44 protein-coding genes (1 of these 44 cut by a window edge) are annotated in these 57,671 nt (G+C 38.8%); 11 read left to right on the forward strand and 33 right to left on the reverse strand.

The window, feature by feature from the left end:
• Both BR73_RS0116665 and BR73_RS0116670 read left to right on the forward strand, forming a co-directional pair.
• Positions 1 to 229 carry the 3' portion of an autorepressor SdpR family transcription factor gene (locus tag BR73_RS0116665; protein WP_033166463.1) on the forward strand. 44 nt of this gene lie to the left of the window's left edge, so the window shows 229 of its 273 coding nt (coding positions 45-273); its start codon lies beyond the left edge, outside the window; the stop codon is at positions 227 to 229.
• A complete protein-coding gene (locus BR73_RS0116670; RefSeq protein ID WP_033166464.1) occupies positions 222 to 887 on the forward strand; it encodes an SdpI family protein in 666 nt (221 codons plus the stop codon). Before BR73_RS0116665 ends, BR73_RS0116670 begins: the two co-directional genes overlap by 8 nt.
• Before the next feature lie 324 nt (positions 888 to 1,211).
• Here the strand turns inward: BR73_RS0116670 and BR73_RS0116675 are convergent, their stop codons facing one another.
• Positions 1,212 to 2,882, reverse strand: coding sequence for a formate--tetrahydrofolate ligase (locus tag BR73_RS0116675; protein WP_033166465.1), 1,671 nt, complete (start codon positions 2,880 to 2,882; stop codon positions 1,212 to 1,214).
• A gap of 315 nt (positions 2,883 to 3,197) precedes the next feature.
• On the opposite strand from BR73_RS0116675, the gene BR73_RS0116680 reads away from it, so the two are divergent.
• The gene (locus BR73_RS0116680; RefSeq protein WP_033166466.1) at positions 3,198 to 3,848 is read left to right on the forward strand and encodes an HAD family hydrolase; all 651 of its coding nucleotides are present in this window, start codon (positions 3,198 to 3,200) and stop codon (positions 3,846 to 3,848) included.
• 109 nt (positions 3,849 to 3,957) lie between these two features.
• On the opposite strand, the gene aspS is transcribed toward BR73_RS0116680, so the two are convergent.
• The 15 genes from aspS to BR73_RS0116755 all read right to left on the reverse strand — a co-directional run bounded on the left by aspS (position 3,958) and on the right by BR73_RS0116755 (position 25,608).
• Positions 3,958 to 5,274: an aspartate--tRNA(Asn) ligase gene (gene aspS / locus BR73_RS0116685; RefSeq protein WP_033166467.1), complete on the reverse strand. Its 1,317-nt coding sequence runs from the start codon at positions 5,272 to 5,274 to the stop codon at positions 3,958 to 3,960.
• A gap of 1,677 nt (positions 5,275 to 6,951) precedes the next feature.
• The gene (locus BR73_RS0116690; RefSeq protein ID WP_081848695.1) at positions 6,952 to 7,851 is read right to left on the reverse strand and encodes an ATP-grasp domain-containing protein; all 900 of its coding nucleotides are present in this window, start codon (positions 7,849 to 7,851) and stop codon (positions 6,952 to 6,954) included.
• Positions 7,852 to 8,085: 234 nt separating this feature from the next.
• A complete protein-coding gene (locus tag BR73_RS0116695; protein WP_033166469.1) occupies positions 8,086 to 9,009 on the reverse strand; it encodes a RimK family alpha-L-glutamate ligase in 924 nt (307 codons plus the stop codon).
• Positions 8,990 to 11,650: a DNA translocase FtsK gene (locus BR73_RS0116700; protein ID WP_081848785.1), complete on the reverse strand. Its 2,661-nt coding sequence runs from the start codon at positions 11,648 to 11,650 to the stop codon at positions 8,990 to 8,992. The genes BR73_RS0116695 and BR73_RS0116700 overlap by 20 nt, the downstream gene beginning before the upstream one ends.
• A 297-nt stretch (positions 11,651 to 11,947) precedes the next feature.
• The gene (locus BR73_RS0116705) at positions 11,948 to 12,211 is read right to left on the reverse strand and encodes a hypothetical protein (RefSeq protein ID WP_033166471.1); all 264 of its coding nucleotides are present in this window, start codon (positions 12,209 to 12,211) and stop codon (positions 11,948 to 11,950) included.
• On the reverse strand, positions 12,208 to 12,924 hold the full coding sequence (locus BR73_RS0116710; protein WP_033166472.1) for an ATP-dependent Clp protease proteolytic subunit: 717 nt from the start codon (positions 12,922 to 12,924) through the stop codon (positions 12,208 to 12,210). Before BR73_RS0116710 ends, BR73_RS0116705 begins: the two co-directional genes overlap by 4 nt.
• Before the next feature lie 362 nt (positions 12,925 to 13,286).
• Positions 13,287 to 14,591: a sn-glycerol-1-phosphate dehydrogenase gene (locus BR73_RS0116715; RefSeq protein WP_033167546.1), complete on the reverse strand. Its 1,305-nt coding sequence runs from the start codon at positions 14,589 to 14,591 to the stop codon at positions 13,287 to 13,289.
• Positions 14,592 to 14,846: 255 nt separating this feature from the next.
• The gene (locus tag BR73_RS0116720; RefSeq protein WP_033166473.1) at positions 14,847 to 16,103 is read right to left on the reverse strand and encodes a pitrilysin family protein; all 1,257 of its coding nucleotides are present in this window, start codon (positions 16,101 to 16,103) and stop codon (positions 14,847 to 14,849) included.
• A 126-nt stretch (positions 16,104 to 16,229) separates the two neighbouring features.
• Complete coding sequence (locus BR73_RS0116725) at positions 16,230 to 17,423, reverse strand: winged helix DNA-binding domain-containing protein (protein WP_033166474.1); 1,194 nt, start codon at positions 17,421 to 17,423, stop codon at positions 16,230 to 16,232.
• 89 nt (positions 17,424 to 17,512) lie between these two features.
• Positions 17,513 to 18,598, reverse strand: a complete 1,086-nt coding sequence (locus BR73_RS0116730) for a radical SAM protein (RefSeq protein WP_033166475.1) — start codon at positions 18,596 to 18,598, stop codon at positions 17,513 to 17,515.
• A gap of 199 nt (positions 18,599 to 18,797) precedes the next feature.
• Entirely contained in the window at positions 18,798 to 19,835 is a 1,038-nt protein-coding gene (locus BR73_RS0116735; RefSeq protein ID WP_033166476.1) for an ATP-binding cassette domain-containing protein, read from the reverse strand.
• Positions 19,836 to 19,839: 4 nt separating this feature from the next.
• Positions 19,840 to 20,529 (reverse strand): molybdate ABC transporter permease subunit, encoded by a 690-nt coding sequence (gene modB, locus BR73_RS0116740; RefSeq protein WP_051685262.1) that lies wholly within the window; start codon positions 20,527 to 20,529, stop codon positions 19,840 to 19,842.
• Between the two features lie 242 nt (positions 20,530 to 20,771).
• Positions 20,772 to 21,653 (reverse strand): molybdate ABC transporter substrate-binding protein, encoded by an 882-nt coding sequence (gene modA / locus BR73_RS0116745; protein ID WP_033166477.1) that lies wholly within the window; start codon positions 21,651 to 21,653, stop codon positions 20,772 to 20,774.
• A 601-nt stretch (positions 21,654 to 22,254) separates the two neighbouring features.
• Positions 22,255 to 23,265, reverse strand: coding sequence for a helix-turn-helix transcriptional regulator (locus tag BR73_RS0116750; protein ID WP_033166478.1), 1,011 nt, complete (start codon positions 23,263 to 23,265; stop codon positions 22,255 to 22,257).
• A gap of 255 nt (positions 23,266 to 23,520) precedes the next feature.
• Complete coding sequence (locus BR73_RS0116755; RefSeq protein ID WP_033166479.1) at positions 23,521 to 25,608, reverse strand: polyribonucleotide nucleotidyltransferase; 2,088 nt, start codon at positions 25,606 to 25,608, stop codon at positions 23,521 to 23,523.
• A 342-nt stretch (positions 25,609 to 25,950) separates the two neighbouring features.
• Here BR73_RS0116755 and BR73_RS0116760 point away from each other — a divergent pair, with 342 nt between their 5' ends.
• From BR73_RS0116760 to BR73_RS0116770, 3 genes are all read left to right on the forward strand, one after another.
• Positions 25,951 to 27,348 (forward strand): NAD(P)/FAD-dependent oxidoreductase, encoded by a 1,398-nt coding sequence (locus BR73_RS0116760; protein ID WP_033166480.1) that lies wholly within the window; start codon positions 25,951 to 25,953, stop codon positions 27,346 to 27,348.
• Between the two features lie 378 nt (positions 27,349 to 27,726).
• The gene (locus BR73_RS0116765) at positions 27,727 to 28,521 is read left to right on the forward strand and encodes an AraC family transcriptional regulator (protein ID WP_033166481.1); all 795 of its coding nucleotides are present in this window, start codon (positions 27,727 to 27,729) and stop codon (positions 28,519 to 28,521) included.
• 4 nt (positions 28,522 to 28,525) lie between these two features.
• On the forward strand, positions 28,526 to 29,302 hold the full coding sequence (locus tag BR73_RS0116770) for a polysaccharide biosynthesis C-terminal domain-containing protein (RefSeq protein ID WP_051685263.1): 777 nt from the start codon (positions 28,526 to 28,528) through the stop codon (positions 29,300 to 29,302).
• Between the two features lie 189 nt (positions 29,303 to 29,491).
• Here BR73_RS0116770 and BR73_RS0116775 read toward each other — a convergent pair whose 3' ends face one another.
• The 7 genes from BR73_RS0116775 to BR73_RS0116805 all read right to left on the reverse strand — a co-directional run bounded on the left by BR73_RS0116775 (position 29,492) and on the right by BR73_RS0116805 (position 35,926).
• Positions 29,492 to 30,223 (reverse strand): tyrosine-protein phosphatase, encoded by a 732-nt coding sequence (locus BR73_RS0116775; RefSeq protein ID WP_051685264.1) that lies wholly within the window; start codon positions 30,221 to 30,223, stop codon positions 29,492 to 29,494.
• Between the two features lie 43 nt (positions 30,224 to 30,266).
• Positions 30,267 to 31,073 (reverse strand): phosphonate ABC transporter, permease protein PhnE, encoded by an 807-nt coding sequence (gene phnE, locus BR73_RS0116780; protein ID WP_033166482.1) that lies wholly within the window; start codon positions 31,071 to 31,073, stop codon positions 30,267 to 30,269.
• Positions 31,074 to 31,097: 24 nt separating this feature from the next.
• Positions 31,098 to 31,892, reverse strand: a complete 795-nt coding sequence (gene phnE, locus BR73_RS0116785; protein WP_033166483.1) for a phosphonate ABC transporter, permease protein PhnE — start codon at positions 31,890 to 31,892, stop codon at positions 31,098 to 31,100.
• Positions 31,889 to 32,641 carry a phosphonate ABC transporter ATP-binding protein gene (gene phnC / locus BR73_RS0116790; protein WP_033166484.1) on the reverse strand — a complete coding sequence of 251 codons (753 nt, stop codon included), beginning with the start codon at positions 32,639 to 32,641 and terminating at the stop codon, positions 31,889 to 31,891. Before phnC ends, phnE (BR73_RS0116785) begins: the two co-directional genes overlap by 4 nt.
• A 305-nt stretch (positions 32,642 to 32,946) precedes the next feature.
• Positions 32,947 to 34,011: a PhnD/SsuA/transferrin family substrate-binding protein gene (locus tag BR73_RS0116795; protein ID WP_242860694.1), complete on the reverse strand. Its 1,065-nt coding sequence runs from the start codon at positions 34,009 to 34,011 to the stop codon at positions 32,947 to 32,949.
• A 16-nt stretch (positions 34,012 to 34,027) separates the two neighbouring features.
• Entirely contained in the window at positions 34,028 to 34,840 is an 813-nt protein-coding gene (locus tag BR73_RS0116800; protein WP_033166485.1) for a metallophosphoesterase, read from the reverse strand.
• Between the two features lie 111 nt (positions 34,841 to 34,951).
• Positions 34,952 to 35,926 (reverse strand): LacI family DNA-binding transcriptional regulator, encoded by a 975-nt coding sequence (locus tag BR73_RS0116805; protein WP_033166486.1) that lies wholly within the window; start codon positions 35,924 to 35,926, stop codon positions 34,952 to 34,954.
• Between the two features lie 296 nt (positions 35,927 to 36,222).
• On the opposite strand from BR73_RS0116805, the gene BR73_RS28390 reads away from it, so the two are divergent.
• Positions 36,223 to 37,355, forward strand: a protein-coding gene (locus tag BR73_RS28390; RefSeq protein ID WP_242860626.1) for an IS3 family transposase whose coding sequence is annotated in 2 segments (ribosomal slippage) — positions 36,223 to 36,469 and positions 36,469 to 37,355 — 1,134 coding nt in all. Because the reading frame shifts where the segments join, the coding sequence is not laid out codon by codon here.
• 185 nt (positions 37,356 to 37,540) lie between these two features.
• On the opposite strand, the gene BR73_RS0116820 is transcribed toward BR73_RS28390, so the two are convergent.
• The 4 genes from BR73_RS0116820 to BR73_RS0116835 all read right to left on the reverse strand — a co-directional run bounded on the left by BR73_RS0116820 (position 37,541) and on the right by BR73_RS0116835 (position 42,484).
• Positions 37,541 to 38,383, reverse strand: coding sequence for a pirin family protein (locus tag BR73_RS0116820; RefSeq protein ID WP_033166487.1), 843 nt, complete (start codon positions 38,381 to 38,383; stop codon positions 37,541 to 37,543).
• A gap of 54 nt (positions 38,384 to 38,437) precedes the next feature.
• A complete protein-coding gene (locus tag BR73_RS0116825; RefSeq protein ID WP_033166488.1) occupies positions 38,438 to 39,064 on the reverse strand; it encodes a DsbA family oxidoreductase in 627 nt (208 codons plus the stop codon).
• 552 nt (positions 39,065 to 39,616) lie between these two features.
• Positions 39,617 to 41,062 (reverse strand): aldehyde dehydrogenase, encoded by a 1,446-nt coding sequence (locus BR73_RS0116830; protein ID WP_347463451.1) that lies wholly within the window; start codon positions 41,060 to 41,062, stop codon positions 39,617 to 39,619.
• Positions 41,063 to 41,479: 417 nt separating this feature from the next.
• Positions 41,480 to 42,484, reverse strand: coding sequence for an NAD(P)-dependent oxidoreductase (locus BR73_RS0116835; protein ID WP_033166489.1), 1,005 nt, complete (start codon positions 42,482 to 42,484; stop codon positions 41,480 to 41,482).
• A 205-nt stretch (positions 42,485 to 42,689) separates the two neighbouring features.
• Here BR73_RS0116835 and BR73_RS0116840 point away from each other — a divergent pair, with 205 nt between their 5' ends.
• Positions 42,690 to 43,577 (forward strand): LysR family transcriptional regulator, encoded by an 888-nt coding sequence (locus tag BR73_RS0116840; RefSeq protein ID WP_033166490.1) that lies wholly within the window; start codon positions 42,690 to 42,692, stop codon positions 43,575 to 43,577.
• An 83-nt stretch (positions 43,578 to 43,660) separates the two neighbouring features.
• On the opposite strand, the gene BR73_RS0116845 is transcribed toward BR73_RS0116840, so the two are convergent.
• Positions 43,661 to 45,997 (reverse strand): glycoside hydrolase family 95 protein, encoded by a 2,337-nt coding sequence (locus tag BR73_RS0116845; RefSeq protein ID WP_051685265.1) that lies wholly within the window; start codon positions 45,995 to 45,997, stop codon positions 43,661 to 43,663.
• A 562-nt stretch (positions 45,998 to 46,559) separates the two neighbouring features.
• Here BR73_RS0116845 and BR73_RS0116850 point away from each other — a divergent pair.
• Both BR73_RS0116850 and BR73_RS0116855 read left to right on the forward strand, forming a co-directional pair.
• Positions 46,560 to 47,159: a helix-turn-helix transcriptional regulator gene (locus BR73_RS0116850; RefSeq protein ID WP_051685266.1), complete on the forward strand. Its 600-nt coding sequence runs from the start codon at positions 46,560 to 46,562 to the stop codon at positions 47,157 to 47,159.
• Complete coding sequence (locus tag BR73_RS0116855) at positions 47,156 to 48,082, forward strand: multidrug resistance efflux transporter family protein (protein WP_033166491.1); 927 nt, start codon at positions 47,156 to 47,158, stop codon at positions 48,080 to 48,082. Before BR73_RS0116850 ends, BR73_RS0116855 begins: the two co-directional genes overlap by 4 nt.
• Positions 48,083 to 48,095: 13 nt before the next feature.
• Here BR73_RS0116855 and rpsO read toward each other — a convergent pair whose 3' ends face one another.
• From rpsO to BR73_RS0116870, 3 genes are all read right to left on the reverse strand, one after another.
• Positions 48,096 to 48,362, reverse strand: coding sequence for a 30S ribosomal protein S15 (rpsO, locus tag BR73_RS0116860; protein WP_033166492.1), 267 nt, complete (start codon positions 48,360 to 48,362; stop codon positions 48,096 to 48,098).
• Between the two features lie 580 nt (positions 48,363 to 48,942).
• A complete protein-coding gene (locus BR73_RS0116865) occupies positions 48,943 to 50,556 on the reverse strand; it encodes a SulP family inorganic anion transporter (RefSeq protein WP_033166493.1) in 1,614 nt (537 codons plus the stop codon).
• A 130-nt stretch (positions 50,557 to 50,686) separates the two neighbouring features.
• On the reverse strand, positions 50,687 to 51,364 hold the full coding sequence (locus BR73_RS0116870; protein WP_033166494.1) for a Crp/Fnr family transcriptional regulator: 678 nt from the start codon (positions 51,362 to 51,364) through the stop codon (positions 50,687 to 50,689).
• A 231-nt stretch (positions 51,365 to 51,595) separates the two neighbouring features.
• Between BR73_RS0116870 and BR73_RS0116875 the strand changes: the two genes are divergently transcribed.
• Positions 51,596 to 52,135 carry a glutathione peroxidase gene (locus BR73_RS0116875; protein WP_033166495.1) on the forward strand — a complete coding sequence of 180 codons (540 nt, stop codon included), beginning with the start codon at positions 51,596 to 51,598 and terminating at the stop codon, positions 52,133 to 52,135.
• A gap of 675 nt (positions 52,136 to 52,810) precedes the next feature.
• Here BR73_RS0116875 and BR73_RS27540 read toward each other — a convergent pair.
• On the reverse strand, positions 52,811 to 54,676 hold the full coding sequence (locus BR73_RS27540) for a helix-turn-helix domain-containing protein (protein WP_051685267.1): 1,866 nt from the start codon (positions 54,674 to 54,676) through the stop codon (positions 52,811 to 52,813).
• Between the two features lie 175 nt (positions 54,677 to 54,851).
• Positions 54,852 to 57,554, reverse strand: a complete 2,703-nt coding sequence (locus BR73_RS0116885; protein ID WP_051685268.1) for an EAL domain-containing protein — start codon at positions 57,552 to 57,554, stop codon at positions 54,852 to 54,854.
• Positions 57,555 to 57,671 lie beyond the last annotated feature (117 nt).

Raw genomic sequence — 57,671 nt, forward strand, 5'->3', positions numbered from 1 at the left:
AAGAGATATACTGAAGCTGCTTAAGAAAGAAAAATTATCGGCTGGTGAAATTGCTGAGAATTTGAATCTGACACCTGCTGCACTCTCCTATCATTTGAAAAAATTGAAGACAGCTGACTTAATTTATGAGACAAAATACAAGAATTTTATTTATTATGAACTGGATGCCACCATATTAGATGAGATCATTATGTGGTTTACTGACTTAAAGGAGGAACAACATGAATAAACTGAGAAAATTATATTATATATTAATGTTTCTGCCCCTTGTCTATACAATAATCTGCCTGTTCTTTCTTCCTGACATCATACCGGTACATTATAACGGTGCCAATAAAGTCGACCGTATGGGGAGTAAATTTGAAATTTTGATAATTCCATTCATTATTATAACTTTTGGTTATTTTATGCTGATTCTCGGAAGATCTTCCAGCAAAAAAGAGGAAAAAGTCAATAATAATAACGAAAGAGTAACTATAATCACCGGTATTTGCTCACTTGTAATCTTTCATATTATTAACATATTTATGCTTTACAGTGCCTTCAATTCAGTTGAGAATTTAAAGGAACTGCCTGTTGATCTTTTTAAGTTATTGTTTGCAGTTTTCGGATTGATTTTCGTGGTTATTGGTAATTATATGCCAAAATGCAAAATGAACAGTATAGTGGGCTTAAGGACCGTTTGGAGTATGAAGAACGAAAAGACCTGGAAAGAGTCTCAGAGATTTGGGGGTATTTCATTTATTATTATGGGTATTGTTATGACTGTTGGAAATCTGTTATTTTTTTCAGACGTTTCAAGTCTCATCTTTTCTATGATCCTAATAGGTATCGATCTGATTTTTAGCATTATTATATCATACAATGCTGCGAAAAAATACGCATAAGCAAATCTTAATGATAGCTAAGCCGAGACTTTGGGAAATTACACTTAATATTACTTAATAACCCAGTTTAGATTAACATAACGCCACCTATATCTTCCTGCATTGCCTACAGATGATAAGAATATTGGAGTATAGATAACATAATACCAGCTATATAAATTGATACTTCACCAAGTATCTAAAAACAGTCAGCAAGACATGTAAGCAAATACCTGGTGAAGTTAATACAAAAAACTCAACTATACTACTACTATAACTCTTAATCCACTGGTTGCAATAACAGTCAATTTTCAGTAAATTATAGTGATCCCGACATTTTTGTTATTAAAACAACCCCGTAATAACCCCAGCCTCATTTACATCGATTCCTTCTGCAGCAGGTACAAAAGGTAATCCAGGCATTGTCATAACGGTTCCGGTTATAGCAACTACAAATCCTGCACCAGCTGATAAATATACTTCACGGATATTTATGTTAAAGCCCTCCGGTCTTCCAAGTTTTGTAGCATCGTCGGATAAGGAATACTGATTCTTAGCCATACAGACAGGTACCTCTCCATAACCCATTTCTTCTATTTTCTTAAGCATCTTCTCTGCCTGAGGATCATAAGTTACTGTGCCTGCACCATAGATGTTTTTGGCAATTGCTTCAATTTTACCCTTTAACGGCTGATTAAGAGTATATAAAGGTTTAAACTCACTCTCCCTGGTATTCAGTATTTCTATAACCTTATCTGCAAGTGCAAGTCCACCTTCTCCTCCCTTTTCCCATACTTCTGAAAGTGCGAAATCACAGCCTCTTTCTAAACAGAAATCCTTAACATACTGAAGTTCTTCATCAGAATCAGAAGAGAAACGGTTTAGGGTTACTACAACAGGAACTCCGAATTTCTTGAGATTTTCCATATGTTTTTCAAGATTTACAATACCGTTTTTAAGAGCGCTTAAATCAGGATTACTGAGGTATTTCTTATCTACACCGCCGTTATATTTTAAGGCGCGAACGGTTGCAACCAGAACTGCTGCATCCGGCTTAAGTCCTGCACTGACACATTTGATGTCAAAGAATTTTTCTGCTCCGAGATCTGCACCAAAACCAGCCTCTGTTACTACAATATCAGCCAGTTTTAAAGCAGTTTTTGTAGCCCTTACGCTGTTACAGCCATGTGCGATATTGGCAAAAGGTCCTCCATGAACAATTGCAGGGGTATTCTCAAGTGTCTGAATCAAATTAGGTTTAATGGCATCCTTTAGAAGAGCTGCCATAGCTCCAACTGCTTTTAATTCTCCTGCTGTAACAGGCTGTCCTTCATAGGTATAACCCACAATAATTCTGGAAAGCCTTGCCTTTAAATCGTCCATATCATCTGCCAGACATAAAATCGCCATGATTTCTGAGGCTACGGTTATAACAAAGTGATCCTCTCTAACCACACCATCTGTCTTCTTGCCAAGTCCAACAACAATATTACGAAGAACACGGTCATTGATATCAAGACACCGCTTCCATACTATCTGGTTTGGATCAAGATTTAAAGCATTTCCCTGATGAATATGATTATCCATCATAGCTGCCAGCAGATTATTGGCTGAGGTTATGGCATGAAAATCTCCCGTAAAATGAAGGTTTAAGTCCTCCATGGGTACTACCTGCGCATAACCGCCGCCGGCAGCTCCACCCTTTACACCAAAGCAGGGTCCAAGAGAAGGCTCCCTTAAGGCAATTACAGCTTTTTTATTTCGTTTAACCAGAGCTTGTCCTAAACCTACGGAAGTTGTAGTCTTTCCTTCACCTGCAGGTGTAGGATTAATCGCAGTAACAAGTACAAGTTTACCGTCTTTGTTATTTTTGATCTTATTCCAAAGTTCATCGGAAAATTTTGCTTTGTATTTACCATAGTAATCCAGTTCGTCATCTGCTATATCCAATAAGCCAGCCACTTCTCTTATGTGCTTTAACTCTGCCTGTTGTGCAATCTCAATATCTGTTAACATAAATCCTCCATTTCTTATACGCCCTAACCGCCCTTCGCACTTTATCGCGCTTAAACCATAAGTGGCAATTGCATTTTATTTCCACACCGGCTTCCATTGCAAGCTGTATCTGCCCGCAGATGTAACACTGCCACAAAGCAAGGTGTAGATTATGTTTTATTAACTACTCTCAATGCTTCTATTATAACAAATTCATAATGAAATAAAAGAGGTTAATTCATTATAATTCCAAAGTCCTTTTATTAATATATTTGTTTTGACCATACTCTAAAAAAGGGTTATAATATTTAATTATTTACCAAGGAGGCAAAGGTAATGACAGATACTATATTATTTGATCTGGACGGAACCCTGTTAAATACCTTAGAGGATATTGCTGACGGCGTTAATTATGCTTTAAGAAAATTAAATTTTCCGGAAAGAACATTGGATGAAATAAAATATTTTATAGGTAATGGAGTTGTAAAGCTCATTGACAGAGCAGTTCCTTCCGATACTACAGAAGAAGATAAAGCAGCCTGCCTGGCTCTGAATAAGGAGTACTATTCCGCTCATGTTAATTCCAAGACACAACCATATGAAGGTATCATGCCTTTATTAAAGGATTTAAAAGAAAAAGGCTATAAAGTAGCTGTTATTTCTAACAAATATGACAGTGCTGTAAAAGACTTATGCAAACTTTATTTCTCTGATTATGTCACCGTTGCTGTCGGTAACCGTGCAGGTGTACCTACAAAACCTGCTCCTGACTCTGTCTTTACAGCACTTAAGGAATTAGGTTCAACACAGTCACAGGCAGTTTTTGTAGGCGACTCTGATGTCGATGTTCATACCGGTCATAATGCAGGTCTTAAATGCATCGGTGTATCCTGGGGTTTCAGAGGACGGGAATTTCTTGAAAAGGAAGGGGCTGATACAATTATTGATCACCCGAAAGAATTCCTTACTGCCCTTGAAAATTTGTAATATATTCCTTAAATTCTATGACCCCGGAAATGTAAAACTACTTATGCTGGTTAAGTTAGCTGGTTAAATAACAAGTCAGATTCAACACCCAAAGTAGTTTTACATAGATTCAGGGATTCAGACGATTTATATCTCTGGGAAACAGAGCCGCTTCTCTGACATTTGTCTTATTTAAAAGGCTCATAGTAAATCGTTCCACTCCCATACCCAAACCACCATGAGGAGGAATCCCGTATTTGTGCAGCATCAGATAACCTTCAAAAGCTTCCGGATTCATCTCTCTTTTCTTAAGCTTCTCAATCTGTGTCTTGTAATCGTGAATACGCTGTCCGCCGGTCGTTACCTCTATGCCGCGAAATAGTAAGTCAAAACTTTTGGTTACTTCTGGTGCACCCTCCTCTTCCATTGCATAAAAAGGTCTTTTTGCAGTAGGATAATGAGTAACGAATACAAATTCACTGCCATTATTTTCTTTAACAAGCTGGCATAAGAGCTTTTCTTCTTCAGGCTCGAAATCATAATAATCCTTAATTTCTCTTCCATACTCTTTCTTTATCCAATCCTTCGCTTCATGGAAGGTTATAGAGGGTATGCTCTTTATAACAGGGAGTTCCACCTTAAGAATTTCCAGCTCCTCTTTGTAGTGGATCGCAAGATAATTCATAACGCTTTGCAGCATGGCAGTTTCTGTTTCCATGATTTCCTCAAAGTTATTGATATATCCCATTTCCAGGTCAAGTCCCATATATTCGTTCAAATGCCTTGCAGTATCATGCTTCTCAGCTCTGTAAACTGCACCGATCTCAAACACTCTGTCATAAACGCCCACCATCATCTGCTTATAAGCCTGAGGGCTCTGTGCCAGATAAGCATCTCTGCCGAAGTAGTCCAGTTTAAACATATTGGCACCGCCTTCAACGCCGGAATAGACAATCTTTGGACTGTGTATCTCTGTAAACTTCTGTGCCATTAAGAACTCTCTTGCACCTGCCAGAAAACCTTCCTGTAGCTTAAACACCGCCCTTTCTTTCTGATTTCTCAGAGTAAAGGGCCGATAATCCAGCCTGGTTTCCAGTGAAGCTTTTAGTTCTTTGTTATTTATTACAACAGGAGGCTCAGCCGCAGGCAGTGACAATATTTCAAGTTCCGTAATGTCAATCTCAAAGCCTGAATGAGCTCTTTCTTCCTTTCGTACAAGTCCCGTAACCTTTACACAGGCATTCTCACATAAATCCGTATAAATTCCTTCCTTTGTCTCCATAATACCCTGAATCAGATTTCTTGCTGTACGGATTATAATAAATGAAAAACCGCTCATTTTACGAATTTTATAGACAGAGCCAGTAAAACTTACAGTCTCTCCTAGTTTTTTCTGTAATTCTTTTTCCTCTATTAATTGATTGATTTTGCCGTTTATATTCTTCATATGAAACCCTTTCGTGAAAATTATTTTAATTTATGATTATATATACCACAATCCATAGCATAAAATAGTTATTTATTCCTCATTAATATCATACCTTCTTATTGTACCTTTTTGTGCATTCTTTTAACGTTTCTATTTGCACACTTTCTATTTTCACTTTTTAATAGCACTTCCTTTTTTATTTTTAATAGCACTTCCTTTTTCGCTTTTTATTTGCACTTCCTTTTTCACTTTTTATTTGCACTTCCTTTTTCGCTTTTTATTTGCACTTCCTTTTTCACTTTTTATTTGCACTTCCTTTTTCGCTTTTTATTTGCACTTCCTTTTTCGCTTTTTATTTGCACTTCCTTTTTCGCTTTTTGTATTTGTACCCATGACCGTGGACACTTTATTTAGTGAAGACCTGTCTTTCAGACACCCTTGTATAATGTACTTTCTTTTTCACTTTTTATTTGTACTTTCTTATTGCACATTCTTTTTACTGGAAGGAATGGTCAACTATCCAAATACGAATTTTGCTATATATACGTGAATATATGTTTTATACTTATCATATCACTTTTTTCTAGTACACATTTCTAACTATTATTCTCTGAAATTGTTCTTTTAGGAATATTAAAACACAGGTCTCTTCTTTCTTAATTCCTGTATAATCTCCTACAGCATAATCTATATGCTGCATGCTATCACCCCCTTAAAAAAAATGCCACCCAGGTATTTTAGTATAAAAATACCCGGGTGGCATATATTAAGATATCATAAATGAATCCTGCTACCGTGGGTACAAGCGAAACAAGCGCTTATACCCACGGTCACTTGACCATAGCTATAAGCGCTGCATATCATCGTCCCTATTCAGTAAGGTAAGCATTAAAGGATTCATCTTCATTCACAGTTGTATCGGATAATACCCGTACAATTTTCCCCTGTCATAAGTGTTATAAATTGTTGAAATATTAACACAGGATATTTACAATGTCAAGTAATTCTTTTAAAGAATTACCGCCTTTACGTTCTGTATAAACTTCTGCTATCTAAAGAGACATCAGAGGTTTCAATAAGCACAATTAGTACTACATTGTACATTTATATTATTTGTACCCCCGCTATTTAAAATGTAATAAATGAGGATACACAAGGCAGTATCAGTAGTTTATAAATTTTATATTATATCTTTATTTTTAAGATTTTAAGGTTTAGGTCTAAGGTTATAGGGTTTAGGTTTACGTTTTAAGGTTTACATTTTAAGTTTTAGGTTTTAAGTTTTAGGTTATTGGTTTTAGATTTTAGATTTTAAGTTATAGATTTTAATAATAGGTTTTAAGGCTTTGATTTATTTTTTCCAGATTTTAGAAGATTAAAATGTCATACATCCCGTTCCCATATGAATGCAGGCAAGTTGTACCAACCAGAAAGAACGAATGCGCCTATGGAAAGGTATTAGAAGTCCTTTTTCTCTGGATAATTTATGCTATGATATACAACAGATTGTTTGAGCGAAGCGAGTTATCTGTTGTATATCATGTCAAGCATAAATTATCCAGAGAATTAGGACTTCTTATACCTTGAAATCGAAGCATGCGTTTTTCTGGTTGGTACAACTTGCCGTCCCCTTGCGAAAACCTGGTTGGTACAACTTGCCGTCCCCTTGTGAAAACCTGCTTTTTACAACCTTTTTTACAACCTACCCATAACAAACAAAAGATATCTTCTTACCAGGTTTATATCCGTACAATGATATAGCATTCTGGCTCCCACTACATCCTCTATTTCATTAAAGATCAGTTCCCCTTCATCACCAATAAGAAAATCAATACCTACCATACCGAATTCGAAATGATCAATGATCTTACGAATCGTAATTATTTCATCCCTTGATAGTTCATATTCTCTGACATTGCCGCCAAGAGAAAAATTTGCCCGAAACCCATCATTCGACGTGCGTAGAATAGCAGCAATTATCTCTTTTCCTATGACATAAACCCGCAGATCCTGTTGTCTGCCGGAAACAAATGGCTGCATCACACAATCCTCATATCCTATGCCGGCAAGAATCTCCTCACGTGCAGTTTCTGAGGGTCTTATCTCTTTATAGGGATCCGGCATTACAGGCGAACACTTTGGCAGGGAGAGGTATACCTGGCTTCCTCCATGTCCGCTTACAGTTTTAATAACCGTTGGCTCTATGATATTCTCTAATCTCTTGCCAATCGCAGCGTTTTCTACAAAAGTAGTATCAATAATTGGAATCGAAAGCCCGGCAACACTTTGATATGTTTTAGCTTTATCATTGCAGATACGAGCAATTTCTGATGAATTAAAAACAGGAATTAAAAGGTTTTCAAGTTGCCTGCTCAATAGTGGGTAAATAGTTCTTACAATAGCAAAGTCAGGTTTACTACAATCTTTGCCGTCATATCGGATAAACCAGGAATTATTTCTAATGCCTACTTCTATGTTCTCACGAAACATAAGTTCAATATTAATCCCCAGGTTCTTCCCTTCTGCTCTATAAAATTCTATGTATCCCTTATTCTTTTCTGCATCCTTTTGTCCATAGATTAGCCACCCAGTCATAATAACCTCTTTCTATCCTGTTCCTATGCTTACACAGTACCAGAGAGTCCGAAGATTCATTGTACCATTATTTCTTCGCACCTTACTTTGCAGGTACTCTGGGATGATACTATGCGAAGCATGTAGTACCATAAGCTGAAAAATCAAACCTTATTATATCTCATAAAAGTTCAACGATTGTAACGTCCTGTGGCACATACAGGTTACAGCCATACCCCAGTTAAAAACAGTCTTTCAATTTCTAAAATCAACTTCCGAACCTTTTAATAGTATATGTTCCAGAATAGCATCGGCAGCATTTACTCCGGTGCATTCATATATATTCTTAAAATGTGCATTGGAATTTACCTCACAAACAAGTGTCTCACCGTTATTACCAAATAAGAGGTCCACACCTGCAAAGTCAAGTCCCAGTGTCCTACAGCATAAAAGCGCCAGGTCCTCCTGTGCTTTTGTAGGGGTATAGGGTTTCATTTTTCCGCCTGCCGTTATATTTGCACGAAAATCTCCCTGATCAGAATACCGGTACATAGAAGCGATGACTTTATCTCCTACTACCTGGAGTCTTAAATCTCTTCCTCTGCTGTTCTCTATGAATTCCTGAAATAACATAGGTTTACCACCAATTTTCTTGGTGATTTCAAGCAATTCCTCTCTGTTACCGGCCAGATAAACCTGTTGGCCAAAGGAGCCGAAACATTCTTTTACCACACAGGGATACCCTATAACAGCTTCTGCCTGTTTGAGAAAATCCAGATTAGTATAACCAATATTTTCATAAGTCATAGGCGCTATCAGCGTTTTAGGCATAGGAACACCCACTCGTTCCAATGCCATATGTGTCAGGCTCTTATCATCACTTAAAGCTATGGCATCTGCTGAATTAAAAAGCTTAAAGCCCTTCCCTTCAAGAAATTTACCAAGTCTGATATCTTTGTCCCAGAATAGTACAAAATCCAATCCCTTCAAATCTTCAGGTTCGGAATCACCGCCAAGAAGTATGGGAATTTCCGCATTTGTCTTGAGCTTAAGCTCGATTAAATATTTCCTGGCACTTTCCGTAAACCATTCATGAATCACAGAAAATTTGGAATTATTAAGATACTCATTGGTTATGAGACAGCCCTTTATAGAACTTTTAGTAGTATTCGTCCACATATTGTTCAAATTCCTCCAGGGACATTAGAATCTTTCTGGGTTTGGTACCTTCTTCAGGTCCCACCACACCGGCTTCTGCCAGCTGATCCATGATTCTTGCCGCCCTGTTAAAGCCAATCTTATATACTCTCTGAAGCATACCGATTGAGGCTTTATCTTTATCTATTATAAATTTACCGGCTTCAATGAAATAATCATCCCTTTCACTGCCGCCGCCAGCTCCACCGGCTGATTCCGTTACCTGTGCATTAGCAATCTTATCTGCCACATCTTCGTTATATGTAGCTCCGCTGTTTTCCTCTGTGAGGAAACGAACAACTTCACTTACCTCTTTATCGGAGATGAAGGCTCCCTGTACCCGGACCGGCTTCGGATAACCGGAAGGGAAGAATAGCATATCACCTTTACCAAGAAGCTTTTCAGCACCGGCACCATCTATAATAGTTCTGGAGTCAATAGCTGAGGATACAGAAAATGCTATTCTTGATGGGATATTAGCCTTAATAAGACCGGTAATGACATTTACGGAAGGTCTCTGGGTCGCAATAATCAGATGGAGTCCCGCAGCACGTGCCATCTGTGCCAAACGGCAGATGGCATCTTCTACTTCACCGGGTGCTACCATCATAAGGTCTGCAAGCTCGTCTACAATTATGACAATCTGGGGAAGCTTCTGATATTTTTCATCCTGATATTCTTCCACCTGAGCGACCTTTTCATTATATCCCTTAACATCTCTTACACCCAGATCGGCAAATTTCTTATAACGCTCCGTCATCTCCATTACCGCCCAGTTAAGTGCAGCCGAAGCTTTCTTCGGGTCGGTAACAACCGGTATAAGCAGATGTGGTATACCATTGTAGACACTTAATTCTACTACCTTGGGATCAACCATGATCATCTTCACGTCTGAGGGTTTTGCTTTATATAAAATACTCATAATCAAGGTATTTATACATACCGATTTACCGGAGCCGGTGGCACCTGCTATTAATAGGTGAGGCATTTTGCCTATATCTGTTACTATTGTCTGTCCGCCTATATCCTTACCAACTGCAAAAGCAATATCAGAAGGATGTTCCTTAAAGTCTTTTGTATCTAATAATTCCCTGAACAAAACTGTAGAATTATCTTTATTGGGTACTTCAATACCAACCGCTGCCTTACCGGGAATAGGTGCTTCAATACGAATATCTGCTGCCGCAAGATTGAGCTTGATATCATCTGCCAGTCCGGTTATTCGGCTTACCTTAACCCCCTGCTCGGGAAGAAGTTCATATCTTGTAACTGATGGACCGCAGCTTACATTCGTAACCTTAACACCAACTCCAAAACTCTCCAGGGTACTTTGCAGTTTTGCAGCTGTTTCCTTTAAATCTTTTTCTGACATGCCTTTGGCATTGCCTTTTGGCCTGGCTAGCAGGTCCAAAGGCGGAAATACATATGCTTTCTCCGGTACCTGTTGATTTCGGCTCATTTCATCAGACAGACCTGATAAATCTTCTTCTCCCTGTAATGCCTGCTTTTCTGCAACAGGTTTTGGAGGCTCGACTTCTGTTATATTATCAGTAAATACTTCCTGTGTATCTGCTGCATAGGTTTCCGTATTGAAATCCCCGTCAGCAGCCTGTCCGATTATAACTGGTTCATTCACTGTTTCTGTTTCTTTTTCTTCTTTTATCTCTGTGGTACTATCATCCATATAAGCACTTATATCAAAGGTATCCAGGTAATCCGGTTCTTGTGCACGCCCAGTCTCTTCCGGTTCTTTATTGATTTCCGGAGAAGTCATGCCGCTTATGGTAAAATCATTTTTCTCTTCTTTCAGGATAAAGCCCATGTCAGCCTGCTGAATGGGAAAATCATTGATACTAACCGGTGTAATCTCCTGCATTTCAACCACTTCTTTATTCTGATCGGCATTCTTTTTCTTCCGGCCCTGCTTTTGTTTGGAAACAGAAGCTCCCTCATCCTCTTTCATCCCTTGGACTGCCTCTTCATTAACCTCATTCTGAGCTTTATCTTTCGCAAAGGATATGATTCTTGCTTTTCTTTTCGGTTCAGGTGCTTCTTCCTCTTCTTCGTAGTCTGCTTCAGAAGCTGCCTCCTGCCTTAAACGTTTCATTTCCTTCATCTGCATAAGTGCAGCTTCGCTTTTTGCACCTAAAGGTTTAAATATGGACTTACCTGTAAATATTACAATCAGAACCACCATAATCCCAAAAAGAACCACATAGGAGCCAACAGCCCCAAACAGCGGATAGAATAAACTTAACAGTAATCCGCCAATCAGACCTCCTCCATTTTTCTCATGATAGGATATCCGGTAGATTTCGGTTAAAGTCATATTCTCCCCATTACCGGTAGTTAGCTTTAGCAGTTGAAGAATCGCTGCCAACACTACTGTTATGGATATGCTTGTTATGAGTTTTACACTGGCAGTCCGGTTTCCTCTGTTGGCTATTCCGAATGCAACGGAGAAAAATAAAAAGAACGGCAGTAAATATGCCAGAAAGCCAAACATTCCGAAGGTAAAACTATTAATCCATTTACCCACAATACCACTCAGATCAAAATTGCTTAAAATCAGAAGCAGTGATAATACAAGGCTTGATACCAGTGCTATTTCATCTTTATACATATCCTTTACAGGATCTTTTCTTTTACTTTTATGTACATTTCTGCTGTTTGCAGCCTTCTTCCTGGTTGCGGTACTTTTCGACCTGTTCCCGGATCTTTGACCGGAAGAATTTTTTCTAGTATTTTTTTCGGCAGCCAAAACTACCCCTCCCTAAACTCAAAAAATAGACCCGGAAGAATTGAGTATTAAACTGCTCTTCCTGAGCCCTTGACAGCCTGCCTGAAGGACATGCTCAGACAATCCACGGATTATCCAATAAATGCCCTTTCAGGAAAATTCATAAAATTATTATACCCTTTAACAACCTTTGTTGCAAGGAAAATTATTACCCGGAGTATACTCCGTCTTTAGATAATCCTCCATATCGGTAGACTGAATTCCTTCTATGATATAGCTGTCCCCTTCTCGCCTGGTATAAACTTTACCATGTTCTACAGCAAAATCAGACCTTTCTACAGCAGTCGACTCATTCTCGCTATTACCATCATTTTTACCGGTATTTAATACAGACTGTGTTCTACTTGTGTAGATTCTTTCCAGCGGTGTTACCGAATAAATCAAATTTCTTCACCTCTTCCTGACATTTCATATAATTTCTTTAATGCCTCCTTAATGCCTCCTACTTCATCAATAATTCCCTTATCCACGGTCTCCGGCCCAATTAATATTGATCCTACATCTTTTGCTAACTGGCTGGTATTATGCATCAGCTGTTTTAAGTCTTCTTTTTCGATTTTAGAATGAGTTGATACAAAATTCAGTATTCTGTCCTGAATCTTTTCAAAATAGTCATAGGTCTGAGACACCCCGATTACTGTCCCATTCATACGAACGGGATGGATGATCATGGTTGCTGTAGGTACTATAAAACTATATTGGGCTGAAACAGCAAGAGGTACGCCTATGGAATGACTTCCTCCAAGCACCAGGGATACCGTTGGCTTACTTAAGGAAGCTATCATTTCTGCAATAGCAAGTCCTGCTTCTACATCCCCGCCTACTGTATTTATCAGAATCAATAATCCATCTATATCCGCACTGTCTTCTATAGCGGCCAGCTGGGGTAATACATGTTCATATTTTGTAGTTTTATTATGCTGAGGCAGGCATTCATGTCCTTCTATCTCTCCAATTACAGACAGCAGATGAATTTTTGATTTTCTCTTTTCATTGACGAGGGTTGTCTGACCAAACTCTCTGATCTTACCGTCATCTAATTCCTCTTTCTCTTTTTGTTCCTTCTCTTTCTCTATTTTAGATTCGTTCTTTTCCATTGGTATCTCCTTGCTTTGTTTTTATTAATTCTAGGTAAAATAATTAAGTGATAAAATCACGATATATCTAATATTCCCAATTCTATAAAGAAATATAATGCTCTGGCACAACAAAAAAGATTAACCGCTATTCATAACGATTAATCTTTTTGTTCTTCGAATTTTAAAAATAAGTTATAATTTATATCCCAGATTGTTCACCGAGTCATTCATAATGGTGTTTACTACACGTTGATTTTACTCATATGTATAATCCAAATTATTATATGATTTCTATACTAATCTATATAATTTCTATATTAATCTCTATGATTTCTTTACTAATCTCTATAATTTCTTTACTAATCTCTATAATTTCAGTACTAATCTGAGGTTTCATTTTTTATTTTAAATAGCTTTGATAATCTTAAGAAGGTCAGCCGGTTTCTGACATAGGGTGCTAAACGAATAGTAATCGGCAGCAATTTCTCTTCAAGTGAAATTTCCTTCATTTCTTTTTTGCAGCCTGCAGCAGATAAAAGTTTTAACAGTTCTGACTCCGAAGGCAGCTGATCTAACACGCCTGCAATCGAAGGCAGCTGGCTGTTTAATTTATCACTGTCAACCAGAGCAAGCGGATCAGGTGTATTTTCTTCCAGTATTCCTTCATAAAGCTCCTTTTTCCCAAAGGTTTCCTGAAGCACCTCAAGCTCCATTCCTTTATAAGGAATCACTTTGCAAATGCCATTTTTGATTGCATTCTTTATTTTATGATAGGTATGTACTACGATCATCAGACCTATGGAAACTTTTTCTCCATGATAGGCATCTAAAGGTCCATTTATTACTTCCATCTCCCAAAGGTGAGATATATGGTGTTCCGCACCGGAAGCCGGTCTTGAATTACCGATCATCTGCATGGCTATACCGGATAATAACAGAGCATACATAAGCTGTTCATATGCTCTTAAAGTCTTATCTTCCTCGAGGCTTCCTCTTAAATCTTCAATACAGCTGCAGACCTCTTTGAGAGCAGTCATTTCAAGTTCACATACACGGTGGCAGATATACTCTCCGGTTACCATATGGGATATCTCCCAGTCAGTAAGTGCGGTGTATTTTCCCAATAAGTCAGAAATTCCGGACGCAGTCAGGCGGTAAGGTGCTTTTGAAAAAATTCTGGTATCTGCAATCACTAACTCCGGTGATACACCGGGCATAGTTTTCTTCAAGCCATTCCAGGTCATGGCAGATACGGTGGATACAAAACCGTCTACGCTGGCTGCAGTAGGAACAGATACAAAGTTTAAGCCGTAATCCTTTGACAGATATCTGCTAATATCATGTATGGTGCCAGAACCTACTGCTATAATCAACTTTGTATTTGGGGAAATCTTAAGTCCTTTCTCTGCCAGTGCCACTCCGTGATTGTCAGCGTGCAGCTCCTTAGCCGGCAATATAATCATATTACAGCCAGGCAGCAACTTCTCGACAGCTTCTCCAGCTGCCTGATATGTATTAGTATCACAGATTACGGATATGTCTGCATAAGCTCCTGTATAAATCTTTCTTAATTTCTCGGGAAGTTTCTTTAACGCATTTTCTTCTACCAGAATCTCTTTCACGAATATTTCATGACTTCTGCCACAGCTGCAGGCCCCATGAAAGTTACTGACATCTATTTGCACAACAAATCCTCCTTTAGATCCAAGCTGGAATAACAGCACTTCTGTTTTTATTATATTAGGAATCATAAATCCTGTTCCTATAAAATACAATATTACAGCGTTATTTACAATTAATTCACATATAAACCCGTTAAAGATATCCTATGAATTGGGGCATATCAGGCTTTCACCCCTATCAAATAAATATCCGCTTAGATATCTATCCAATAGGGGCTTCAGCATATAACTATTATAAATGTAATTGTATTCATCTTATTATTGTTTTGCAGTTAATCCCTTAAGGTCGACGCCTTCCAGATTACCTACCAGGGAAATGCTGATACTTTCTTTCTTTAGATACTTTACCGCAAACTCCCTTACCTGGTCAATAGTTACACTATTAACTTTTTCAATAATTTCTTCCAGCGGTATTACATATCCTCTAAACAGCATAGCCTTACCATTACTGTTCATTCTGTTTTTGGCGGTCTCATCCCCCATAATAAGCTCAGTCTTAATCTGCTCCTTGCACATGGCAAGTTCCTCTTCTGTAATACCTTTTTCTTTAATATCCTCTACAATCTGAAAGACATTATCAATGACAGGCTTTAACTGAGATGGGTTCATAGCTCCATATACCTGGAAAAGTCCGGCCTTGGAATAAGAACTACCATAAGAGTAAATGGTATAGGTAAGTCCCAGATTCTCACGTATTTCCTGAAATAATCTGGAATTGATGCTTCCTCCAAAAACGGAATTGAGAACTGTCAGAATATATTTCTCTTCACCATCGGATACGATGGATTCATAGGCAATATTTAAATGCAGCTGTTCTACATCCTTTTCTTTTACATAGACTGTGGGCACATAACTGGGCGCTGTGGATGCTTCTGTTCTCTCACCTTCAGGAATTTTGCCAAAATTCTTTTCTAAAAGTTCTGTAATTTCTTCTTCTTTAAAATTTCCCGATACTGAAATTACAATATTCTGGCTTACGTAATGTTTTGCCATAAATGCCAGCACTTCATCCCTGGTAATATTTTTCACAGTTTCTTTTGACCCGGAAATCTGATAACCCAGGGGATGGTTGTCCCACACCTTCAATTGAAGCATCTCATGGACAAGGTCCTCCGGAGAATCATCATACATATCAATTTCTTCTATTATAACTCCCTTTTCTTTCTTTAAGGCTTTTTCATCAATCAGAGAATTATTCAGCATGTCCCCTAAAATATCTATGGCAACAGACAGGTGTTCATCCAGAGTGACTGCATAAAAGGAGGTGCACTCTTTACTGGTATAAGCGTTAATATCACCGCCAATTCTGGCCATTTCATCTGCAATCTGCTTGGCGTTTCTTGTTGTTGTTCCTTTAAAGAGCATATGTTCTATTATATGTGAAATTCCGTTATTTTTTTCATTTTCATTGGAGGACCCCACCTTAACCCATATTCCAAGAGCAGCGCTTCTAAGATAAGGCATTGTCTCCATTACAACTGTTATTCCATTGGATAATTTCCTGGTATTTACCATTCACTTCAACCTTTCTGATAATCAATAAAATTAATTGTATCATCATTACTGCTATTATACAACAGCGAATAATATGAAGCTGCAGAGGATTTACATATTTTGTAATACCAGAACTATCCATTCCTGCTATCCTTCTGTATTTTTAATAAAATCCTTATGGTAATTAATTTCGTCAGCCGAATTAAATTCAGCGAAGCGACGAACCGCTTCCTGTAAGGGTTTCTGGAATTCCTCCCATTCTTTTCCCTCTTCCAACCAGATATTTTTCACTTCCAGAATTTTATTCTTTCTGTTAACTGAAAGCTCACCTCTTCCAATTATTTCATTTCCGGACAGAATGGGAAGTACATAATAGCCATATTTCCGCTTATCCTCCGGAGTATATATTTCCCATTTATAATCAAAATGAAATAATTCTGAAATCAATTTTCTATCCCATAACATATTATCAAGAGGTGCCAGAAACTCTGTTCTGCTTAGGTAATCACTATCCGCTTCTTTTATGAGTTTTATATCTTCTTTCAGGCAATAAAGCGGAGCTTCCATATCTTCAACATGTATTCTTATAATCCTGCCTTTTTCCAATAATTCGCTAAAAATACGGTTCCTGTCGCCAGCCTTCAAATACCGGATTCCAAGAAAGGCATCAGAGGGGCGGTTCCACAAAAGGCCAACCCCTGCTATCCTTCTGAGGACTCTCCATTTAAAATGCTCATAATCGTCTCTTAAGGGGTCTTTTCTTTTGTACTCTTTTCCAAGGTGATCTTTCGCCAAAGCATAATATTTATTGGTACCCTTCTTATGGTGAATGATAAGTTCACCGGCAAAATATAAATTCTCAAGTGCTACCCTTGTCAGACTGGTATCAATTCCCCAATACCAGTCTACTTTGCTTCCGGTTTTAATATCCTTGGAGCTGACCATGCCTTTTTCCTTGATTTTTTCAAAAATTGCAGGTACAACTTCAGCCACCTGGCTCTGAAACAAGGCATTATCCTTCAACCGGCTTCTGGTACGTTCGAAATAGCGAAAATCCTCCGTTGGAAAGATGGAAAGATTCTTATCAAAATAATCAATTAAAGTCCTGTCTTCATACAACAGTTTATAGAGCATATCTTTCTTAAAACCTGCTACTCTGGACTGAAGGACCAGTTCCGGATTCTTACCGCATACATCAACGGGATCAAACTGGATACAGCCTGCCTGTCTGATATAATCGTATACTCCCTGCTCTCCTGAAAACCGATAATCTCCGATTAACCCCTGCTTACGCAAAAGTAAAGTCCTTGCCTGTTTCTTCGATAAATGATATTCCTTCATGGTATTCCTCCAGTCAACTTCCGAACAACTGTTCTTTTCCATTATAGTACCATTATCTGTTATACAAAGCAAGGACATTATTTATACTTTTAAAGTAGTGCTTCAATGAACTCCTTTTGATCAAATAACGCGCATCCGCCGACATGCTCCGTCAGCAGCCTGTGATTATCTTTAATTTTCTCAAACAGCGGTGATTTTAAGGCCTCTCTTAATCCTGCCTCTTTTACATTACAGTCCGAATAAGGTGAAAATGGACAAGGTTCGGCACCACCCCTGGCGTTAATATGAAAGAAACCTCTTCCCGCAGCCAGACATCCGCCGGCAGCTTCCTCATCGCCCGGAAAGGAAATGAATATCATATCCTGAAAGCACTCTCTTAAACTGTTCAGCCTGTTATCAAGATATACTCTATCGGATTGCTCTAAGGCCAAAGCTTCAGTATTGTCTGATACAGGTACATACTCCACATAAAATACAAGTCTGCATCCTTTCTCATTTAACTTAGCAAGAAAATCTACCGTTGTCACTTCCTCTTTATTCTCTTTTGTAACAGTAATGGAAGCTCCAAACAATATTCCTTTCTTTTTCATAGCCAGCATTGCATTAATTACTTTTTGATATATCCCTTTTCCTCGTCTGCTGTCCGTAGTATTTTCTTCCCCCTCCATACTTAACACCGGAATCAGGTTCCTATGACGGTCCAATAGCTGAAGATATTCCTCTTCAATAACAGTACCATTGGTGAATACCGGAAAGATAATCTCCTTATAAATAGCAGCTTGCTCAAGGATATCCTTTCTTACCATCGGCTCGCCCCCTGCCAGAAGTATAAAAGAGATTCCAAGCTCTCTGGCTTCTTTAAAAACAGCTCCCCATTCATCTGCAGTAAGTGTGTCTTTATCTTCTCTGTCCGAGCAGCTGCTGTTCGCTCTGGCATAACAGCCGGTACATTGCAGATTGCAGACATTGGTAATACTTGCAATCAGAAAAGGTGGGATATGTTCACCTTTTTGTTCAAATACATGTCTTGTTTTTGCCGCTTTGGCAGCATTTACAGAATATCCGGCCAGAAACACACTTTCTCTGGGATTTTTCAAGGTCCCTTTCATTGCATCCTTTACTAACCTTTCTACCCCGCCGCTTAAATACTCCTCCAAATTAAAGTTCTGATTCATCTCCGCCTCACTGTCTTATATTAATTTGTTTATTTCAACTTTATAACGTATTCAATTTATTATATGACAATAGTATGACCTGAATATGTCTATTAAGCAATAATCTTTCTTCAGTATATCATGAGCAAACTGTTGATCTTTCAATCCTCTTAAAAAAAAGGTTATCTTACTGCCCTGAGGCATATAAGAATAACCTGAATTATTGTAGTAATAACAAAGCTTCTTTGGGAAGTGTCAGAAACTCCGGTACCTGCATCTGGAGCTGATAATTGATTTTATCCACATTAACTTTCCACCAGATCTCTCCAAGGCCGCTTTTGCATAATAGATTTCTTTCAAAGGGGCTGTCCACTATTCTGTAATTTTCAACAGCAAATGAATTCTCACTTATTTCAGCTGCCGGTTGTAAGTCATGAGCACGGATTCCGATATAGCCAGTATCCTGTGTAACCTTTTTGGCGGTATGCAGGATAATTCCCCAGTCAATCGCTTCCACTGTATAATCATTGATTTTTCTAATCGGTGATATATTCTTACAGCCGGTAAGTCTGGCTGCTGCAAGCCTTTTTGGATTGCTGAATATCTTCTCAGTGTCTCCTGCCTGTACTAGTTCACCGCTGTCTATTATAGCAAGTCTGTCACACAGGCTGTATATTTCATCTCTGTTATGTGAAACAATGATAATATCACCTTTATACATTTTTAAGGTCTCTAAAAGTTCTTCCAGAAGACTTTCTTTTAAGAAAGCATCCAAGGCGGAAAACGGTTCATCAAGCATTAATACATCCGGTTCATATGCAAATATCCTTGCCAGTGCCACCCGCTGCTGCTGCCCTCCAGACAGTTGAGCGGGGTACCGGTTCTCAAGTCCCGATAAATGAAATAATTCAAGCATTTCCATGACCTTGGGCTGCTTTATCTTCCATTTATCTTTCATACCGATACCGATATTCTGAGCCACTGTCATATTAGGAAAGAGCGCATAATTCTGAAAAAGATAGCCGACTTTACGTTTCTGTGGAATAAGGTTTATCTTCTTATCCGAATCGAATAGAACTTTATCATTCAGAACAATCCTTCCTTTGTCCGGTTTCTCGATTCCGGCAATGCATTTTAGCGTCATGCTCTTTCCGCAGCCGGAAGCTCCCAGAAGCCCAAGTCTGTTACCAGCAGTTTCCAGAGTGACATTTAAGGAGAAATCTTTAAATTTTTTTGTGATATCAACTGATAAACTCATATAGTTATCCTCTAATCTTTTGCTTTACAGCTTTTGCAGTATATCGTTTCCTGCCTGGCAGATAATTCATAAAGAATACTACCACAAAAGAAATCACTACGATAATTGCAACCCACAACATGGCCTGTTCCATCTTATTTCCTTGCGTTGCAGAATAAATGGCTACCGGAACGGTTTGGGTTACACCTTTTATGTTACCGGCAATCATTAAGGTCGCACCAAATTCCCCCAGTGCTCTTGCAAAGGAAAGAATTCCGCCGGATATGATACCCGGAAGCGCCAACGGCATTATGACAGACCAGAATATTTTCCGTTCTGACAGCCCCAGGGTTCTGCCGGCATAAACAACATTTTTGTCAATCTGTTCAAATGCAGCTTTAGCCGATCTGTACATTAGCGGAAAAGCAATTACTACCGCTGCAATTACTGTTGCTGACCAGGAAAATACGATTCTGATATCAAACAGAGCCAGGAACTTCCCAAGAGGTCCTCTTTTTCCGAATAACAGCAGCAGGAAGAATCCTGCTACCGTAGGAGGTAATACTAAAGGAAGGGTAAATAATCCATCCAATACCCATTGCAGCTTTCCTTTAAGCTTAAGCACCGAATGCGCAGCGTAAATACCTATAAAAAAGGTTATCGCTGTGGCTAATATAGAGGTCTTCATGGAAATAAGAAGCGGTGACCAATCCATCTATCTACTCCTTCCAATGTTAGTCATAATTGTAATTATATTGAATATCTGATTATTTGCAACTGATTATGTCAATTATTTAATAGCCTTGTATAAAATTCCGAGAAATACTAATTATCAAATACTAATTATCTTTGTAACGCCTTTGTATGAATAAGTTGAGTAATATTCTATTTCCTGTCAATCAGTTACTCTTTAAGGATAACACTAAGCATCTTATGTATGGCAATTTTTTTATAATATTACTTATTAGCGATAAAACCATACTTCTCAAAGATTCCTATAGCCTCATCGGAGGCAAGGTAATCAACAAATGTCTTTGCTGCATCCTGAACTTTGGAATCCTTGACAACAGCTACCGGATAAATCGCTTTCGATACGCTTCCCTCTGGAGCTTCTGCTACCACCTTTACATCTGCTGATGATTTTGCATCTGTTGCATAAACTACACCGGCATCCGCATTTCCTGTAGCAATCCAGGTAAGTACTTCTGTAACATCTTTTCCATAGGTTGCTTTCTCTTTTACCTTATCCAGCATACCAAGGGAGGTAAAGATTTCCTCAGAGTATTGACCCACGGGAACACTGGCAGGATCTCCAAGTGCTATGGTTTCAGCTTTGGTAATATCCTCAAAGCTTGTTATATCAAGGGTACTGTCATTGGGCACAATCAGAACCACCTTATTCTCTAACAGCTCTTTCTTGGAACCCTCTAAAATTAATCCGCCCTCTTCTAATGCTTTCATCTGCTTTAAGGCGGCTGACATAAATACATCAACCGGAGCCCCCTGTTCAATCTGTTCCTGCAATGACCCAGAACTGCCAAAAGTGAAAGTTAAGGTAACACCTTTATTGGCAGCTTCATAAAGTGGTTTAATTTCCTCCATTGCATTTTGAAGGCTTGCTGCCGCCGCAATCAGAAGTTCTACGCTTTCTGCTTCTTTAACAGGTTCTGCAGCAGGTGTTTCTGTAGCTTCCGGTACTTCCGAAACTTCGGCTGCCTGTGTAGCATCCGGTGTTACTGTGTTATTTGTACTGGTGGAATCGTTCTTAGCGCTGCAGCCTGCTGCTAAAAAAGCCAGCAAAAAAACAGTAAGTAGTAATAAATGTTTTAATTTTTTCATAAAATTCTCCTTCCATTTTACATTATCTTATAAGAAAAAACTGTATATGCAAATGCAGTACATCTCTATAACTGCAAATCTGCCTTTAAAATAGAGAAAGTCTAAGACCATACCTGTCTTAGACTCCTTTGTCTTAAGTTATATTATTATTTAGAATGATAATTTTAATTTAGTTTAATTCATTCTTGTTATGTTTAATTCTGTTTAGTTTGGTATTGCTTGTATTTTACACAGGGTATAATTCTATGTCAAGTTCTTTTTATCCTTTTTCTATTAAGTTTGTTAATTATTATGGTTTTTAGTTTGGATACCAACTGGAATACTATAATATTTCAGTATTGACATCACCAGTGTGGTGTATAAATTTACTGATAAAAAATTATCAGTATTCTTTTACAGCATGCAAGCTAAACAGGACCAAGCCAACTATGTTTAAGCACTTGTGTTGGGCTTAACGTTCTGGTATAAAAAGGTATAAAAAACACGTTGCTGTTTTCGCCTGCGGTAATGTACTTAACGATACAATTACAGTAGATGAAGCAACGTGTCAGTCTAATGATAGAAGGTAGATGCCTTATGAGTATTTCAGTTATCTGTGCTTTTATTCCAGTAATTTCCCCATATCTGAGCTGTCATAACCGGACATGTGGTCTACTTCTGCTTGAAATTCCTTTGAATTTAATATCTCAAGTATATTTTTAAACCAAAAAGTCCGGTATGCCTCTTCTTTAACAACCAGATCATAACTTTCTGTTTGTATAGGTACGAATGATAAACCAGCCATTTCCTTACTTACTCTTTCTATACCAAGTGAAACATCTGAGCTTCCTCTTGCTACTGCTCCTGCACAAGCCAAATGTGAGGTCACTTCCCTGTTATACCCTTTTATCTGAGCTTTGTTAATTGCAAGCCTTCTCAGATGCTCATCCAATAATATTCTTGTACCGCTGCCCTTCTCACGATTTACCATTATTACATCTTCTCTTGTAAGATCAGAAAAACCTTTAATCCCTTTGGGATTGCCCTTCCTGACATAAAAACCCTGTGTACGGCATACGAGATGAATACGGCGGTAAAGTGTTCCGGGCAGCATTCTTCGTACATACTCTTTATTATATTCACCGGTATCACCATCCCATAAATGAACGGTTGCCACATCTACTTTATCCTGATACAGATCGTATAACCCGTTATAGCTTCCTTTATAAGAACGAAAAATAGCAGTCTCAGTAAGTCTGGCAGCCAGATGATTACACAAGGCTTCCAGTAAAATATCCTGTCCGCAGATTATGATATTTTTCCCTTTCATCATGTCCAGCTCTTCCATCCCATGGTAATCTTCTGGAACCGTCCTTCCCTTTACAAAGGAAGCTGCCTGCTTGGGAATTGTCTGGGCATTAGCTGTAATAGTATCCGTAATATCGGCCTCCACCCTCTTGGTATTATCCTGTTTATTATTAAGATAATTATCAAGGTCTGCTTTGCCGATACGGAACTGTCTGCCGATTTTCTTGCACTTAAATTCACCCCGTTTTATCATTTCATATACGGTGCTCTTTTTTATTCTTAAGATATCTGCTACTTCCTGGGGTGTATAGAGTTCCTCGTTCAATTTTCGCTCCTTTGATCCAATAGGTTCAATATTTTAATAGCATACATATTAACAAAACTATTTAATTCTTTATGCCTCCATATAGCAGGTGCATTGATAATGAGTAAAATTATAAAAGCTGTCTTAAGATTTGTCAATAACATGTAATTCCTATTATAAATCCGCTGTTAATCAAAAAAAGATTGTTACGCTCCGGAATAGGCTGGCTGGTTTCTCCTGGCTGCCTTTTCCTTACGTAACAATCTCTATAAAGTTTTATTTTACATCTTTGATACTGAAGCTGATTCTTCCCATTTTATCTTTGCCAAGGCATACTACCTTAACAATATCACCAAGTGAAAGAACATCCTCTACTTTGTCAATTCTCTCCTTGGAGATCTTTGAGATATGAACCATTCCCTCTTTGCCGGGAGCAAATTCAAGGAAAGCACCAAATTCTTTAATACTTACTACCTTACCTTCAAAAATCTGTCCTTCTTCAAAGTCTGTAGTGATCGTCTGAATTAATTTGATAGCCTTCTGAATACTTTCAGCATCAACACCGCATACAGATACAGATCCGTCATCGGTAATATCAATCTTAACTCCTGTCAGCTCGATAATAGCGTTAATGGTCTTTCCTCTCTGTCCAACTACATCACCGATCTTTGTAGGATCAATCTTAATCTGGACAATCTTAGGTGAATAAGGACCAACTTCTGCACGAGGTTCACTGATACAGGGAGCCATAATATCATTGAGGATATAAGTTCTGGCTTCTTTTGTACGATAAATTGCTTTTTCAATAATTTCTCTGGTAAGACCGTGAATCTTGATATCCATCTGGATAGCTGTGATACCCTTGTGGGTACCTGCAACCTTAAAGTCCATGTCTCCGAAGAAATCTTCAAGTCCCTGAATATCCGTAAGGATGATATAGTCATCATCTGTATCACCGGTTACAAGACCTACAGAGATACCTGCTACCATACTTTTAATAGGAACACCTGCTGCCATTAAGGACAGGGTGGAGGCACAGATACTTCCCTGAGAAGTGGAACCATTTGACTCCAATACTTCTGATACGGTACGGATTGCATATGGGAATTCTTCCTCAGAAGGAAGTACAGGTACTAATGCCTTCTCAGCTAAGGCACCATGACCGATTTCACGTCTTCCGGGTCCTCTGGAGGGTCTTGTCTCGCCTACGGAGTAAGAAGGGAAATTATAGTGGTGCATATAACGCTTCGTCTTTTCATTCTCATCGATACCATCTAACTTCTGGATTTCTGCAAGAGCTCCTAATGTTGTTATGGTAAGCACCTGAGTCTGACCTCTGGTAAACATAGCAGAACCATGAGTTCTTGGAAGTATATCTACTTCTGCCGCAAGATGTCTGATCTGATTAATGTCACGGCCGTCCGGACGCTTCTTGTCTTTTAAAATCATCTTACGAACTGTCTTCTTCTGGAATTTATAAATAGCTTCTCCCAGTAATGGAAGCCATTCCGGATGTGTTTCCTGATAACGCTCTACAAGCTTATCAGTAATAACACGGATATTTTCTTCTCTAACTTGCTTTACATCAGTAAATACTGCTTCTTCCATGCCTTCAGGTGTAATAAAAGCAACCATATCTTCATAGAGATCTGCTGGAGTATCGCATTTGATGTAATCATGTTTGGGCTTTCCGTACTCAGCTACGATGGTCTCAATAAATGCAATAACTTTCTGATTCAGTTCATGAGCAGCAAAAATTGCTTCAATCATCTTATCTTCCGGTAATTCTGCAGCACCGGCTTCAATCATGATAACTTTTTCTTTGGTGGAAGCTACTGTTAAGCTTAAGGTAGATTTCTCTCTCTGGGCACTGGTAGGATTAAATACCAGTTCTCCGTCAACCATACCAACCATGGTAGAGGCAGTAGGGCCGTCAAAAGGAATATCAGATATCGCTGTTGCGATAGCAGAACCAAGCATAGCGGTAAGCTCAGGACTGCAATCCTGATCTACGCACATTACAAGATTGTTAAGGGTTACATCATTTCTGTAATCCTTAGGGAACAGAGGTCTCATAGGTCTGTCGATAACACGTGAGGTCAGAATGGCATTATCAGAGGCTTTTCCTTCTCTTTTAATAAATCCTCCGGGAATTTTACCAACTGCATATAATTTCTCTTCATATTCAACACTCAAAGGGAAGAAATCTATTCCTTCTCTGGGTTTATCAGAGGCTGTTGCTGTTGATAAAACAACAGTATCGCCATAGTGCATAAATGCTGCACCGTTTGCCTGAGCTGCTACTCTGCCTACGTCTACGGAAAGGGTTCTTCCTGCAAGCTCCATGGAAAAACTTTTGTACATGAAATATCTCCTTTATTATAGTGGATTTGCCAAAGCTCCGAAACTACTGAAAAAACCATCCTGTCAATACCTTTTACACTGATGCCCTTTTCAGAAGTCTCGGATACTCTCTCTGGCATATGGAACAGTAAAAAACCTGCTTCCTTATATTATAGCACTAATTAGTTAAAATTACTACTAAATTTTTCATTTGGTACCTAAAATAACCTGATATTGTTATAGGAAATAAGCCATATACAAGATATACCATATTTCTTTCAGAATCTTCTTGCACTCTCTTTCCTAATGTGATAAAATTTCTCTGGCAATTTGAAACTTTTACCTCACAAAAGGAGTGTTTTAATGCAGAAATACGACGTAATAATTATCGGTGCCGGTCCTTCCGGTATTTTTTGTGCCTATGAACTCATCAAAGAGAAAAAGGACCTGAAAATACTTATGGTAGAAAAAGGCCGCCCAATCGAAAAAAGAATGTGTCCCAAGAGAACAACCAAACATTGCGTTGGCTGTAAACCCTGCTCCATTACTACAGGCTTTGCCGGTGCCGGAGCTTTCTCCGACGGTAAACTTTCCTTATCCCCGGATGTCGGCGGAAATCTTCCTGATATATTAGGATATGAAAAAACCATTGAATTATTAAAAGAATCCGATGACATTTACCTCAGTTTCGGTGCTGATACAAGCGTATACGGCATTGATAAAGACGAAGAAATCAGAGAAATCAGAAGAAGGGCTATTAATGCCAATCTTAAATTGATAGAATGTCCCATCCGTCATTTAGGAACGGAAGAAGGTTATAAAATTTATACAAGACTTCAGGAACACCTTTTAGCCAGCGGTGTGGAGATGAAATTCAACACCATGGTACAGGATATCCTTATTGAAGACAAGAAGGTACAGGCTGTTGTTTGCGCCGATGGCAATACTTATTATGCAGATGAAATTGTTTCAGCTATCGGACGTGAAGGCTCCGACTGGTTCAGCCATATCTGTCAGTCCCATGGTATTGAGACCAGGGTTGGTACTGTAGATATCGGTGTCAGGGTTGAGGTTCGTGATGAGGTAATGGAATTCCTCAATAAGAATCTATATGAAGCAAAGCTTGTGTACTACACTCCCACCTTTGATGATAAGGTAAGAACCTTCTGCTCCAATCCTTCCGGAGAGGTCGCAACAGAATATTATGAAAATGGTCTTGCCGTTGTTAATGGTCATGCATATAAGTCTAAAGAAATGAAGACAAACAATACCAACTTTGCTATCCTGGTGTCTAAGAACTTTACAAAACCTTTTAAAACACCAATCGAGTATGGTAAATACATCGCTCAGTTAAGCAATATGCTCTGTGACGGCAGAATCCTTGTTCAGACCTTCGGTGATTTCCAGAGAGGAAGAAGAACCACGGAAGAGAGACTTTGCAGGAACAATCTGATTCCCACCTTAAAGGATGCGGTTCCCGGTGATTTATCCCTGGTATTCCCTCATCGTATTATGGTAGACATCAAGGAAATGATCCTTGCCCTTGATAAGGTTACTCCCGGTATCGCAAGTGATGAAACACTCCTTTATGGTGTCGAGGTTAAATTCTACTCCAACAAGGTGGTTGTTGATAAGGATTTTGAAACCAGTATTTCCGGTCTTCGTGCAATCGGTGACGGTGCCTCTGTTACCAGAGGTCTTCAGCAGGCATCCGCCAACGGTATCAGCGTAGCAAAGAGTATTCTTGCTAAGATGGCATAATATAAAGAAAGCAGACTGATTTATAAACCAGTGTGAATATCTGACATATGATAAAGAAATGCCCTGAGGTGCTATCCCTCAGGGCATTTCTTCTGTGGTTATAATTATCCCATTAGTTTCATTTTTATTTTATAATTCAATAATTGTGTAGCTTGCACCTTATTTAAAATAAAATCAATTTAGGGAATCCCCCTTTAGCACACTATCAATTACAATTGCCACCATTTAGTAAGTCCTTTTAATAACATTTAATAGTATTAACATAGTTATTAATTTTATTGTAGATAAATCCTCTAAATATCTTTTACTTATCCAGACAATGCATTATAATAAAACAAGCTTATTTTTTCTGCTTATAACAATAAGCAAGGAGTTTTTATGATTAAAGTTACCAATTGCGGACATGATTCCAAACATAAAACAAAATTTCATATTATTCGTAAGACCGGGGTTCCAAATTACATACTCCTTCTGGTTAAGACAGAGGCTTTTTTGGAATTAAATGGTTCAATAGAGATTACCAATCCAAATATGGCCATACTCTTTGACCGTAATACCTATATGCATTACGGTTCTCACAAAGACTACTATAATGATGACTGGATTCATTTCGATTTTACGGATGAGCCTTCCCTGGTGGAGACATTAAGGCTACCACTGAACCAGCCTGTATATCTGCCTCAGATTAATTACCTGTCTAATTTTGTTCGTATGTTGGTACAGGAAAATCATGGGGGTTCCCCGCATCGGGAGGCCTTACAGGATTCTCTTATGAGAATTCTATTGTACAGCCTGGATACACAGATTGCTGCTCTTCCTGCCAGTATGGGAAATAATAAATATTATCACCTTATGAACCGTCTTCGTCTGGATATCCATAATACCCCCCATAGAAAATGGACTGTGGAGGAGATGGCGGCTTCCGTCCACATGAGCACTTCCTATTTTCAGCACCTGTATAAAGATCTCTATCACATTTCCTGTATGCAGGAGGTCATTATGGCAAGAATAGAGAGAGCAAAGTTTTATTTGACTACTACTGACATGTCAATAAAGGCTCTTTCCGATTTCTGTGGTTACGAAAGTGATCTTCATTTTATACGGCAGTTTAAGAAGAAGGAAGGTCTGACACCTACTGAGTACCGGCAGCTTTATAAGCCTGTGCTGGATTAAAAATTTGTTCTCCCCACTTGCCAATGTTCCCATTGCAATTGCATCTTCTATGGTTGCTGCTATGGTTCCGGTACTTTCGACTGCCTACGCCAGAAAAGAATTCCAGGTTGTGAAGCACAGAATTTACAGCGGCATGAAATACTCCATGCTGTTTGTAATTCCTGCTGCCTTTGGCCTTGGGGCATTAGCAGAGCCAATACTTAATCTGCTATTTCCGAATACTGATATTCTGGCAGTTCACCTGCTTCAAATCGGCAGTGTTTCTATAATTCTGTACGGAGTATCAACTGTCCTGAACGGCGCCTTACAGGGAATTGGAAAAGTAAATGTGCCGCTTAAGAATTCCGTTATCGCTTTAATGATTCATATGGCAGTCTTAATCCCACTACTGCTGTTTACCGATTTAAAAATATATGCCCTGATAGCTACTGTTATCCTCTACTCTCTGACTATTTGTATCTTAAATCTGTCTGCAGTCCATAAAACCCTTGGATATGTACAGGAAATTAAACAGACTTTTTGTATTCCCCTCCTCAGTGCTATTGCAATGAGTCTGACAGCCAGAATAAGCTATCAACTAATTGATAAAGTAATCCTGTCGGGTCATCTAACACCCCGGATATCCTGCGGAATTGGTGTTATATTCGCTGTAGCAGCAGGTGCATTTATTTATTTTTTCAAAGTACTGAATCTGGGTGATTATGAGGAAGAGCTTAAGCGGTTCCCTATACTTCAATTGGTCGTAATTAGGAAAAGACGTTCAAAGCAAAAAGCAGCTTAGTACTTTGCAGGTATCTCCTTACCTGCTGTTGCTTATCCTGCGATAATTCTCTTTCGCTTATCATTTTAAACTTCTATGTAAATAAAAACCGGATAGAAGCTATATTTACTTCTATCCGGCAATTTATTATATATTGTATTTTCTTTTTTCTTTTATTTCATAACAATAATAATCAAGATTGTTTCATAACTATATTAGTTTAGCACGTAATACTGCTATTTCATCTTCATTAAATCCAACAGCCTGAAAATATTCTTCAATAGTATTATATTTCTCTTCCAGATATTGAAGCGTCTTCTCCATATTTTCCGGGGGTGATTCCATAACATAATAAGGTACGATCAGCCCTCTTGCCTCCAGGTCAGCAACCTGTCTGGGGAAGACCTCTTTCATATATTCCTGGGTAACTGCGTAATCTCCAATTATTGTTGCATCATCAACTCCCGCTAACTTTAACAGCAGCATGGCAATGGTGCCGGTCCGGTCTTTTCCGCCGGAGCAATGAAACATTACGCAGGCATCCTGGTACTTTGCTATTGTCTGAAAGATTATTCTAAAGCTTTCTTTACTATCATCCAACAGCCAGCGGTATAATTCCCACATGCTGGGGGGAAATTCCTCTGAATAACGATTGGCACGCACATGATCCTGTATGGGAACATGAAGGTACTCTACCTCTGAATACACCGTCGGCAGCTTATCAGGCTCTCTCTCTGCTTCTTCTGCAGAACGCAGGTCTATGATACAGCGTACTCCATAGTCATATAGTGTCTTACAGTCTTCATCTGTCAGAAGGTGAAGAGCATCTGCACGCAGAAGGGAATTGAACTTTGTAACCTTACCTTCCCTGGTCTGGTAGCCTCCAAGGTCTCTGACATTTTTAGCCCCTGTTAGTTCCATGGGTTTTGAAATTTTTTGCATTAATAAAACTCCTTTGTTTTATAGAAATATGTATTAAGTCAACTCACCCTCTGGTAAGTTTTACTCTTACTTTCGTTGAAAATAATTCAATTACAAGAATAAGGATTATAAGTCCGGCAAGAATTGCTCCCACCTGATTCCAACGGTAAGAACTCATTGCAAACATTAATGGTGCTCCGATTCCTCCTGCACCTACCAGTCCCAGAACCGCCGCATCCCTTATATTCATATCAAAGCGGTAAATAGCTGTTGAGAGGAAATTAGGAATCAATTGCGGCATGATTCCATAGCGAATCTTTTCAAAAGTATTACAGCCTGCCGCATCTAAGGATTCCAGTATCCTGACATCCAGATCTTCAATGGTCTCAATATTCATCTTGGTAAGCATACCAATAGAGCACACCGACATAGTGAGAAGTCCGGTAAAAGCACCCGGTCCTGTTACACGTATGAACATTAAGCCGTAAACAAAAGGAGGTACGGTGCGAACAGCCATAATGAACAGCCGTCCCAGGAAAGCTATTGGTTTTGGCACGATGTTGGAGGCAGCCAGAAAGGAAAAGGGAATTGCCAGTATTGCACCTACTATTGTTCCAAGAAAGGCAATACAAACAGTTTCAAAGAGCAGATAAGCAACACCATCTGTTGTGAAATTAAATAACAGCTCTGTATCCGGATGAAAAATACCCAATATTATGTTCTTAGCTATAGTAAGGCCGGTTTGCTTTCCTCCGTTGATTTCAACTGCACTGCCGGACCAGGCAATAAGTATTACAACGATAAGCAGGGTAAGCATCTGGTACAGCCATTTTTGGGGCCGGTTTTTATATTGTTTTTCAATTAAATCCATGTTAGGTTCTCCTTGCTCCTTATCTTAAGACAGCTTGCTTCGAATATAATGACTGACGCTTTCAATAATCAGAACCGTAGCAAACAGCATTATCAGAATCATACCCACACTGTCATACTGACGCCAGCCGATCTTTTCGTTCAGGATCAGCCCCAGTCCGCCGGCACCTACATATCCAAGGATTGAGGCGTATCTTACATTGCCTTCAAAGCAAAAGAGACATACGGATAAATACCCTGGTGTAATCTGAGGAAATACTGCCGCTGTAAAAGCTCTGAAACGGCTGCAGCCCATTGCCTCCATGGCTTCAAATGCTCCCATGTCAACTGTTTCAATCTGTTCATAGAGCATCTTTCCCACATAAGCAAAGGTAAAAACAGCAATAGCAGTTGTACCTGCCAGCGTACCAAGACCAAAGATATAAGTGGCTATCAAAGCTGTAACCAGGGTCGGTAGGGTCCTGATGATACTGAGCAGGAGTCTGATTACTGCAATTACTACTCTGCTGCGCATAATATTAGTAGAAGCACAGACGGCAAAGGGTACTGCTGCAATCGATCCGATGATAGACCCTAACAACGACATTTTTACCGTATCGAGCAAAGGTGTCCATATGCTCTTTGTATAAGATACCTGAGGGGGGACCATCTGCCCCAGTATGACAAAGAACTCTTTCCCTCTGTCAAGAAGCTTTTCCATATCAAAACCGGTTACTTTTAAGGATATTATAAAGAAAACAATTACCGCAAATATTACAGGAAGAAAATAAGACCGGGGCTTTACGACGGTTTTACCGTTTGAAAGCTGATATTTTTTCATACTGCTTCCTCCAGCCTTCCTCCGTATATTTCACTTAAGACCTCAGGTGTTACAGCCTCCGCACTTCCATCAAATACAATACTGCCATTCTTGATACCGATAACTCTGTCGGCATAGTTAAGTGCAAGCTCAACATGGTGTATGTTAATAAGAACACTGATATTCATTTCTTTATTTATCTTCTTAAAATCCTGCATTACCTGTCTTGCTGTTACCGGATCAAGAGAGGCAACCGGTTCATCGGCAAGGATAATCTGAGGATTCTGTGCCAGTGTTCTGGCAAGGGCAACACGCTGCTGCTGCCCTCCGGACAACTGGTCCACCCTGGAAAAGGCCTTGTCAAGTATTCCCACCTGCTCAAGGGCTTCCAGAGCCTGAATATAGTCCTTTTTCGGAAAAATTCCCAGTACCGCCCGCCACAGAGGCAGATCAGGTACCTTTGCTGTAAGAACATTCTTTAAAACTGTTGTACGGGTTACCAGATTAAAAGACTGGAATATCATACCGATACCCCTTCTGAACTTTCTTAAACTTTTACCTTTTAAACTGTTAACCTCCACCTCATTAACCAATAATGTTCCTTCGGTTATATCATGCATTCGGTTAATGGTACGAATCAAAGTAGACTTTCCTGCACCGGAAAGTCCGATAATTGCAACAAATTCTCCCTGCTCAATTGTCAGATTTACATCTTTTAAAGCCTGGAATCCGTTACTGTAAGTTTTATTTACATGTTCAAATAATATCACGTTAAACCTCCGTTATAGGACAACTGTAAAAAATAGCTGATTATCTGATTATCACAAAAAATACAGGCTATGTTTTGCACTCTCATAAAGCTGTAAAGGAGTGCGGCACACCCCTGCACGCACTCTGTTCTCTCTACAGATTATTCTATGATACAAATGTACATTGATCAGATCTACAATCGTACTGATGTGGCTGTACTGGTATATAGTTGTACGGATTCTGCTTCGTTCCTGTACTGATTGATTTAATGTACCTATAGCCTGAGAATGTAAGATTTGATTGAAGAAACCCCAACTACCGCTGATTAGTTACCGGAATTTAATTTCTGAATTAATTCCTGAGCTGCACGCTCTTTGTCATAATCAGTGGATTTTGCTGCCACATAACCTTCATGACTGTAAATTGCAATAACTTTCTTTCCTTCTTCTGTTCCTGCGATATTAATAAATGCAGTCTGTAAAGCAGCCTTTAAGTCATCTGTCATGATTTTTGAATTCTTGCTGACACTGATGGTATCGTTATAAATGGGATCAGTAACACCGATTACATTGGTCTCTTCCCAGATAGAAGCGCTCCTGCCATATTCAGCAGTCCATTTTTCAGCGTAATCACGTCTCGCATCTGCATAAGCCAAAAGTACATCTGCTTCTCCGTTGGCTAAACGTGCAAAGGAACTTCCGTAAGAATCTGCCTGAATAAGGTTGGGAAGATCAGTAAGCTTCTTGCTGAATTTATCCTGCAGCCAGAGGGAAGGATAAATATAACCTGCTGATGAGGAAGAAGACATTACGCTCCAGTTTGCTCCGGCAAGATCATCAAAGGTAAGTTCTGCACCGGAATTCACCTTATCCGCCAGCTCTTTTCCTTTCTCAGTAGGACCGGTAATAATCAAAGCTCTGTAATAATTTGCCTGGGTATCTTTCGCTTCAGTAGCCTGTCCATCATTCCAGTCTTTGGCTTCAGCGGAATCCTTGCTTAAACCTGCTCTTGTTGCTGTTAAGATAACATCTGCACCGTCATCATACAAAACATATGTACCACCAGGGATAAATCCAACATCCGCTGTTCCTGCAGAAAGTGCTTCACCCACTGCTTCATAGCTGGTACCTACAGAAATATCTACTTCACCTACCTCGTAACCGGCTTTGGTAAGTTCATCCTTTAAAAGTCCTTTTAAGGGATCAGTTGCAGTTACAATTTCATCGGGATCTCTTGAGGGAACAAAGTAAACAGTCAATTTGTCTAATTTTTTGCTTCCCCCTTCGCTGGAGGTTTCCGTTTTGCCGTTAGAACAAGCAGTAGTTCCCACAAGCATCATTCCTGCAAGCAACAAGGCTACGCAGCGTTTCATAAGGCTTCTTTTTTTCATTCTTCTTTCCTCTCTTTCATTCGCTAAAAAGTTGTGATAATTTATCTGAAGAAAAGCTTGCGATATCGGCTACAGCCGGTACCACCTGCCTGACTCCTGCAGAAAGAATCCTGTCACTTAGTTCCATGACAGTGTAAGCTGCACAGTCTTTAAAGATAAGCATATCTTCTGTGGAAACCATGGAGAAAGCCATGGAGTCTGCTGTAAAATACGGCTTTCCGGCAAACTGTGCAATGTAATTATGATGAGTGTGCCCGCAGAAAATCCCCAGAATATCGCTGTTCTTAATAAGCTCTGTAAATATGTCCGGGTGCAGGGCCGGAGGCAAGCCATCCTGATTGTTAATCAGCGGATGGTGAAGTGCCAGGAGATATCCTCTCTCTGACGGTTGTTTCAGGACTTCAGACAGCCATTCTGTCTGACTTTCTGTTATTTCACCGTTTATTGATCTTCCGGTATCCAGTGTAATAATCTTAAGTCCTTTTAAATCATATACGGAATCTACCGATACTTCCGTTGTATCCTGTCCAAATGCAGCTTTGTAAGCATCTAGTCTGTCATGATTGCCCGGGAGCAGGATAAATGGAATTTCTCCAAGTTCAGCTTTTAAAAGCCTATGAAGTGCAATGTAATCCTCTGCTTCTCCTTCATGAGTCAGATCGCCTGTAATTAATACAAAATCCAGACCTTCAGATTTTTCCTTCCTGAGACACTTTATTACGTTATCCTGTGGATGCTGCTTTGCTGCTATTAATGCTTCAAATCCGCGTTCTGCATAATTCTTTCGGTAATGCAGGTCAGACATATGTATAAATCTTAAATTCTTCATCTAAAACCCCTTTGGATATCGCTGTTATCGCAATACTGCCACTATTCTAAAGTCTTGAGAATGCTGTGGCATCCCTTCTTATATTGTTATTCTGTTTCAACAGGCTTTGCATCAGGTGCTCTTACCCAGAGAAAGTCTTGTCGGAATGATAATTTTCATAGTCTGTGTACGTCTGTTCAGTATTCTTTCTATCAGTAATTCTATTGCTGTCTGCCAGACAAAATCAGGATACATCTTTATGGAAGTATAATCAGGATATTTCGGTTTTAAGGTCTCGATATCGTTATAGATAACGACTCCTAAGTCCTCCGGTATACTAAGACCAGCCTCCTCCATTGCTGCAAGTGCACCTTCTGCAATTGCGTCATTACCAAGAAGCAGGGCATCAGGAAGTTCCTGTGATTCCAACACCTCCTTCACAAGACTGTAACCGCTGTCATAGGATAAGGCCCCCGTATGTATTAATTCAGGATAAAAGCTGTCATACTCTTTCAAATAGCGGGTCAGTGCCTCTAATCTCTGATAACCGATTCTGACATTATCACTTTCATAAACACCCCCGATATAACCAATTCGTTTATACTGCTTTTCTGTTATGAGAAAATCCACCATCTGCTGCATACCCAGACTGAAATCAATGATAATCTGGTCATGCTGATATCCTTCTTTATCTGCATTGATAAATACGATATGATAAGAAAGGCTGTGCAGAAAATCGATTTCTTTTGTACTGAAGGCACCAAAGGCAATGATACCATCTACCTTGGAGGAAGCATGACTGTTTAATCTTTCGAAACGCACCTCCACCTCCTGTGTAATCGTCTGTGCCAGGTACCCAAGAGAGGATAAACGAAAGTTGGACCAGCCTTCCTGAATAATTTTCCAATCAGCCACTCCGATGGTTATACTTTTTCTTGCGTTTGCTTTTCTTTGTTTGGGAGGTACATACCCCATCTGATGGGCAATCTCCATAATTAAACGTCTGGTGTCCGGGCTGACAGCCATGGTATCATCCAGATTCAATACTCTTGAGACCGTTGCCATTGATACTTTCGCTTTTTCTGCAATTTCTTTGATAGTTGCCATTCTTTCCTCTTTCTTTATTCCTGTATCTTTCGATATAATTTTGTTATTTTAAATGCTCATTCTGTTAAATAGTTCAGTATGTAGATTCTTTATGTTTTTTCCCTTTGCTAAAAAAACTATAACATACCATCTTTTATTCTTCAATACGCCCAAGTAAAGTTTTACTAAAACTTTACTAATGATTTATATAAGTAATTATAATAAAGAATTTTTATAATTAATGGTGTTAGTATATAAGTGTGGACACGAAAAGTTTAACACGATAAAATGTTTCATAGAAAGGTGTGTGTTAAACAATGTCCAAGAACGGTACCCGTTATTCGGAAGAATTCAAACAACAGATTGTTGATCTGTATAATTCAGGTAGCTCAGTTTCCTACTTGAGTAGTGAATATGGTGTCACAAATGTAACGATTTATAGTTGGATCAAGCAGCTATCTCCAGTCAAAGTATCAGAAAAAGAAGAAATTAACTCTAAAGACTACGAGAAAATGAAAAAACGTATCGCTGAACTTGAAATGGAAAATGAAATCTTAAAAAAAGCTACTGCCATATTCGCAAGAAAACGATAGAAGAAATCGTTACCTTCATCGAAAAATACAAAACCAAATATACCGTAAAGCTTATATGCAAAGCCTTGAAATTCCCTCGAAGTACCTATTATAAGGCTCTCGTTCGTGTACCTTCAAATCGACAGCTAGAAGCCGATAAATTTAAGGCAGAAATCAAGAAAATCTGGACTGACAGCAAAGCCAGATATGGTGCACCTAAAATTCACCAGGTACTGATCAGCCAAGGTAAATCAATTAGCCTAAAACGAGTACAACGATATATGATTGATATGGGACTTCGTTCCATTGTTATAAAGAAGTTCCGATATCACTCAGAAAGAATCACGACGGACCAAAAGAAAAACATCCTAAACCGTGACTTTCGTACAACTGGAATTAATCAAAAATGGTGTACAGACATTACCTATATCCATACAGTACGGGATGGATGGACCTATCTAGCTTCCGTCATGGACCTTCACAGCAAGAAAATCATTGGTTATGCCTATGATACTTCCATGACAGCCGAATTGGCTACGCAGGCAGTTAAAAATGCATGTTTAAATGTAAAGGTTACGGAAGGCATTCTTCTGCACAGCGATTTAGGCACACAGTATACCAGTAAGATATTTGAGGATTACCTGTCTCTCAAAGGGATTATCCATTCCTTTAGTCGAAAAGGAAATCCATATGATAATGCATGTATTGAATCCTTCCATTCCGTCCTAAAGAAGGAAGAGATCAATCATCATAAATACAGTGATTTCAATGCTGCCCGCAAGGTCGTATTTGAATATATTGAATCCTGGTACAATAGAAAAAGGATTCATGGTGCCATTAATTATTTGACTCCGCAGGCTGCTCATGAGGCTGCCTAAGCGGCATCAAAAGTTAAACTTTTTGTGTCTACATTATTGACACAAGTCCATTAACTTAACTTTATTTAAAGATTCCGTATAACTCCTTGCCAGAATACGCAGTTTTAATAAAGCAGTTATCATAAAAAGTGGGCGGTAAATAGTACATTACCGCCCACAAATTAATATTATTATTTTATTCCGCCTTACTTTATAAAGCGTTCCTCGTCCAGTTCTCTGAAAGCAAGGTTTAGTTCATCCTTTGTATTCATTACAATAGGTCCACCCCAGGCAATTGGTTCCTTTAAGGGTTCCGCTGAAAGTAACAGAAATCTGATACCCTTATCTTTGCTCTTTACATATACTCTTTTCCCTTTATCAAATAAGACTGCCTGCTTTTCTTTATATTCTTCTTTGCTGTCTGGTTCAAAGCTTCCTTCTCCATTAAGAATATACAAAAACAATGTGGAATCTTCTTCTGTTTCGTAATACCACTCGCTGTTTGCCCCCACCTCCACATCCAGATAAGTTGCTTTCACATATTCTGCTTTGAAAGCTCCGGAGGTGGTTTTGTAATCACCGGCAATGATACGGACGGTACTATTCTCTTCTTTGATTAACGGAATATCCTCATGCTTGATATCACCGTATTTAGGTGATACCATCTTATACCTGGCAGGGAGATTAAGCCATATCTGTGCACCCAGCATTCTTTTGGAAGGTTTCGGCATTTCCTGATGTATGATTCCGGAACCTGCAGTCATCCATTGGCAGTCTCCATTCTTAATAGTTCCGATATTCCCCAAAGAGTCCTGATGTTCGATTTCTCCTTCAATCAAATAGGTTATGGTTTCAATACCTCTGTGAGGGTGCCAGGGAAAACCTTTTACGTAATCTTCCGGGTTATAGGAATCAAATGCATCCATCATCAGGAAAGGGTCATAGTCTTTCGTATCACGGTAACCAATAACACGAACCAGTTTAACTCCTGCTCCGTCAACACCCGGTTCACCTTTTGTAATCTTTTTTATTTTTCTAATGTCACCCATCTAAATAATCTCCTTTCATTCCGCAGCAACACATTTCTATAATTAAGCTATAGCTCAGCCTAATTTTCTTAATACCTGTAAAAAGGTTTCTGTAGGCTGAGCACCTGATACTGCATATTTGTCATCTATTAGAAAATAAGGGACCCCTCGTACAGCATATCGAGATGCAGATTTCTGATCCTGTCTCACTTCTTCTGTGTATTTTTCACTTTCCAGTACTTCCATTGCCTCTTCCTTTGAGAGACCAACCTCTTCTGCCAGCCCTGATAATATCTGATGATCAGAGATGTTTAAGGACTCTTCAAAATATGCCTTGAAGATACGTTCTGTAAGCTCCATCCCTTTCCCCTTGATTTTTGCATACTGGGTCAGGCGATGTGCGTCAAAGGTATTGGTTGGTATAATATCTTCAAAATTATAGTTAAGACCCACTTCTTTTGCCTGGCTGATGATCTGACTGTTAGAGGCTTTGGCTTCCTCCACACTAATCCCATATTTACCAGCTATCAGCTCATGGAGGCTCTCATCATATTTCTTTTTTGCAGATGGATCAAGCTCAAAACTTCGAAAGCTTATCTCCACATCATCTTTTTTATCATAATCTTCTAATGCCAGTTCAAGGCGTCTCTTTCCCAAATAACAAAAAGGGCAGGCAAAATCTGACCATATTTCAATTTTCATAATAACTCCTTTCAGTGCCGAACAAAGCACATAAAATTAGCATCTCTGCTATTAGCTGCAAAATACCATAACTGTTTTTCTTATAATTTTTTTAAATAATCTAGTCTTTGTGAATAGGTCCTAGTCCATATGAATAACCTAGTCCTTATGAATAACCTAGTCTTTATAAATAACCTAATCTTTATGAATAACCTAGTCTTTATGAAAAGATACCAAAATTATAGTTTCCGATATATTAAATAAATCTCTTGCGTAAATATATTGTTTTCATTTAGATAGTATGCAATTCATTGGCTTAATTTTATACTTATTTTTTTCATCTGTCAACTATACGATACACCTTGATACTAATATGCCAATTATGAGAAGACGAAATACAACCTGATGTATGAATTATTGCAAATTAAAAAAGCCGATTCCATATGCAGAAATCGGACATAGATTGTTCGACAATACATATGGAATCGGTACCTCATTAGAAAATCAGCCTTGCATGCCTGTATAATTATTAAACCTAAGAGAAACTATGCCTTATTATCAATACAGTAATGTCTACAGAAAACGCTTTAACAGCTTGAATTTTCTTTCATCGAAAGGAGCATAACGTACAGGAATATCCATATTTGTTTTATTCTCAATGACACTTTTCTTATGAGAGAAGGTTTCAAAGCTGTATTTTCCATGATATCCTCCCATACCGCTGAAACCAATTCCTCCAAATGGCATATGATGATTGGCAATATGCAGAAGTACATCGTTAACACAGCCGCCTCCATAAGAAATTTCAGATATGAGTCGATCAGCTGTCTTTTTATTCTCTGTAAAAATATAGCAGGCTAAGGGTTTAGGTCTTTCTTTAATTATTTTAATAATATTATCCAACTCTGTGTAGCCTATGACCGGCAGTATGGGACCAAAAATTTCTTCTTCCATAATCTCATGGTCAAAATCTGCTTTCGGTAATATTGTTGGTGCTATCTTTTTATTCTCGGCATTTCTTCTGCCTCCAATTACTACCTTTTCCTCATCAATAAGTTTACATAACCGTTCATAATGATGGGTACTTATTATATTCGGATAACCATCCATTTTTTCAGCATCTTTATAACGCTTTTTGACTTCCTCCTGTAAATATAGGAGAAAGGTCTCCTTTACCCTCTCATCTACAACGATATAGTCTATGGTAATACAGGTCTGGCCTGCATTTAAGAACTTTCCCCAGACTATACGCTTGGCAGCTAATCTTAAGTTAGCTGTTTCATCAATTATACAGGGACTTTTACCGCCAAGCTCTAAGGATACAGGCGTAAGGTTCTCACTTGCGGCTTTCATGATAACTTTGCCGACTGCAGGACTTCCGGTAAAGAAAATATAGTCATATTTCTGATAAACTACTTCATCATAATCAATTCCCGGGTCGGCACAATAGATGTATTTCGACGGATAGGTTTCGTTTAGTATCTGTCTGATTACCTTTGCCGTATGAATACTGCTTTTTGAGCATTTAACCACAGCACAGTTTCCTGCTGCCATTGCACCGACTAATGGTGCCAGTGACAGATTGAAAGGATAATTCCAGGGTGCAAGAATCAGGGTTACACCGTATGGCTCTGAGTAGATATAATTCTTTGCCGGAAAAGTAGCAAGGGTACCTCTTACTCTTTGGGGGCGGCTCCATTTATCCAGATTTTTCAGCGCTTCCTTAATCTCCGTGTATACTATACTGATTTCAGCCATATAGGATTCAGCTCTGGATTTACCCAGATCTTTATATATCGCTTCCAGTATTTCCTCTTCTTTTTGATGAATAACCAAAAGCAGCCTCTTTAACATGGCTTTTCTAAATGGTATACTCTTTGTCTTATTGGTGTGAAAGAATTCCTTTTGTTTCTCAAAGATTTTACTAATCTCCATATCTCCCTCGTTTCTGTGCTTCTCTCCATAACTGTTTCTGCGAAAACAGCCTCTGCACAAACTGCTGAATGACTTAGTTTTCATATTTATCTGCATTATAATGTTATCCCCGGAAAATATCAACTATAACATGTTGCTAAACAAAAATAAAAACAGGATAAATCTCCTGCTTAGTATCTTCTCTTAGTTGTAAAAAAACCGCAGAAGAAGACAGATTGTTAAGAATCTCATCTTCATTCTGCGGTTCTAAATTAAAGGCCTGCAATTTATAAAGACCTTATAAAAGGCAGTGACCATACTCTTCTTTTACAAATCTTTCAAGAGCCTCTATACTTCTGAGAACTTTCTCTGTATCAATGCAATAAGCCATTCTGAAATATCCTGACACACCAAAATTATCACTTGGCACCAGTATCAGATTATATTTTCTGGCCTTTAAGCAAAAGGCAGCTGCATCTTCCTCCAGAGCTTTCGGAAAGATATAGAAAGTCCCCCCTGGCTTTACAACCTGAAATCCCAGTCTGACAAGACGATTCTCTCCGGCTTTTCACCTGCTGCGATTCTTCTGATATTCTCCCATATTAATCCGTATCCTCTTTTGAAACTGGAGGCAGTAATACCGCCGATATGGGGGCTGAATAATAACTTATCCTGTATTTCTTTCTGACACAGCAGTTCATTATCCGTTTGTACAGGCTCTCCTGCTATGGTATCAAGGGCTGCCATTACCAGCTTACCGGATTTTAACCCCTCAATCAACGCTTTTCCCTTTATCAGCTCCCCTCTTGAAGTGTTGATAAGAAAGGAACCATCTCTCATATTATTAATAAATTCTTCATTAATCAGCTCAAAGGTATCTTCATTTAAGGGCAGGTGAATACTAATCATATTACAGGTCCTTAAAAGCTCTGAAAGCTCCAGATACTTTACCTGATAATGCTTCTCTGCTTCCAGGTCTCTGCCGGATCTTGAAGTATAAAATACTTCCGCATGAAATGCCTTCAGGATCTCAGCCACGCATTTACCGATATCTCCAAAACCAATCAGCCCCACCTTGCAGTCTGATAGTTCCAAAAGGTTCCCGGTTTTCATATACCCTTCTTTTTTTTCAAGCTGCTTTCCCTTTCGTACTGCATCGTCACTGTTCTTCACATCCCGAAGCGCTCCAAGCATCAATAGCAGAGTTTGCTCAGCAACTGCCATTGCATTCATACCCTTGCAGTTACAAACATAAATCTGCTGCTTACGGGCAGCCTCCAGATCAAAATATTGAAAGCCAACACCTTCTGAATGAAGCATTTTAAGCTTCGGCATACTGCAAAGGAGCTCGCTGCTTATTCTTGCCATGGCATCGGCAATGATGATGTCCGCATCCCCTGCTGCCATAAGATACTCTTTCTCCGGTAAACCCACCGGCAAATCCACCAGCTCAAACTCAGGAAGTTGATCTTCCTTCACCGAATAACGCTCCAGATTGCCTTTCTTGCCTATATGTAATAGTTTCATCCCAGATCTCCTTACTTATTACTTCGTTTTATTTTTCTCCGGTTAAACTAATTATATTTATGTATTTGACACAGGTAAAGCGACACTTTATAATAAATATATTAATTTTTTTCACAATATCATGTTATATTCATTCATATAAACTTTTTCCTAATTTGAAAGGGACTATCTGGAACAGCCCAGAAATAAAACTAAGAGGAACGTTATGGATACAAAAAAAGTTGAGATTCTGCTGAATGCCCTGGAAACCGGCAGTTTATTAAAGACCAGCGAGAAGTACGGGTATACTCCTTCCGGTTTGGTTCACATGATGAATGCCATTGAGAAAGAAATGGATGTGAAACTCCTGGAAAGGGGTCATTATGGTATCCGGCCGACTGCAGAATTTAACAGGCTGAAACCTTACTTTCAGGATATGGTTCGATTGGATAAAAAACTTCATGAAGAAGTAGAGAACAGCAAACTGGCTGACAGAAAACAGATTCGTTTAGGAGCTTATACCAGTATAGCCAAGCACTGGCTTCCCGGAATCATAAAAGAATTCAATAAAGGGAATGCAGATATCACCTTTCATATTAAAGTAGATTCCATGCCGGAATTATATAAAGCTTTAGAGGAACAATCTCTGGACCTATGCTTATTATCCTACTTTTCAAAATACAAGTGCAGCTTTCATCCAATTGCCAGGGATTATCTCTATGCAGTTGTTCCAAGGAATGAAGCTCAGAATAACCCGGAAGCATATCCTATTAAAGCCATGGATAAGGTACCCTTTATCATGCCTTCCTATAACCAGGACGAAGACGTACGTTATCTTTTGGAGAAATATCATGTGCAGCCTGAGATAAAAGCCATTGCCGTAGATGATCCAGTGGTATTATCCATGGTATCCTATGGCATTGGGGTCAGCATCCTGTCCGGTCTGGTAATTGCGGGAAACAGGGAGGATGTGTCAGTTATTCCACTTTCGCCTCCTTCTTACCGGCAAATCGGGATGGCCACCAATAAGAACAGCCAGGAGCAGCCCCACATTAAAAAGTTAATTAAATTTATCAAAAACAACCCTCAATTGACACCGGTTTATTATCAGTAATTATATCTAGGGTATTGTAATATATGGTGTCAATTTGATTGGGTTATTCTGCTAATCCTGTGTCAGAGTCAGATTAATTTATCCTAAGCACCGGCTATTATATAGGTCTCACCCTGTTTCAGACTGATACTTATGTGCTTCTTTTCCCAGGCTACTTTTCCGGTAAAATCAGTCCTGGCTTTTAGAAGTGCTTCCTTAAGTTTTCCATTTTCCCAGCTTATTGCAATCTCAAGCCCTCCTTTTGCACACAAACCGGTTACTTCACCTGTTCCCCATTCTGCTGGCAATGCCGGTAATAACTCTATCACACCTTCATGACTCTGAACAAGCATTTCCGCTATTCCCGCTGTAATACCAAAATTGCTGTCTATCTGGAAAGGCGGATGTGCTCCCAGCAGGTTCAAATAAACACCGCCTCCTGCTGTATGGCTCTTATCATGGATATCCACAAAACGAATGGCATTATCAAGCACTTTCTTCGTATGTTCTCCGTCCCTGAGTCTTGCCCAAACACATATTTTCCAGGCGATACCCCAGCCTGTGGCTTCATCTCCCCTTAATTTCATGGTATTTATAACCGCAGGAATCAGCTCTTTCGTCTCCTGGTGATTTATACTGTTAGCAGGATAGAAACCATATAACAGAGAAAGATGTCTGTGAAGAGGCTCTGCTTCCTCATATTCCTTATCCCATTCCAGAAGCTGTCCTTTACTTCCCACTTTGTATTCCGGTAGTTTACAAAGCATGGAAAGACAACGATTTTTCAGCTCTTCTTTTTCTATAAATATATCCGTGACTTCTGCACACATTCCAAGGATGTCCTTATACATTCCTATATCCATGGCACTATCTGCGCATACAGCCAGTTTCTCTCCGTTCTCAACATAGTTGTTCTCCGGCGATGTAGTTGGATACAAAAGGATTCTTCCATCACGCTCAACTGCATAATCCAGAAGAAATTCTGCAGCACCGTAAATTACCTCTCGATACTCTCTTAAAAATTCCCTGTCTTTTGTATATTCATAGTGTTCCCAGATATGTCTCGTTAACCAGCTGCCCCCATGAGGCCAGAAAGCATAACAGACACTGTTGGTATCTGTGGACAGTTTACCCACGGCCTCTGTCTGTCCCCAAATGTCTGAGTTATGATGGGCACACCAGCCTCTGCTGTTGTAATTCTTGCCAGCTGTCCTGGCTCCGTTTTTAGCCAGCCTCTTAATGTAATCAAGCAATGGCTCATGGCATTCACTTAAATTAGTATTCTCAGCAGACCAATAATTCATTTCTGCATTAATATTAAGAGTGTAATTAGAGCTCCAGGGTGCTCTAAGGTGTTCATTCCAGATACCTTGAAGATTCGCAGGCTGAGAACCTTTTCTTGAACTTGATATCAATAAATATCTTCCATACTGGAATATTAAAGATATCAGACCATAATCACTTTTATCCCCTTCATATGCCTTAAGCCTTTCGTCAAGAGGAAGATTTTCTTTGCTGGCTCCTGCTAATTTGAGGCTGACACGATGAAATAAACTGTGATAATCTTTCACATGTGTTTCATAAAGCTTTAATATATCAAAAACCGGGAGTGCCTCAAACCTTGATAAAAGCAGCTGCCGGCAATCAATTCTGCTATCCTTTGGTGCGATGTCCATTCCATTATAATTCGTAGCAGTATTTATAATAAAAGTTACAGTATCCGCCTTTTGCACTATAAGCCTGCCTTCTTCATATCGGTATTCTCCCCCTTTAACAATGGGAAACACACCTGTACTAAAAGCCAGACCTATTTCTCCTTCCTTTTGATATAATAACGGCTCGGCGGTTTCATAATAACTGGGAGCCGCATAGGCCGGAGCATTTCCTTCCAGAAGCAGCAGCTCACCTTTCTCTATCTGGGTTGAGCTTATACTACAAGGATGCAGACTTTCAAGAAAAGCCTCCAGAGATACCTGCCCCTTTTTATCTGCTTTGATATGTAAAACCATAAGGTTGTCTGTATTGGAACAAAAAGCAGTTCTTTCATATGCTGTTCCATCTGCTGTATAAGACGCAGTTGCAACAGCATTCTCTATATCCAGTTCTCTCCTGTAATTCTCAGCCTTATCACCATGATGCATCATCAGTATAAAGTTACCTACAGGCTGATAGCTTTCTGTCCAGGTGGTCATCATATGCTTCCATAATAGTTCCTGTGCTTTGGTCTTCTCATTCTTATCAATAGCATCTCTTACCTGCTCCAGATAAGGAAATGTCTTCTCATCAGATTTATCCATTGGGTATCCCGACCATAAAGTATCATCATTTAAAGAAATTCTCTCTTTTCTGATACCTCCGTATACCATTCCCCCAAGCCTTCCATTGCCGATTGGCAGGGCTTCTTCAAACACTGTTGCTGGCTGTTTATACCATAATTTCATTTATTATGCCACCTTCCTTTGTTTTACAGGTCATTTCCATAACCGCATTTGTGTTATCCATTCTATTCTGTATGGATATCCATTACAACACGAATTATTAGTTATGAAATACCATAAAAATTAAGCGTCTGAAAACCAAGGAAGATTCCAGAGCCCTGGCAGCTGAAATAGTACTTAATTACTTACAGTTGATTATTTGGGCTCCAGTTATAATTTATATTATAATATTACTTTTTTAAATTTAGCAATAACTAGGTTGATTCTACAGATAAAATATGTTATAACATATTTTATCGAACGGAATACGTTATATAATATATTATTCGTTATTACATATGATCAAATAATGTTTCTTAATGTTTTTTTAGTTTAAATATCAACTTTAATTTTACTGTTCAATTTTTTGCTATAGTTTACAGCTTCAATCTTCCGCTACACTTTACAGCTTCAATTTTTTGCTATAGTTTACTGCTTCAATCTTCCGCTACACTATACAGCTTCAATCATTTACTGCTTTACTTTATTTGTTTTGCGGGAAACACTAAGATTACAGGAGGTTAACATGAATGAGATAAAACAGATTATTGCAGAACGGATGAAATTTATAAGACAAAACAAGAATCTGAGTCTGGATCAGGCAGCCGAACTGACAGAAATCAGTAAGGCCATGCTCAGTCAGATTGAAAGGGGGCAGTCCATACCTACTATCACTACCTTATGGAAAATCTCCGCAGGTTATAAAGTTCCAATCACTTATTTTCTGGAGGAAGAGAAAAAGGATTATACTTTAATGGATTTTATGGGTTCTAAACCTGTTTATGAAGAAAACCGCAAAATGCGCCTCCATCAGCTTTTTCCCTATAATCCTGCTCAAAATATCGAAATGCTTTATATTGAATTCGAATCTGGCTGTATTCACCATTCAGAAAAACATATGAACGGCGTAGAGGAATATGTATTCGTTCTCTCCGGCAGTCTTTTACTCTCACTGGGTCAGGAAGTTGTTTCAGTTTCTGAGAAACAGGCATTCCGTTTCCGTGCTGACCTTCCTCACAGCTATCGTAATTCTTCTGAAATACTCTGTAAGATTATTAATATTATTTATTATCCGCCAGCTATATCCGATGTATCTCATGAACTGAAGTTGGGAGAAAATTTATGAAAAAGGCTTTTTTACTTGGTATTGCAGGTTCTTTCTTCTTCGCATTTACCTTTATCCTTAACAGAAGCATGAACCTGTCCGGCGGCAATTGGATCTGGAGTGCCAGCTTACGCTATCTGTTTGCTTTTCCGATAATGGCTCTGGTAATCCGTCAAAAATATGGCTTCCAGAACATACATACAGAAATACGGATGCACTGGAAACAATGGATGCTATGGAGCATTATAGGCTTCGGACTCTTTTATGCTCCCCTTGCCTTTGCCGGTGATAACGGAGAGTCCTGGCTCATTGCCGCATCCTGGCAGATAACCATTGTAATGGGAATCATAACCGCTCCCCTTTTTGGTAAAAAAATTCCATACCGTAATCTGTTTGCTGCCGGAATCATACTGGCTGGTGTTTTCTTATTGCAGCTTCAGAATGTGAGCGGAGCTTCAAATAACAAGCTTACTGTGATTCTACTTCCTATTCTGGTGGCTGCCACAGCATATCCTCTGGGGAATCGCAAAATGATGGAGTTATGTAAAGATAGAATTACTACCCTGGAACGGGTATATGGTATGATTCTATGCAGCCTCCCATTCTGGTGTTTATTATCTCTCTTTGGTTTTATAAATGTGGGATTTCCAACAAATTCTCAACTGCTGCAGAGTTTTTTAGTGGCTCTATTTTCCGGAATTGTTGCAACTCTGCTGTTTTTCAAAGCCACGGATAACGTAAAGCATAATCAGAAACAACTCGCTGTAGTTGAATCAACCCAATCAGGAGAAGTTCTTTTTACTCTCCTTGGAGGAATCCTACTGTTAGGGGATCCTCTTCCTGACCTTACAGGCTTTGCAGGAATTCTGTTAATAATAACTGGCATGATTCTGAATAGTCTGCTATCTTCCCAGAAAATTTCAGCAAATAAAAAGAGCGGCTAAGCCGCTCCTTTTATTATTTTCTTAAACCTAAACGTTCAATTAATTTACGATAGCCTTCGATATCTGTCTTCTTTAAGTATGCAAGAAGACCCCTTCTCTGACCAACCATTTTCAGAAGACCTCTTCTTGAATGATGATCTTTCTGGTTCACTTTTAAATGCTCTGTTAACTCAGTGATCCTTGCTGTTAAAAGTGCGATCTGAACTTCAGGTGAACCTGTATCCTCAGGTGTTCTTCCGTAAGCTGTAATAATTTCCTGTTTTTTCTCTTTGCTAATCATGGATAAATCCTCCTTAATATTTTCAACGCCTGGCACTAAGATATAGGTCGGAGTGTCCCAAATCCTGGTACCGGTTATAAACGTACGCATATTATTGTAACACAGTCTGTACCATTTGTAAATCAATTTATTATTTGAATCTGTTTTATTTATTTGAATCTGTTATATCTATTTGAATCTGTTATATTCCTTAATTTAAAGCCGTTACCTTTAATAATCTTCATCCGTTGCATTTCATAAAATCTAATTCCGTACATTCATTTTAACTCTGTAGCATTCATTTCAACACCGTTGCATTCATTTCAATACCGTTGCATTCATTTCAACTCCGTAGCATTCACTTCATCTCCGTAGCATTCACTTCAACTCCGTTGCATTCACTTCATCTCCGTAGCATTCACTTCAACTCCATAGCATTCACTTCAACTACGTAGCATACACTTCAACTCCATAGCATTCACTTCATCTCCGTAGCATACACTTCATCTCCGTAGCATTCATTTTAACTCCATTTTATTCATTTTAATTTTGCTGCATATGGGAGCTCATTTCTAAAGTACTACCCTAAAGGTTCTGATTTCTAGAGCAGTTCTAATAACACCTTGTCAACGCTAAAGTAAAATGCTTCTTCACCAGCTGCCTCAACAAGTCCGGATTGCTCAAAAATTTTCATTACAGAAGGCTGAACTGATGAAAACAAGACCGATTTCCCATTTTCTTTCGCCTCTTTACAAAAATCCATAATTATACCTACGGAAGTAATATCAGCCATTGGTACACCTCTTAATGATAGTATAACAACTTCTCTATTACTTAAACCCTCCAGCTTTTTCTTAATGGAATCAGCCGTCATAAAGAACATAGGACCGGTTACATAGACAACACACCAACTTTTAACATCAGTCCCTTCTTTGCCGATTCTAAGAGGATCGACCTCCTCTACTGCTATCTGAATCGCCGCACTTCTTATAACAAACAAAAAGAGACCTAATAAAACACCAATCAGGATTGCTGTAGTAAGATCCAACGCAACAGTTGCTATCATGGTAATAAGATATTTTAGTACTGGTCCTTTCATTTTATGTTTAAACATGTATTTGATTGCAGACCATTCATTCATTTTAAAGGCTGTAACAATCAGAACTCCGGCTAACGCTGCCAGAGGAATTTTAGACATAACAGGGCTTAAAACGAACATGGCTATGAGCAGGCCTATGGCATGGATGATACCTGTAAGCCTTGTCTGTGCTCCGGATTTTATGGCAACGCTTGTCCTGGCAATCGCTGCTGTTGCAGGTATTCCTCCGAAGAAGGGAAGAATTATATTCCCGATTCCTTGAGCAATAAGCTCCTGATCACTGTTCATGGCTTTTCCAGCCATTCTGCCGGCAGATGCGCCGCAAAGAAGACTTTCAATCATACATAACATGGCAATACTGACAGCCGGTGAAAATACTCCTTCAATATGCTCCCAGGTTATCCCTGCAAAATGTAACCTTTCGGCAGGTAAAAGTGTCTGAGGTATTTCTCCCACCGTTTTGATATCCAGGTTCAGAAGAAGACTTCCACCGGTGGCAAGAATGATACCCAGGAGAGACCCGGGAACTATATTATTCCACTTCTTTGGGTAAAAGACCATTAAAAGGATTACAAAAAGTCCTGTACATAAGGTTGCAGTGTCAGGTGAAAAACCAAGTTTCGTATAGCTGAAGACTTTACCCAAGGCCGTAGTTCCCTGAGAATATACTCCAAAGAAGTTATCAACCTGACCCAAAGCAATTATAATAGCAATTCCAGAGGTGAAGCCTGTAATAACCGGTGCCGGAATAAAGGAAGTAATCCTTCCCAAATGTAATATTCCTGCAATCAACAATAGTATTCCTGCAATTAAAGTTGCAACAAATACTCCCTGCATCTTATATTGAGCTATTATGGACATTAAGATTGCTGCCATAGCTCCGGTAGGCCCGGAAATCTGATAAAAGCCACCGGAAAAAAAGCTGATGATTAGCCCTGCCACTATGGCTGTTATAAGACCTGATGCTGCATCGGCTCCACTGGAGACGCCAAAGGCAAGTGCAAGAGGCAACGCAACTGCTGTTACTGTAAGTCCAGCCATAAGGTCCTTACTAAACTTTGTAAAATTGTACTCTTTAAACTCATGTTCTAATTCTGTAAATAATGGTAGCCGCATATGTGTATTCTTCCTTTATGTAAGTTTCAAATGTAGAATAGTATATCACAACCATATTAAATTTCCAGAGGTAAAACATAAATTTTTTAGAGGTTTTTTATTAATTTTATGTTTATTTAATATTTAAGAGCTATCCAAAGAGGTTTTCAAGTTCCTCCTCTTGCAGTATTGTAACCATATCCCCTTTTATATCAATTAGGCCCTCTTGCTTCATCTTCATGAATTCTCTTGATAAGGAAGGTCTGGTGACACCTAAAAAGTCTGCCATTTCTTCTCGGTTCATGGACAATTTTATTTTATTATCCCCTTTGTTTTGCTTCAGGAGAAAGGCAGCTATCTTATGGCGCAAGGTTTCCCCTGAGAGAAACTGCAGTTTCTGATTAAGAAAATATGCCTTTTGCGCAAGGATTGTCAGCATATTATGGGTAAGTATCGTATGAAAACCGCAATTACTGCTGCAGTTCTTATAAAGAAAGGTTTTTGGCATCCATAATACTTTTGCAGGTGTCGCTGCCAGAGAATAGTAATCATATTCCTGTTTGTCCAAAAATGCATACACCTCTCCAAATAAATCTCCCGGATCACTAAAGGCAGCTACCAAGCTTCTTCTGCCGGAGGGTGAATCCTGGCATACGGATATTTCTCCCTCCAGCAACAGGTGAATATATTCCGGTTTGTCTTTCTGATAAAAAATAAAATCATTTTTCTGATAACTGCATATTTTGGCTTTACAGCAGATCAAAAGCTCGTTTAATTCATTCTCTTCTATTCCTGCAAATAATCTGCAGTGTTTAACTGCTTCGTGCATCCTTCTCCTAACCGGCCGCTGCCTGTCAGCAAATATCCGGCCTTTCTATCCTACTTTATTTATTATGCTTTTATTAAACATTATTGATAATACTTTACTTCGAAGTTATCTTATGCAATTCTATATATAATATTATATTACAGTAATCTATTGACAGCAAGTATACCTTGAAGGTATAATATATTGTATACAATGCAATTGATTCAAACCAATATGAAAGGATGATTAACTATGGAATTTTATGATTTTAATGTGAAAGATAAGAAAGGTAATGCAATTGACCTACAGCAATATAAAGGAAAAGTATTGCTGGTGGTAAACACAGCTACCCAATGCGGGTTGACACCTCAATATACAGCCCTTGAAGCAGTTTATGAAAAATATCATAAACAGGGTTTTGAAATCCTTGATTTTCCCAGTAATCAATTCAAAGAGCAAGCCCCCGGCACAGATGAAGAAATAGACTCCTTTTGTCAGCTAAATTATGGAACAACCTTCCCCCGTTTTGCTAAAATTGATGTAAACGGTGAAAACACTCATCCTTTGTATGCCTGGTTAAAAAATGAAGCACCAATTGATAAAGGTAACGATACCTCTAAAGCTTTTGAAGAAAGAGTAAGCAAATATACCCCAGATCTACAAGCCGCAGATATTAAATGGAATTTTGGAAAATTCCTCCTTGATAAAGAAGGTATGGTATTTAATCGCTATTCACCTGCCGTAGCTCCTGAAGAAATCGAAGCAGATATAATACAGCTGCTTAGTGAATAACCTAGTGGGCAGCCTGACATCTATATTACTCGAAGCCTGTTTAAATGAATCTCTAAACTATAAATTATAATATAGCTGTCCTGCCTCTATATGCCGCATCTGCTTGCAGATGCGGCACTGTCATAAGCCAGGGTTTATACTTTTCAAGAATTTACATAACACTACTGCCTGCCACAGTTTCCTTGTGGCTGCCAGGACAAGAAGTGTGAAATACTACCAGCCTTGCCTGGGATACTCTTCAATCCTGCAATAATAATGTAAGTATTCTTTCTTTTTTTACTTGATATTTCTGAACTATAAGACCATAAATAATACCCATTTTTAATTTTCTAAATAAAACAAGAAATGCATACAATTCTGATTAAATAAGTTGGTAATAAGTTTTTTCTTTTCCAATAGTAAAAAGTCTGGAATATAAGGCATTTTAACATATGAAATCAAGCATATAACATAAATCAGCCTGTATATTTTTTCTAACTAGATTATATTTTACGAAATAATGTTGAAAATACTGTAATATTTCGAAATGAAACAGAAATTTACAGATAATTCTCCAATAACGTCATGTTATCTTATCCCTTATTCCTGTAACATTAACTTATAAAATTTCTTAAGAATTATTAATAAAATCATTTATTCCTAGAGACAATCAAAAACTTTGATTCGTAAACCATGCTAGTAATCGGTAGTTTCTAAATGAGAATCTGCCGGTTCATTATACTTTAGCTTATAGTATTCTCCTACAATGCTATGGGTAGAGGGGTCTTTCATTAGCTCACTCAATGAATAAGCCTGCTGATAATATAATCGGCAGGTTTTTTCATACAACTCTGTCTGGTTCTCCATGTCTATTCTTTCCAAAGTAAAGGCTTTGTTTGTAATAAATCTGGACAGAAAATTTCCTTTTGCACATTTTAAGGCCAGTTTTATTGCTTTGTCACATATTTGGATTGCCTCCTCCAACTGGTCGTCTTCTTCCAGATACATGGACAGATTCTGTAGGATTAACAGGTATTGGACAGAATGATATTTCAGATCAATCTTACTATTTTCATAACTTTGCGAAACTGACAGCAGAATATCGATTGCCTGCTTCTTCTGCCCCGTATCAAAGGTGAGGATTGCAATCTGATTAAGTATAAATGCTTCCTGCCTGGAGAGTATGCAGTTGTATACAGCTTTATCTTTATAGTTTTTTAGCGTATAGCCCAGAGCTTTCTCCATTTTATTAAGTGCAGTTTTAATACCTATCTTCTTTGCCTGATAATGAAGAATCCCCTCCAAATAAGAAAGATACTGCTTATTTTCGTTGGTTTTTGCCGTCAGGAGCTTCTTAAGTCTCATATAAGATGCCCATGCATTTTCAATCTGATGGCCAAACAGTAGTCTGTCAATATCTCTTTTCGTCTCTAAAATATCATAGGTCTCCGCCTCAATGGTACTGTTATAAATATCCTTTTCGATACCAAGCCGTTCTGCAATCGCTTCATAATTCTTATTCCTGGGGGCTCTTTTGCCGGATTCTATTCTGGATAAGGATTCCGCTGCACATATGTCACTGCTTAAATTCTCCTGGCTGATTTTTACCTTAACCCGGTTAGCTTTTATTAATTCTCCCATTAGATAGATATCATTTTGTATGTTCTTAACAATAATGGCGGTATCGGATAGGAATAATAATTTTATATCATATTCATCATAGACTTTTAACAAGGAGGCCAACTGCAGGCTTATTTTCTTTTCCTTTACATCCTTGCCGTTCTTATTGAGAATTTCTACATATAATAGAAGTAAGTCCGCCAAACCAACGATTACGCCGTTTGAAGTTAAGATATCAATTGCTTTCTCGCATAAATCCTCAGCTGAAAGATAATTTCCCCTCTTAATATAAAACTTTACCAGAAGATATGCTGCTTTGGGATACACTTTGACTTTTTCTTCTTCATCGGTATAACCATTGTCTATATATTCTATCAGTTCTTTTAACCTGACTATAACATCATAGGTCTTATTCTTTTTTGCATATGACATGGAAATCAGAAGAAACAGATCAATTTCTTCAAGACTTAACAGCTGCCCTCTGAGCTCACCGTATTTCCAATTCGGAAGGGTACATTTTAGTGCTGACAGGAATTTTTCCAGAGCCTGATCAATGTCATTTCTATCTTCATAGTCTAATATTCCGCTTACTTTTAATACAAACTGCTCATGCAGATTTCCTTTACATTCCTTCTTATCCTGGTATTCCAAAAGTAATTTTTCCGCAAGAGCATAATCTTTATAAAACAACGCTTTTTCAATTTCTTTTCTCTGCTCATAGAGAAAATAATCTTTTTCTGCCAATAACACTTCAAATTTATCGGGAGACTTCCCCAATCTTTGAAACAATGCATCCATCAGAAATTTATCAGGTATCCGCTCGCCCAATTCTATCCTGGATAATGTCGCAATGGAGCATAAACCTTTGCTTAGCCTGCCTTGCGAAATATTGTTTCTCGTACGTAATATATGTATAAACCGCCCTATGCTGTTCTGCTTCAAACTCACACTTCCTTTTTCCATTGACATAAAACTACAATACTAAACCAGGTATCTGCCTATTGTTAATCCCCGAAAACAGTAGGTATAATTGCGGTATAACATTATTAAAATATGGGAGGATTTTTTCATGTTTCAATTTAATTCTGACAGCGGTCCCATATGTGCTGCATTTTCCTTATACATGAACTCCCATATATGCTTTATAATTCCTGCCTACAATATCTTTCGCATGCTGGGCCGGTACCGGTTTACTAATTAGATATCCCTGAATATTATCACATTTGCATTGCATCAGATAAGCCAATTGTTTACCGGTTTCCACTCCTTCTGCAATAACCTCGATGTTTAATTTATGTACCAAGGAGACTATGGATTCCGTTATTTCTTTTTCAATACATTCCTTGTCCAGATCCTTTATAAAACTCTGATCAATCTTTAAAGTATCAATAGGGAGCTTTTTCAGGTAGCTTAAGGAGGAATATCCCGTACCGAAATCATCCAGTGATATCTTAACTCCCATTTTTCTAAGTTCTTCAAACATTTCAATGGTCGTTTCAAAAGAGCTGATCAAGGTAGTTTCTGTGACTTCCAATTCCAAAAGTTCTGCTCTTAATCCGGTTTCAAGCAATATTCTTTTTACAAGCTCTACAAAATCCAGCTGCCTTAATTGTACTGCTGAAATATTAACAGAAATGAGGATATTCTCACCCTCACTGTTAATTCTCTGAGCTTCTTTGCATGCTTCTGCAAGAATCCACTGACCTAAGGGAACTATTAGCCCTGCACTTTCCGCAACCGGTATAAATTCCATAGGAGAGATTATTCCAAGCTCTTCATCCGTCCAACGTACCAAAGCTTCAAAGGCTCTTATCCGACCGGTCTGCAAACACACCTGGGGCTGATAATGAAGTGTAAATTTATTATCTTTTAAAGCTGAGCGCAGATGACTCTCAACCGTTATCCTGTGAAGCATATCCGTTCTCATATAATCCTGAAACATCTGTATGGTATTCTTACCAATGTTTTTAGACCGATACATGGCAGTATCTGCATTCTTAAGCAGTTCTTCGCCATTGGTCTCATTACCGCGATACATGGCTATTCCCATACTGGGACTGATATTAAAGCGATATCCATTAAATAAAAATGGCTCCAGTATTTTATCCTTTATGCGCTGGCAGAAATCAAAAACCTCCGCCTCACTGTTAATATCGGTAATCATCAGTGCAAATTCATCACCGCCAAGCCTTGTTAAGATATCCTGCTTTCTGATGTAATCCTTTAATCGACTTGCAAGAGATTGCAACAGATTATCCCCCGTACTATGCCCAAAGGTATCATTTACATCCTTAAAATTATCCAGGTCAATAAAAATTACAGCGAGCATCTTATCCTTCTGCACAGCCTCAGCCAGCGCTTTTTCAAGCTCCTGCAAAAAAAGGCTTCTGTTAGGAAGATCCGTTAATATATCGTGATAGGCTAGATGCTCCAGCTCCAGCTGCTGCTCTTTCAATTTCGTCAGATCCTGAAAAGAACCTGCCATTAAATAAGGTTCTCCGCTGCAGTCAAAAAGTATTTTACCTGTTGATTTTACCCATTTATAAGTACCATCCTTGCAACGAATCCGGTAGTCTGACTCAAACTTATCTAGTATTCCATTGGAATGTTCTTTCATAAAACTGGTTACACGGTCTTTATCTTCCGGATGAATCAAATCCAGAAGGTCAGTAATACTTTTGATATCTTTGGACGTATATCCTAATACATCTAAAAATCTGTGTGATATCATATATTCATCTTTTGCTACATCAAGGTGCCATATACCTTCTGCAGAAGCCTCAAGCACCAGACTGTTGATTGCTTCACTTTTCTTAAGCTTTTCCATGCTCTCAATCAACTGGTTGTAATTATGCTTTAATTCTTCCTCCTGAGCTGTCACTTCTTCATAGAGGGCAGTAATCTCCTCGTTTTTTAGAAACAGGACCTCATTCTGCTGTTTTAATTCCTCCTCGGAAGCCAGTATTTCTTCATAAAGTGAAGATAATTCTTCATTTTTCTTGTTAAGCTCTTTCTCGCGTAAAATATCCTTTGTAACATCCTGCATCACCCCTAGCACTTTAGTGGGTCTGCCCTCTGAATCTTTCTCTGTTTCCGCAAGAGAATGGATGAACCTCTTCTCCTTCTCTTTTGTTTCTATTTCATAGATGAGATCATATGGAGTATCGGCCTCCAGCAGCTTTTGTAACGCATCATCAAGAATTACCCGGTACTCCGGAAGCGGAATTTTCTTTGCGACCTGGAAAGGAATATAGGGAGTCGTCCGATCAAGACCATACATGCTGAATGCTTCCTCTGACGCCCACAAGGTATAATCTTTAAGATCCAGTTCCCAGTTCCCGACTCCGGCAATTTTCTGGGCTTTGTTAAGCCGCTGCTCATTGGTCTTAATTTCCGCACCAAGCAGGGTAAGGGTTTTATTTTTTTCACTCAGAGCGTCAGCTTGCAGCTTTAGTTCCGTAATATCTATGAAAATCACAGCAAAATAACCAATCTCCGGACAGTAGGCATTTACTCTGTACCACCTGTTAAAAGCCCTGGAATAATCCTCTACGCTGTCTGACTCACCTGTAAGCGCTACCTTACCATAAAACTCGATCCAATTCATTGTATCTTCGTTTATACTGGGCTCTACTTCCCGAATTGTACGTCCGATTACCTGCGCTTTACTGAGGCCCGTATATTCCTCAAAGGCTTTGTTAACATCAATGAATTTGTAATCAACCGGGTTGCCGTCTTCATCGGTAACGATACTGTGAAGCGCATAACCACTTATCATATTTTCAAGAATTGCTCGGTTATATTTCTCTGATATGTCCATAGGCTTTCCTCCTACTATCCTAATGCCGATACCAGACAATTAATACTGTATTTATCTGGTGCTGATTTTTTTCATAATACCATACATCGACAAATTAGTAAATATATCCTAGAAGAA

Origin of the sequence: Clostridium sp. KNHs205 (genome assembly GCF_000702945.1) — a bacterium.
Classification (GTDB): Bacteria; Bacillota; Clostridia; order Lachnospirales; family Lachnospiraceae; genus Anaerocolumna.

Bases quoted from the DNA above. Each gene is read 5' to 3' on its own strand.
- BR73_RS0116675 (WP_033166465.1), bottom strand. From the start codon at position 2,882: ATGTTAACAGATATTGAGATTGCACAACAGGCAGAGTTAAAGCACATA.
- BR73_RS0116725 (WP_033166474.1), bottom strand. From the start codon at position 17,423: ATGAAGGAATATCATTTATCGAAGAAACAGGCAAGGACTTTACTTTTG.
- modA (WP_033166477.1), bottom strand. From the start codon at position 21,653: ATGAAAAAATTAAAACATTTATTACTACTTACTGTTTTTTTGCTGGCT.
- BR73_RS0116840 (WP_033166490.1), top strand. From the start codon at position 42,690: ATGGATACAAAAAAAGTTGAGATTCTGCTGAATGCCCTGGAAACCGGC.
- BR73_RS0116850 (WP_051685266.1), top strand. From the start codon at position 46,560: ATGAATGAGATAAAACAGATTATTGCAGAACGGATGAAATTTATAAGA.
- BR73_RS0116805 (WP_033166486.1), bottom strand. From the start codon at position 35,926: ATGGCAACTATCAAAGAAATTGCAGAAAAAGCGAAAGTATCAATGGCA.
- BR73_RS0116845 (WP_051685265.1), bottom strand. From the start codon at position 45,997: ATGAAATTATGGTATAAACAGCCAGCAACAGTGTTTGAAGAAGCCCTG.
- BR73_RS0116820 (WP_033166487.1), bottom strand. From the start codon at position 38,383: ATGGGTGACATTAGAAAAATAAAAAAGATTACAAAAGGTGAACCGGGT.
- BR73_RS0116690 (WP_081848695.1), bottom strand. From the start codon at position 7,851: ATGACTGGGTGGCTAATCTATGGACAAAAGGATGCAGAAAAGAATAAG.
- aspS (WP_033166467.1), bottom strand. From the start codon at position 5,274: ATGAAGAATATAAACGGCAAAATCAATCAATTAATAGAGGAAAAAGAA.
- BR73_RS0116720 (WP_033166473.1), bottom strand. From the start codon at position 16,103: ATGGTAAATACCAGGAAATTATCCAATGGAATAACAGTTGTAATGGAG.
- BR73_RS0116700 (WP_081848785.1), bottom strand. From the start codon at position 11,650: ATGTATAAAGATGAAATAGCACTGGTATCAAGCCTTGTATTATCACTG.
- BR73_RS0116735 (WP_033166476.1), bottom strand. From the start codon at position 19,835: ATGAGTTTATCAGTTGATATCACAAAAAAATTTAAAGATTTCTCCTTA.
- BR73_RS0116830 (WP_347463451.1), bottom strand. From the start codon at position 41,062: ATGAAAACTAAGTCATTCAGCAGTTTGTGCAGAGGCTGTTTTCGCAGA.
- BR73_RS0116730 (WP_033166475.1), bottom strand. From the start codon at position 18,598: ATGAATCAGAACTTTAATTTGGAGGAGTATTTAAGCGGCGGGGTAGAA.
- BR73_RS0116800 (WP_033166485.1), bottom strand. From the start codon at position 34,840: ATGAAGAATTTAAGATTTATACATATGTCTGACCTGCATTACCGAAAG.
- BR73_RS0116670 (WP_033166464.1), top strand. From the start codon at position 222: ATGAATAAACTGAGAAAATTATATTATATATTAATGTTTCTGCCCCTT.
- BR73_RS0116795 (WP_242860694.1), bottom strand. From the start codon at position 34,011: ATGAAAAAAAGAAGCCTTATGAAACGCTGCGTAGCCTTGTTGCTTGCA.
- BR73_RS0116755 (WP_033166479.1), bottom strand. From the start codon at position 25,608: ATGTACAAAAGTTTTTCCATGGAGCTTGCAGGAAGAACCCTTTCCGTA.
- BR73_RS0116775 (WP_051685264.1), bottom strand. From the start codon at position 30,223: ATGCAAAAAATTTCAAAACCCATGGAACTAACAGGGGCTAAAAATGTC.
- rpsO (WP_033166492.1), bottom strand. From the start codon at position 48,362: ATGATTAGCAAAGAGAAAAAACAGGAAATTATTACAGCTTACGGAAGA.
- phnE (WP_033166483.1), bottom strand. From the start codon at position 31,892: ATGAAAAAATATCAGCTTTCAAACGGTAAAACCGTCGTAAAGCCCCGG.
- BR73_RS0116855 (WP_033166491.1), top strand. From the start codon at position 47,156: ATGAAAAAGGCTTTTTTACTTGGTATTGCAGGTTCTTTCTTCTTCGCA.
- BR73_RS0116680 (WP_033166466.1), top strand. From the start codon at position 3,198: ATGACAGATACTATATTATTTGATCTGGACGGAACCCTGTTAAATACC.
- BR73_RS0116765 (WP_033166481.1), top strand. From the start codon at position 27,727: ATGATTAAAGTTACCAATTGCGGACATGATTCCAAACATAAAACAAAA.
- BR73_RS0116825 (WP_033166488.1), bottom strand. From the start codon at position 39,064: ATGAAAATTGAAATATGGTCAGATTTTGCCTGCCCTTTTTGTTATTTG.
- modB (WP_051685262.1), bottom strand. From the start codon at position 20,529: ATGGATTGGTCACCGCTTCTTATTTCCATGAAGACCTCTATATTAGCC.
- BR73_RS0116835 (WP_033166489.1), bottom strand. From the start codon at position 42,484: ATGAAACTATTACATATAGGCAAGAAAGGCAATCTGGAGCGTTATTCG.
- BR73_RS0116760 (WP_033166480.1), top strand. From the start codon at position 25,951: ATGCAGAAATACGACGTAATAATTATCGGTGCCGGTCCTTCCGGTATT.
- BR73_RS0116875 (WP_033166495.1), top strand. From the start codon at position 51,596: ATGGAATTTTATGATTTTAATGTGAAAGATAAGAAAGGTAATGCAATT.
- BR73_RS0116710 (WP_033166472.1), bottom strand. From the start codon at position 12,924: ATGGAAAAGAACGAATCTAAAATAGAGAAAGAGAAGGAACAAAAAGAG.
- BR73_RS0116695 (WP_033166469.1), bottom strand. From the start codon at position 9,009: ATGTGGACGAATACTACTAAAAGTTCTATAAAGGGCTGTCTCATAACC.
- BR73_RS0116865 (WP_033166493.1), bottom strand. From the start codon at position 50,556: ATGCGGCTACCATTATTTACAGAATTAGAACATGAGTTTAAAGAGTAC.
- BR73_RS0116870 (WP_033166494.1), bottom strand. From the start codon at position 51,364: ATGCACGAAGCAGTTAAACACTGCAGATTATTTGCAGGAATAGAAGAG.
- phnE (WP_033166482.1), bottom strand. From the start codon at position 31,073: ATGGATTTAATTGAAAAACAATATAAAAACCGGCCCCAAAAATGGCTG.
- BR73_RS0116885 (WP_051685268.1), bottom strand. From the start codon at position 57,554: ATGGACATATCAGAGAAATATAACCGAGCAATTCTTGAAAATATGATA.